Source organism: Actinoalloteichus hymeniacidonis (assembly GCF_014203365.1).
Taxonomy (GTDB): domain Bacteria; phylum Actinomycetota; class Actinomycetes; order Mycobacteriales; family Pseudonocardiaceae; genus Actinoalloteichus_A; species Actinoalloteichus_A hymeniacidonis.
On record NZ_JACHIS010000001.1, the window covers coordinates 5748757 to 5806427 of the forward strand.

General features: G+C 68.1%; 53 protein-coding genes (2 of these 53 only partly in view). 15 read left to right on the forward strand and 38 right to left on the reverse strand.

What is annotated here, in order from left to right:
• A protein-coding gene (locus tag BKA25_RS28755) for a PP2C family protein-serine/threonine phosphatase (protein WP_069846328.1) crosses the window boundary here: on the reverse strand, positions 1-388 show its 5' end (the start). 1142 nt of this gene lie to the left of the window's left edge; only the first 388 of its 1530 coding nucleotides appear in the window; it begins with the start codon at positions 386-388; its stop codon lies beyond the left edge, outside the window.
• Positions 389-473: 85 nt separating this feature from the next.
• Between BKA25_RS28755 and BKA25_RS28155 the strand changes: the two genes are divergently transcribed.
• Together BKA25_RS28155 and BKA25_RS24460 are read left to right on the forward strand one after the other, a co-directional pair.
• Positions 474-2414 carry an N-6 DNA methylase gene (locus BKA25_RS28155; RefSeq protein WP_084642457.1) on the forward strand — a complete coding sequence of 647 codons (1941 nt, stop codon included), beginning with the start codon at positions 474-476 and terminating at the stop codon, positions 2412-2414.
• Between the two features lie 68 nt (positions 2415-2482).
• Complete coding sequence (locus BKA25_RS24460; RefSeq protein ID WP_069846324.1) at positions 2483-3382, forward strand: serine/threonine-protein kinase; 900 nt, start codon at positions 2483-2485, stop codon at positions 3380-3382.
• A gap of 49 nt (positions 3383-3431) precedes the next feature.
• On the opposite strand, the gene BKA25_RS24465 is transcribed toward BKA25_RS24460, so the two are convergent.
• On the reverse strand, positions 3432-4130 hold the full coding sequence (locus tag BKA25_RS24465) for an MBL fold metallo-hydrolase (RefSeq protein WP_069846323.1): 699 nt from the start codon (positions 4128-4130) through the stop codon (positions 3432-3434).
• Between the two features lie 226 nt (positions 4131-4356).
• Between BKA25_RS24465 and BKA25_RS24470 the strand changes: the two genes are divergently transcribed.
• Entirely contained in the window at positions 4357-4635 is a 279-nt protein-coding gene (locus BKA25_RS24470; RefSeq protein ID WP_069846321.1) for a hypothetical protein, read from the forward strand.
• A gap of 192 nt (positions 4636-4827) precedes the next feature.
• Here the strand turns inward: BKA25_RS24470 and BKA25_RS24475 are convergent, their stop codons facing one another.
• Genes BKA25_RS24475 through BKA25_RS24490 form a run of 4 tightly spaced genes read right to left on the reverse strand, consistent with a single transcriptional unit; the run spans position 4828 to position 8499 of the window.
• Entirely contained in the window at positions 4828-6021 is a 1194-nt protein-coding gene (locus BKA25_RS24475) for an ABC transporter permease (protein WP_069846319.1), read from the reverse strand.
• Positions 6018-6713 carry an ABC transporter ATP-binding protein gene (locus BKA25_RS24480; RefSeq protein WP_069846318.1) on the reverse strand — a complete coding sequence of 232 codons (696 nt, stop codon included), beginning with the start codon at positions 6711-6713 and terminating at the stop codon, positions 6018-6020. Before BKA25_RS24480 ends, BKA25_RS24475 begins: the two co-directional genes overlap by 4 nt.
• Complete coding sequence (locus tag BKA25_RS28535) at positions 6710-7960, reverse strand: peptidoglycan-binding protein (RefSeq protein WP_172803720.1); 1251 nt, start codon at positions 7958-7960, stop codon at positions 6710-6712. Before BKA25_RS28535 ends, BKA25_RS24480 begins: the two co-directional genes overlap by 4 nt.
• A gap of 14 nt (positions 7961-7974) precedes the next feature.
• Entirely contained in the window at positions 7975-8499 is a 525-nt protein-coding gene (locus tag BKA25_RS24490) for a hypothetical protein (RefSeq protein WP_069846316.1), read from the reverse strand.
• 198 nt (positions 8500-8697) lie between these two features.
• Here BKA25_RS24490 and BKA25_RS24495 point away from each other — a divergent pair, with 198 nt between their 5' ends.
• Both BKA25_RS24495 and BKA25_RS24500 read left to right on the forward strand, forming a co-directional pair.
• Entirely contained in the window at positions 8698-9372 is a 675-nt protein-coding gene (locus BKA25_RS24495; protein ID WP_069846315.1) for a response regulator transcription factor, read from the forward strand.
• Positions 9365-10684, forward strand: a complete 1320-nt coding sequence (locus BKA25_RS24500; protein ID WP_084642454.1) for a sensor histidine kinase — start codon at positions 9365-9367, stop codon at positions 10682-10684. Before BKA25_RS24495 ends, BKA25_RS24500 begins: the two co-directional genes overlap by 8 nt.
• Before the next feature lie 33 nt (positions 10685-10717).
• Here the strand turns inward: BKA25_RS24500 and ddaH are convergent, their stop codons facing one another.
• A complete protein-coding gene (ddaH, locus tag BKA25_RS24505) occupies positions 10718-11629 on the reverse strand; it encodes a dimethylargininase (RefSeq protein WP_184285103.1) in 912 nt (303 codons plus the stop codon).
• A 74-nt stretch (positions 11630-11703) separates the two neighbouring features.
• On the opposite strand from ddaH, the gene BKA25_RS24510 reads away from it, so the two are divergent.
• The 3 genes from BKA25_RS24510 to BKA25_RS24520 all read left to right on the forward strand — a co-directional run bounded on the left by BKA25_RS24510 (position 11704) and on the right by BKA25_RS24520 (position 15601).
• The gene (locus tag BKA25_RS24510) at positions 11704-12198 is read left to right on the forward strand and encodes an Lrp/AsnC family transcriptional regulator (RefSeq protein ID WP_069846313.1); all 495 of its coding nucleotides are present in this window, start codon (positions 11704-11706) and stop codon (positions 12196-12198) included.
• Positions 12199-12520: 322 nt separating this feature from the next.
• Positions 12521-14434, forward strand: coding sequence for a 2-oxoacid:acceptor oxidoreductase subunit alpha (locus tag BKA25_RS24515; protein WP_069846312.1), 1914 nt, complete (start codon positions 12521-12523; stop codon positions 14432-14434).
• 102 nt (positions 14435-14536) lie between these two features.
• Positions 14537-15601 (forward strand): 2-oxoacid:ferredoxin oxidoreductase subunit beta, encoded by a 1065-nt coding sequence (locus BKA25_RS24520; protein WP_069846310.1) that lies wholly within the window; start codon positions 14537-14539, stop codon positions 15599-15601.
• A 28-nt stretch (positions 15602-15629) separates the two neighbouring features.
• On the opposite strand, the gene BKA25_RS24525 is transcribed toward BKA25_RS24520, so the two are convergent.
• Positions 15630-18008 carry a sunset domain-containing protein gene (locus BKA25_RS24525; RefSeq protein WP_069846308.1) on the reverse strand — a complete coding sequence of 793 codons (2379 nt, stop codon included), beginning with the start codon at positions 18006-18008 and terminating at the stop codon, positions 15630-15632.
• Positions 18009-18402: 394 nt separating this feature from the next.
• Between BKA25_RS24525 and rarD the strand changes: the two genes are divergently transcribed.
• Positions 18403-19398 carry an EamA family transporter RarD gene (gene rarD / locus BKA25_RS24530; protein ID WP_084642453.1) on the forward strand — a complete coding sequence of 332 codons (996 nt, stop codon included), beginning with the start codon at positions 18403-18405 and terminating at the stop codon, positions 19396-19398.
• Between the two features lie 192 nt (positions 19399-19590).
• Here the strand turns inward: rarD and BKA25_RS24535 are convergent, their stop codons facing one another.
• The 17 genes from BKA25_RS24535 to BKA25_RS24615 all read right to left on the reverse strand — a co-directional run bounded on the left by BKA25_RS24535 (position 19591) and on the right by BKA25_RS24615 (position 39692).
• A complete protein-coding gene (locus tag BKA25_RS24535) occupies positions 19591-20643 on the reverse strand; it encodes a polyprenyl synthetase family protein (RefSeq protein WP_084642451.1) in 1053 nt (350 codons plus the stop codon).
• 61 nt (positions 20644-20704) lie between these two features.
• A complete protein-coding gene (gene nuoN, locus BKA25_RS24540) occupies positions 20705-22300 on the reverse strand; it encodes an NADH-quinone oxidoreductase subunit NuoN (protein ID WP_446323469.1) in 1596 nt (531 codons plus the stop codon).
• Positions 22301-22340: 40 nt separating this feature from the next.
• Positions 22341-23957 (reverse strand): NADH-quinone oxidoreductase subunit M, encoded by a 1617-nt coding sequence (locus tag BKA25_RS24545; protein ID WP_069853214.1) that lies wholly within the window; start codon positions 23955-23957, stop codon positions 22341-22343.
• A 67-nt stretch (positions 23958-24024) separates the two neighbouring features.
• Positions 24025-25959, reverse strand: a complete 1935-nt coding sequence (gene nuoL / locus BKA25_RS24550) for an NADH-quinone oxidoreductase subunit L (RefSeq protein ID WP_069853213.1) — start codon at positions 25957-25959, stop codon at positions 24025-24027.
• 67 nt (positions 25960-26026) lie between these two features.
• Positions 26027-26326, reverse strand: coding sequence for an NADH-quinone oxidoreductase subunit NuoK (gene nuoK / locus BKA25_RS24555; protein WP_069846307.1), 300 nt, complete (start codon positions 26324-26326; stop codon positions 26027-26029).
• Positions 26323-27315, reverse strand: coding sequence for an NADH-quinone oxidoreductase subunit J (locus BKA25_RS24560; RefSeq protein ID WP_084643534.1), 993 nt, complete (start codon positions 27313-27315; stop codon positions 26323-26325). Before BKA25_RS24560 ends, nuoK begins: the two co-directional genes overlap by 4 nt.
• Positions 27316-27335: 20 nt before the next feature.
• Entirely contained in the window at positions 27336-27902 is a 567-nt protein-coding gene (gene nuoI / locus BKA25_RS24565) for an NADH-quinone oxidoreductase subunit NuoI (protein WP_069846305.1), read from the reverse strand.
• A complete protein-coding gene (gene nuoH / locus BKA25_RS24570) occupies positions 27889-29271 on the reverse strand; it encodes an NADH-quinone oxidoreductase subunit NuoH (protein WP_069846303.1) in 1383 nt (460 codons plus the stop codon). The genes nuoI and nuoH overlap by 14 nt, the downstream gene beginning before the upstream one ends.
• A complete protein-coding gene (locus tag BKA25_RS24575; RefSeq protein ID WP_069846302.1) occupies positions 29268-31838 on the reverse strand; it encodes an NADH-quinone oxidoreductase subunit G in 2571 nt (856 codons plus the stop codon). The genes nuoH and BKA25_RS24575 overlap by 4 nt, the downstream gene beginning before the upstream one ends.
• Complete coding sequence (gene nuoF, locus BKA25_RS24580; protein ID WP_069846300.1) at positions 31838-33163, reverse strand: NADH-quinone oxidoreductase subunit NuoF; 1326 nt, start codon at positions 33161-33163, stop codon at positions 31838-31840. Before nuoF ends, BKA25_RS24575 begins: the two co-directional genes overlap by 1 nt.
• Before the next feature lie 79 nt (positions 33164-33242).
• Complete coding sequence (gene nuoE, locus BKA25_RS24585) at positions 33243-33956, reverse strand: NADH-quinone oxidoreductase subunit NuoE (protein ID WP_069853211.1); 714 nt, start codon at positions 33954-33956, stop codon at positions 33243-33245.
• A gap of 110 nt (positions 33957-34066) precedes the next feature.
• The gene (locus BKA25_RS24590) at positions 34067-35494 is read right to left on the reverse strand and encodes an NADH-quinone oxidoreductase subunit D (RefSeq protein ID WP_069846299.1); all 1428 of its coding nucleotides are present in this window, start codon (positions 35492-35494) and stop codon (positions 34067-34069) included.
• On the reverse strand, positions 35491-36189 hold the full coding sequence (locus BKA25_RS24595; protein WP_069853210.1) for an NADH-quinone oxidoreductase subunit C: 699 nt from the start codon (positions 36187-36189) through the stop codon (positions 35491-35493). The genes BKA25_RS24590 and BKA25_RS24595 overlap by 4 nt, the downstream gene beginning before the upstream one ends.
• Positions 36190-36279: 90 nt before the next feature.
• Positions 36280-36831 carry a NuoB/complex I 20 kDa subunit family protein gene (locus BKA25_RS24600; RefSeq protein WP_069846297.1) on the reverse strand — a complete coding sequence of 184 codons (552 nt, stop codon included), beginning with the start codon at positions 36829-36831 and terminating at the stop codon, positions 36280-36282.
• Positions 36832-36877: 46 nt separating this feature from the next.
• Entirely contained in the window at positions 36878-37243 is a 366-nt protein-coding gene (locus tag BKA25_RS24605; RefSeq protein ID WP_069846296.1) for an NADH-quinone oxidoreductase subunit A, read from the reverse strand.
• A gap of 149 nt (positions 37244-37392) precedes the next feature.
• Entirely contained in the window at positions 37393-38718 is a 1326-nt protein-coding gene (locus BKA25_RS24610) for a geranylgeranyl reductase family protein (protein ID WP_069846294.1), read from the reverse strand.
• Between the two features lie 284 nt (positions 38719-39002).
• The gene (locus tag BKA25_RS24615) at positions 39003-39692 is read right to left on the reverse strand and encodes a demethylmenaquinone methyltransferase (RefSeq protein WP_069846292.1); all 690 of its coding nucleotides are present in this window, start codon (positions 39690-39692) and stop codon (positions 39003-39005) included.
• A gap of 260 nt (positions 39693-39952) precedes the next feature.
• Between BKA25_RS24615 and BKA25_RS24620 the strand changes: the two genes are divergently transcribed.
• Positions 39953-40795 carry an inositol monophosphatase family protein gene (locus BKA25_RS24620; protein ID WP_069846291.1) on the forward strand — a complete coding sequence of 281 codons (843 nt, stop codon included), beginning with the start codon at positions 39953-39955 and terminating at the stop codon, positions 40793-40795.
• Positions 40796-40917: 122 nt separating this feature from the next.
• Positions 40918-42075, forward strand: coding sequence for an alpha/beta hydrolase (locus tag BKA25_RS24625; protein WP_216637778.1), 1158 nt, complete (start codon positions 40918-40920; stop codon positions 42073-42075).
• Here the strand turns inward: BKA25_RS24625 and BKA25_RS24630 are convergent.
• From BKA25_RS24630 to paaA, 5 genes are read right to left on the reverse strand one after another with little or no spacing between them, the layout of a single operon-like run.
• Positions 42053-43261 (reverse strand): 2Fe-2S iron-sulfur cluster-binding protein, encoded by a 1209-nt coding sequence (locus BKA25_RS24630; RefSeq protein WP_069853208.1) that lies wholly within the window; start codon positions 43259-43261, stop codon positions 42053-42055. The two genes, BKA25_RS24625 and BKA25_RS24630, sit on opposite strands and share 23 nt — an antisense overlap.
• A 38-nt stretch (positions 43262-43299) precedes the next feature.
• A complete protein-coding gene (paaD, locus tag BKA25_RS24635) occupies positions 43300-43821 on the reverse strand; it encodes a 1,2-phenylacetyl-CoA epoxidase subunit PaaD (RefSeq protein WP_375791895.1) in 522 nt (173 codons plus the stop codon).
• A gap of 2 nt (positions 43822-43823) precedes the next feature.
• Positions 43824-44735, reverse strand: a complete 912-nt coding sequence (paaC, locus tag BKA25_RS24640) for a 1,2-phenylacetyl-CoA epoxidase subunit PaaC (protein ID WP_069853206.1) — start codon at positions 44733-44735, stop codon at positions 43824-43826.
• Positions 44736-44767: 32 nt separating this feature from the next.
• Positions 44768-45103 (reverse strand): 1,2-phenylacetyl-CoA epoxidase subunit PaaB, encoded by a 336-nt coding sequence (paaB, locus tag BKA25_RS24645; RefSeq protein WP_069846289.1) that lies wholly within the window; start codon positions 45101-45103, stop codon positions 44768-44770.
• Complete coding sequence (gene paaA, locus BKA25_RS24650; protein WP_221313683.1) at positions 45103-46023, reverse strand: 1,2-phenylacetyl-CoA epoxidase subunit PaaA; 921 nt, start codon at positions 46021-46023, stop codon at positions 45103-45105. Before paaA ends, paaB begins: the two co-directional genes overlap by 1 nt.
• Before the next feature lie 182 nt (positions 46024-46205).
• On the opposite strand from paaA, the gene BKA25_RS24655 reads away from it, so the two are divergent.
• The gene (locus tag BKA25_RS24655) at positions 46206-46967 is read left to right on the forward strand and encodes an inositol monophosphatase family protein (RefSeq protein WP_069846286.1); all 762 of its coding nucleotides are present in this window, start codon (positions 46206-46208) and stop codon (positions 46965-46967) included.
• Between the two features lie 87 nt (positions 46968-47054).
• Here BKA25_RS24655 and BKA25_RS24660 read toward each other — a convergent pair whose 3' ends face one another.
• Positions 47055-47591, reverse strand: a complete 537-nt coding sequence (locus BKA25_RS24660) for a DUF3592 domain-containing protein (protein WP_184285104.1) — start codon at positions 47589-47591, stop codon at positions 47055-47057.
• A 132-nt stretch (positions 47592-47723) separates the two neighbouring features.
• Between BKA25_RS24660 and BKA25_RS24665 the strand changes: the two genes are divergently transcribed.
• Positions 47724-48980 carry an isochorismate synthase gene (locus BKA25_RS24665; RefSeq protein WP_236750462.1) on the forward strand — a complete coding sequence of 419 codons (1257 nt, stop codon included), beginning with the start codon at positions 47724-47726 and terminating at the stop codon, positions 48978-48980.
• Positions 48981-49472: 492 nt separating this feature from the next.
• On the opposite strand, the gene BKA25_RS24670 is transcribed toward BKA25_RS24665, so the two are convergent.
• The 4 genes from BKA25_RS24670 to menB form a co-directional block, all read right to left on the reverse strand.
• The gene (locus tag BKA25_RS24670) at positions 49473-49835 is read right to left on the reverse strand and encodes an immunity protein CdiI family protein (protein ID WP_157420914.1); all 363 of its coding nucleotides are present in this window, start codon (positions 49833-49835) and stop codon (positions 49473-49475) included.
• Positions 49832-50563: a hypothetical protein gene (locus tag BKA25_RS24675; RefSeq protein WP_157420913.1), complete on the reverse strand. Its 732-nt coding sequence runs from the start codon at positions 50561-50563 to the stop codon at positions 49832-49834. Before BKA25_RS24675 ends, BKA25_RS24670 begins: the two co-directional genes overlap by 4 nt.
• A gap of 117 nt (positions 50564-50680) precedes the next feature.
• The gene (gene menD, locus BKA25_RS24680; RefSeq protein ID WP_069846281.1) at positions 50681-52405 is read right to left on the reverse strand and encodes a 2-succinyl-5-enolpyruvyl-6-hydroxy-3-cyclohexene-1-carboxylic-acid synthase; all 1725 of its coding nucleotides are present in this window, start codon (positions 52403-52405) and stop codon (positions 50681-50683) included.
• The gene (gene menB, locus BKA25_RS24685) at positions 52402-53265 is read right to left on the reverse strand and encodes a 1,4-dihydroxy-2-naphthoyl-CoA synthase (RefSeq protein WP_084642444.1); all 864 of its coding nucleotides are present in this window, start codon (positions 53263-53265) and stop codon (positions 52402-52404) included. Before menB ends, menD begins: the two co-directional genes overlap by 4 nt.
• Positions 53266-53302: 37 nt before the next feature.
• Between menB and menE the strand changes: the two genes are divergently transcribed.
• Both menE and BKA25_RS24695 read left to right on the forward strand, forming a co-directional pair.
• Positions 53303-54481, forward strand: a complete 1179-nt coding sequence (menE, locus tag BKA25_RS24690) for an o-succinylbenzoate--CoA ligase (RefSeq protein ID WP_069846280.1) — start codon at positions 53303-53305, stop codon at positions 54479-54481.
• 136 nt (positions 54482-54617) lie between these two features.
• Positions 54618-55490, forward strand: coding sequence for a 1,4-dihydroxy-2-naphthoate polyprenyltransferase (locus BKA25_RS24695; protein WP_069846274.1), 873 nt, complete (start codon positions 54618-54620; stop codon positions 55488-55490).
• Between the two features lie 93 nt (positions 55491-55583).
• Here BKA25_RS24695 and BKA25_RS24700 read toward each other — a convergent pair whose 3' ends face one another.
• The 3 genes in view from BKA25_RS24700 to BKA25_RS24710 are tightly spaced (at most 45 nt apart) and all read right to left on the reverse strand, a layout consistent with a single transcriptional unit that may run on beyond the window.
• Positions 55584-56021 (reverse strand): hypothetical protein, encoded by a 438-nt coding sequence (locus BKA25_RS24700; RefSeq protein ID WP_084642441.1) that lies wholly within the window; start codon positions 56019-56021, stop codon positions 55584-55586.
• A 45-nt stretch (positions 56022-56066) separates the two neighbouring features.
• Entirely contained in the window at positions 56067-57413 is a 1347-nt protein-coding gene (locus BKA25_RS24705) for a hypothetical protein (protein WP_069846273.1), read from the reverse strand.
• Positions 57413-57671: the 3' portion of a hypothetical protein gene (locus BKA25_RS24710; RefSeq protein ID WP_157420912.1), read on the reverse strand. Its footprint extends 182 nt past the window's final position; 259 of the gene's 441 nt are visible here — the last part of the coding sequence; its start codon lies beyond the right edge, outside the window — the gene reads right to left on this strand; the stop codon is at positions 57413-57415. The genes BKA25_RS24705 and BKA25_RS24710 overlap by 1 nt, the downstream gene beginning before the upstream one ends.

The following is a 57671-nucleotide window of genomic DNA, read 5'->3' on the forward strand; positions in this document are numbered from 1 at the left end:
CCAACAGAGGTCGCGCCGGATCAGGCACCAACTCAGGCCGCGCCAACGGTGGCCATGCCGCCTCGGGCCGGGCCACCTCGGGCCGCTCTACATCGACGCGCTCTGCGTCGGGCCGCACTGCATCGGGCCGTCCCGGATCGAGCCGGGTGGAACCGCGCCGCTCCCACTCCTGGGGTGCCCCGTACGAGGAGGCCAGTCGGGTGTCCAGCTCGGCAAGCGCTCGCACCGCTTCGGTACAGGCGACTTCGCCGTGGACGTGTCCGCCCATCCCGTCGGCGACGGCGAGCAGGCGCGGACTGGCGAAGGCGGAGTCCTCGTTGGCGGTTCTGGCCTGTCCGGGGTGCGAATCACCGGCGTAGACGAGTCGGGCCGTCGCAACGTAATCCATGAACCCATTAAATCCCGTGTTGACGCAATTCACAATTAACAGCGCTGTGGAGTCTTCGCCGCCAGCGGGAACTAGGCTGGTCGTCGTGAACCCAGATGCCACGGTGAGCACCGGCGACATCGCGAGGCTCGTCGGGATGGGTCGGGCGGCGGTCAGCAATTGGCGCCGCAGGCACGACGACTTCCCGCCTCCGGTCGGCGGCACCGCGTCGAGTCCGCTGTTCTCGCTGTTGGCCGTGGAGAACTGGCTCACCAAGCACGGCAAGCCGGCAGTGGTATCACTCGGCGATCGGGTGTGGCAGCGCCTTCGGGCCGGGGCCGATGACCTCAGGCTCGGTGAGACGGTGGCTGCGGCAGGCGTCCTGCTGTTGCAGCTGCGCGACGGCGACGATGAGAACGTCGACAGACTGCCCAGTAGACCCACGCCCATCGAGGATCCCGAGGCCCATCGGTTGATCGGCCGATTGGCAGCCGAGGACGGCCACCTGGATGCGTTCGAGTTCCTGTGCGAGCGCTATCAGCAGGCCCATTCCCGCAGGTTGGTCACCACTCCCGCCGACGTCGCCCAGCTGTTGGCGCGGGTGGTCGCCCCCGATGACGGCACCGTGCTGGATCCCGCCTGTGGGCTGGGGAATCTGCTCTGCGCGATCCCGGCAAGTCGCGTGCTCGGTCAGGAGATCGACGCATCCTCGGCGGTCATCGCGGCGGTCCGATTGCTACTTCGCGGGGTCGACGCCAGGCTGATCGCCGAGGATTCCCTGCTCCGGGACGGGTTCGAGCACACGCAGGCCGATGCGGTGGTCTGTGATCCGCCGTTCAACGAGCGCACCTGGGGATACGACGAGCTGACCGGCGATCCGCGCTGGGAGTACGGACTTCCGCCACGCGGCGAATCGGAACTCGCCTGGGTGCAACATTGTTTGGCCCGGGTCCGACCGGGTGGAGTGGTCGCGATCCTCATGCCGCCCGCCTCGGCCAGCCGTAAGCCGGGACGCCGGATCCGCAGCAATCTCCTGCGGGCAGGCGCGCTGCGCGCCGTGGTGAGTCTCGGCATCGGCGGCAACGACCTATGGCTGCTGCGTCGTCCCGAGCCGAACGACCGCACTCCGCAACACATCCTGCTTGCGGAGGCCGAGGGCGATCTGGCGGGCGCCGAGGCCGCGTTGGCTCGGATCACGGAAGCCGCCACCCCCGACCCCGACCAAGGCCTCAGCCCCGGCCCCGGCTCCGGTCCTGCCGCCGGCCCCGGCTCTGCCCCCGGCCCCGGCCCCGGCCCCGGCCCCGACACCGTTCCCGGCCCCTCGTCCGATCACGCCACCGACGGTGTCATGGTGGCGGTCATCGACCTGCTCGACGATGAGGTCGACCTCAGCCCCGCCCGGCATCGCACCCGGCCCGCAGGCGAGGTCGGCGCCGAGTTCCAGGCCGCCCTCGAGGGTTTTCGGAATCTCTCGGCCACCCCGCCGGAGTTGGCCGTGCTGACCGAGCCACGGGCGTTCGCGATCACCACGGTCGGCGAACTGGTGAAGGCCGGGCTGATCAGTGTGTTGACCGCACCCCCTCGCATGGCGGTGGACAGCGGCGAGCTTCCGATGTTGACCGGCGAGGATCTCGCTGCAGGTGCAACGCCGTCCGGCCGGGTCACGGCCGAACCAGAGCTGGTGTCGTTGGTCCCCGGTGACGTGGTGGCCACCGCCACCGGCCTGGCCAGGGTCATCACCGAACAGGGCGCGGTGCTCGGACCCCACCTCACCCTGTACCGGGTCGACGCCGATCGAATGGACCCGGATTTCCTCGCCGGTTTCCTGCGTGGCGGTCAACGGCATCCTGTCTCGGGATCCAGTCGCATCGATGCCCGCCGGACCCGACTGCCCAGGTTGCCCCTGGCCGAACAGCAGCGTTATGGGCAGGCTTTCCGGGCCTTGATCGAACTGGAGGATGCGTTGCGTCGGACGTCCGAGCTGGGTGCAACGCTGGTGCGGTCGGGTTTCGACGGTCTCACCGACGGTCAGCTGGCACCGGACTAGCCTCATGGCGTTCGACAGCGAGAAGGGCGCTTCGCCCACCGGGGGCCGGTCGTTTTGTGGGAGGGCGCGTGCTCGTCGCAGACCGATATGAGTTGGCGGAGTTGCCGCTGGGCCGAGGTGGCATGGGCGCGGTCTACCAGGCCCACGATCGGCATCTGGACCGACGGGTCGCGGTGAAGTTCCTCAATCTGCCCGGTGGACCGGATGAGGAACTGGAGCAGCGGTTCATTCGGGAGGCCCGGATCCTGGCGCGATTGCAGCACGCGGGTGCGCCGATCCTCTTCGACTTCGGGGTGTTCGACCAGCGACTGTTCCAGGTCATGCAGTTCATCGACGGCGTGACGATCGCGGACCTGGTCGGCGAGTACGGTCCGCTCCCGGTGCCGTGGGCCGCCGCGATCGGCGCCCAAGCGTGCGCGGTGCTCGCGGCGGCGCACACGCTGTCCATCTGTCACCGCGACCTCAAACCGACGAACCTGATGCTCTGTCCCGATGGCAGCGTGATGGTCCTCGACTTCGGGCTCGCGCTGTTGCGGGATTCCGACGTCGCCCAGTTCACCAGGGCAGGGCAGATTCTCGGTACCCCCGCGTACATGTCGCCGGAGCAGATCCAGCGCGGGGTGGCGGGCCCACGCAGCGATCTCTACGCCCTCGGTTGTGTGCTGCACGAGATGCTGACCGGCAGGCAGTTGTTCACCGGCCCCACCGCCTACGCGGTGTTCGAGAAGCAGGTGAAGGAACAGCCGCAGCCGGTGCCGGGGATGCCGTCGGAACTCAACCGGCTGCTGCTCGCCCTGTTGGAGAAGCAGCCTGCGGACCGCCCTGCGGACGCGACCGTGCTGTTCGAGCAGTTGGCGCCGTTCGCGGCGGCTCCCCCGCTGTTGCCGGGCTTCCTGCGGCCTGCCTCGGAGCCCAGTCCAGGCCGGATGTATGCCCGGATTCTCGGCGAGGTGCTCGCCGACTCCTGATTCCCGAGTCGGCTGCGGGAATCGCCGAGCTCGGGCCGGGAGGGTGGGTTCAGTCCGTCGCCGCCGCCGTCTTGCGTAGGCGGGCGGCGCCGTCGGCGGTGATCGGCTCACCGTGACCGACCAGGATCACGTCCGCATCGAAGCCTGCGAGGGTGTGGAGTGAGCGGATGGCCTGGGCGCGATCGACGTTGAACACTCCGAGGGTGGTCACGTCGTCGACGTTGGCCACCGTGTCGCCGGTGAACAGCACTCGGTGCACGGGCAGGTGAATCGCGATGCTGCCCTCGGTGTGGCCGGGGACGGCGATCACCGCGGCTCCGCCCGCGAAGTCCAGCAGGTCGCCGTCGACCAGTTCGCGGTCGACCCGAACCGGCGGTGCGGCTGGCACCCCGGGGACGATCCGCTCGTAGAGCGCGCGTTCGGACTCCGGCAGCACCGGCGCCGGTCCCTGTTGATCGCCTCGGATCACGGGCGTGTCGGCGGCCGATGCGAACACTGTCACCCCGTCATGCCAGTCGGCGATCTCGGCGGCGGATCCGACATGGTCCGGATGCCAGTGCGTCAGGATGATCCGGCTGAGCTGCCCCGGATCCCGGCCGATGTGCCGGATGGCTGCGTCGATCTCGGCACCGGAGCCTCGATGGCCGGTATCGATCAGGGTCAGCGCGTCCGGATCGCTCCACAGGTAGGCCTGCCCGTGGTCGAAGGAGATCCGGTGCAGGCTCGGCAATACCTCGGTGATCTGCATGGTTCGACGCTAACGACCTGCGGGGATCTCGTCGCGACTGTTCGCAGCCAGCGCAACCGAGGCCTTTCGCGAGCACGGCGAGCGCCGGGTTCGGCTGCGGCGTCCGGGAAACCACCACGATCGAGATCGCGGGCGCCCACCGCGGGTCGGGATTGACGGTATTCGATGGGAGAATCGCAGGTACAAGGATCGAGAGGTCACCCAGCGATGGCATCGAGGTTCGCACGTGGACACGTTCCTACACCGGCGGCAGATCCAGATCGGTGACGATCTGGTCGCCGTGGCAATCATGGGCGGAGACATCGACACTCGGTTCAGCGTGCTGCTGAACGGGCGCGAGTTGGCGAAGAGCAAGACAGCTCGGCTGATCACCGAGTTCGACGCCCAGTTATCCGACAAGAGTGCTGTCAACGTGTCGATCGAGCAGAGTTGGACCCGTTCCAACCGCGTGGTGGTTCACCATGAGAATCGTCTGATCGAGGAGTTCGCGCTCGTCACCGACTAACCGGCCGCCCGGGCCGGCCCGCCGCCACACCCGGTCGCCGGCCCGGCCCGACCGATTCTCGAGAACCGCCGACCATGAGCGCCGACATCGCCTCCGATCCCCATCGACGGGGGACAACGCGAAACGGCTGGCTCCGGTGTTCTCCACCGAAGCCAGCCGAATGCCCAGCCGAATACAGCCCCCCGGCTTCGGCTACCCGCTGAGTGCGGTCGTCGGCGGGGTCCGCGCCGCTCGCACCGCCGGGTACAGACCGGCCAGGCCGCCGAGCACCACCGTCGCCCCGACTCCTGCCGCGAGCACCTCGATCGGGACGACCATCGGCCAGTCCTGCGAGACGGCGAATCCCGTGGTCACGCCGACGCCGATGGCTACTCCGGCCAGGCCACCCAGCGCCGAGAGGACCAGCGCCTCGGTCAGGAACTGGACTCGGACGTGTCCCCTGGTCGCGCCGAGCGCGCGCCGCAGGCCGATCTCGCGCCGTCGCTCCAGCACCGAGATGATCATGGTGTTCGCCACGCCGATGCCACCGACCAGCAGAGCAACCGAACCGAGGCCCAACAGCAGTCCGGTGAAGGCGTCATCGGCGGCCTGCCGGGCGGCAAGCGCATCCGAGGGCCTGCTCACCGCGACATCCTCGGGGGTCTCGGGGTTGACCGTCGACGGGAGTAGCTCCCGAACCGAGGCCACCGCGTCATCCGAGGACCGCTCGTAGATCGTCGTCGGATGCTCGTCGAAACCGTATTCCTCAACGGCGATCTCCGGCCCGATCAAGGCCGTGGTGTCGAGTTCCGGGGCCAGTGGCACCGGTTGCAGGATGCCGATCACGGTGAAATAGCGCCCGCCCAGCCACACCTGCCTGCCCTCGGCGATGATGCCCAGTCGTTCGGCCGCCTTCGATCCGAGCACCACGGCCGGGAACTCACCGACCGAGGGGTTCAGCCAGCTCCCGGTGGCCAGTTCCGCGCCGGTGACCTTCAACAGATCGGGGTGCGCGGCGTTGATGTCGATGCCGCCGGACTCGTTCTCGTCCACCAGATGGCTGCGGTAGACCTTGAGGTTCTCCAACAGTCCGACCGAACCGACCTGTTCGACCCCGTCGATGCGGCCGACCATGTCGGCGGACTCGATGGGCAGCACCGCCTGCGCGTTGAAGCCCTTGACGTTCGGCGTGACCGTCAGCAGGTTCGTTCCCAGGGCCTCCAGCTGCGCGTCCAAGCGGGCCTGGCTCGATGTGGAGATGCCGACCACGGCGACCATTGCCGCGATACCGATGGCGATACCGAGCGCGGAGAGGATCGCCCGTGCGGGCCGGGCCCGCAATCCGGTGGTGCCGAGGCGGACCACGTCCGCACCGCGCACGCGCGATCGGCCCCACGGCGCCTTCACGAACCCGCTCCGACCATCGCGGCCGAGTCGGCCATCAGCGTGCCGTCGCGCAGGGTGATCCGACGCGGCAGCATCTCGGCCAGCTCGACGTCGTGGGTGATCACGACGACCGTGGTCCCACTCGCATTGAGGTCGCGCAGCAGCCGGACCACCTCGGCGCCCGAGGTGGAGTCCAGGTTGCCGGTGGGCTCGTCGGCCAACAGCAGGGGCGGTTCGCCCACGACGGCCCTGGCGACGGCGACCCGCTGACGCTCCCCGCCGGAGAGTTGGTTGGGCAGGTGATCGAACCGGTGGTCGAGTCCCACTCGACGCAAGGCCTCGATCGCGCGCTTTCGCCGTTGCCTGCGGGGAACCCCCGTGTAGAGCAGTCCGTCGGCGACGTTGTCGACGGCGGTCACGCCCTCGGCGAGGTGGAACTGTTGGAAGACGAAACCGATCCGGTAGGCCCGCACGGCCGACAGATCGGAATCCGACAGTTCGGCGACGTCCTGACCATCGATGATCACCGTGCCCCGACTCGGCCGGTCGAGGGTACCGATCAGGTTGAGCATGGTCGATTTACCGGAACCGCTGGGCCCGACGATGGCGGTGAGTTCCCCCCGATCGATGCGCAGCGACACGTCCTTGAGCGCCTGGACCGGGGGGTGCCCGTGATCACGGCAGACCCCGCGTAGTTCGATGATGGGATTCACAGCGAGGGCACCACGACTTCCTGACCTTCGGCCAGCCCTTCGCCGGAGATCTCGACCCGTCCATCGGTGAACAGCCCGGTCTCGATGGTGATCTCCTCGACCGCGCCATCCGCGCCGAGGATCTCCACCCCGAACTCGCCCTCGGGCAGGGCCAGAAGCGCGGAGACCGGAACCGAGAAGACGTCTTCGCGGGTCTCGCTGGCGAAGTCGACGCTCACGTCGGCCTGTTGAAGGCCGTCCGCGTCTGCGGCGTCGTCCAGCGTGACGGTCACCGGAATGCGCACCTTCGGACCCATGTCGCCCTCGGTCTCGACGGGCGCGCCCACCGAGGTGACCGTGCCCGCAGCTTGGGTACCGCCGGGCAGGCTGACGGTCACGGCCTTGTCCAGGACCCCGAGTGACTGATCCTTGAGGTCCAGCTCGGCCGAGACGATCTTGTCGATTCCGGTGACCCCCAGGACGTCGGCGCCAGGTCCGACCTGGTCGCCCACGGCGGCGCCGAGCGATCCGACCCGAACGTCTCCCGAGGTGAAGACGATCTCGCCCATCTCGATCTCGCCGGTCTTGTCCAGTCCGTGCTCGCCCTGCCAGTTCTGGATCGCGGTCGCAGTCGGCCAGCCGAAGGTGTCGTCCGGTTCGTCGGTGAAGAAACCCAGTGCTGCGAGCGATTCCTCCAGCTGGCGGACGTCGGGTCCGTCGTCCATTCCGTATTCGAAGGACCGCCACGCGGGCAGTTGACCGTGCATCAGGATGACCGGCCGGTTGTCGACCCGGAATGCCACCGAACCCAGCTTCAGTTCCTGGCCGGTTTCGGGCAGTTCCGTGATCGTGCCCGACATCGCCGAGGGGATACCGGACCCGCCGGAGTACTCCAGCGTGCCCAGTACCCGGGTGCTTCCGGTGAGGTCACCACGCACGATCGTCTCGGTGGTGATGTCCGCCTTCGGCATGCTGCTCTCGTCGGCTTGGGCAGCCTGTGATCGGTCGTAGGCGTACACCCCGGCCGCACCGCCGACGGCGAGGAGGGCCACTACGGCGCCGATGATCAGCGAACGCCGTCGCTTCTTGCGCGGTCGAGCGACATCATCCTGTTTCGCCGCTGGCCGGGCGTGCTCTGATCGGTTCACTTTCTCTTCCTGCACCGATGACGTGGTCTCCCGGGCGCCCCCGACGGCATCGACCGGGTCCTGCTGCACATCCGACTCCGACGACCGGTCGGCCCGTTCGTCACTGAGCTCCCTGCTCACGCCCGCCCGTCCCCTCAGGATCCGGCGCCGGTGGGCAGCCCCTGGACGTCGCATGCCTCGAAGACGTCCTCGGGGATCTCCAGGTCGATCGTGAGCATCTCGCCGGGCGCCGGGTCGGGCACGTCGACGCCGTTCTCTCGGAAACAGCTCGCGATGCGCAGGTTCTCCTCGTGGCGTTCCTCGGGATCGAGCCCGCCCTCGGCCATCGGGGGTTCGCCGAACTCCTCCCGGCAGGCCTCGTCCGCCTCGATGAAGGCGTCAGACGAGATGATGTCGGCGCTGGGGGCCTCCATCATCCCGCCCTCGGGCTCCGGCATGTCGATGCCCGCGTCCCGCATACAGCTACGGAAGTTGAGACCCCACTCCTCCAGTTCGTCATCGGTGCCCGCCTGCTCCGTGCCACCGCTGGCAGCATCGTTGCCCGCATCCGGCGCCGGGCTGCTCTCCTCTTCCCCGCCGCCGCAGGCCCCGGTCAGCAGCACTGCCAACGGCAGCACGAGCAAGGCGTTTCGCAACGACCGGCGTGCACTGATCTTCATCTTCGGCTCCTTCTCGCCCCAGCGATTCGAAAGGACCGACGACGCTCGTCGGCCCCGGCTGTGGGGCGGGATCAGTTCACCGAATGAAGGGTTACGAGATGATCTGCGAAATCGCTTATCTTCTGCATAGGCGCTGGATGGTGTACTCGACGCTCCCCGGCCGTTGGAATGTCTGCGGCGGATAAGACAGGAGTTTCGATGCGGGTGTTGGTCGTCGAGGACGAGGTGTATCTCGCGGATGCCATTGCCGCGGGGTTACGCCGCGAGGCGATGACCCCGGACATCGTGCACGACGGCGACAGCGCATTGGAGGCGCTCGCCGTCGACGAATACGACGTGGTGGTGCTCGACCGGGACATCCCCGGCACCCATGGCGACGATGTCTGCAGACAGATCGTCGCCTCCCCATGGAAGTGCCGAGTGCTCATGTTGACGGCGGCCCGCAGGCTCGAACAGAAGGTGACCGGTTTCGAGATCGGCGCCGACGACTACCTCGCCAAGCCGTTCGAATTTCCCGAGCTGGTGGTGCGCTTGCGCGCGCTGAACCGCCGGACGGGTCGGGACAGTCCCCCGCTGTTGGAGCTGGCCGGAGTGCGGCTGGATCCGTTTCGCCGGGAGGTCTACCGCGAGGGTCGGCTGGTGCGGCTCAGTCGCAAGGAGTTCGCGGTGTTGGAGATCCTGCTCTCGGCGGGCGGCGGCGTGGTCAGCGCCGAGGCCCTGTTGGAGAAGGCGTGGGATCGCAATGCCGATCCGTTCACCAATGCCATCCGGGTGACCATCTCGACGCTGCGTAAACGGCTCGGCCAGCCGTGGGTGATCCAGACCGTCCCGGGCGTCGGTTACCGAGTTCAGGATCCCGCGCGCCATGTTTGAGGCCACCGCGCCCATGACGCGACTCCCCACCGCTGCTGACGAGCAGGGCGGCTCAGATCAGGAGGGCGCGCAGCGGAGACAACCGCGCAGGCCCCGGTTCACCGTGCGGGTCCGGCTCACCATCACCTACACGGGTTTCCTGCTGTTGCTGGGCGTGGCGATGGTCATCGGTATCTACAGCTTCATGCGGTTCGTGCCGAACTATGCGATCGCCAGGGCCGACCACGCCTCGGAATCCGGAGATTGGGCGGAGATTTCCCCCGAGGGGTTTCCCCAGCGGGTGACCGAGCCGATCGAGGAGACGAGTGGACCGACCAGCCCGGCCGAGACGATGGACGCGGTCAACCTGACGATCTACGACCGCGATGACGTGCTGAACACCCTGTTGGCCGTCTCGATCGGGACGCTGTTGGTTCTGGGGATCGCGGGCGCCTGGGTGAGTTGGGTGGTCGCGGGCCGGGTCCTGCGACCGTTGCAGCAGATCAACGCCGCGGCACAGCGGGCAGGTGCGGGCAGTCTTGATCACCGAGTAGGTCTGCGCGGCCCCGACGACGAGTTCAAGGACCTCTCCGACACCTTCGATTCGATGTTGGAACGACTCGATCGATCGTTTCGGGCGCAGCAACGCTTCGCCGCCGATGCCTCGCACGAATTACGCACCCCACTGGCCACCAGTAAGGCGATGCTCGATGTCGCGGCGGGCGGCATCGACGACCACGACGTCCCCGGTCTCATCGCTCGATTGCAGTTCACCAACCGGCGCAGTATCGAGACGGTCGAGTCCCTGCTGGACCTCGCCGAGATCGGCGGCAACCCGCTCGCCACCGCGCAGGTCGACTTCGATGACGTGCTGCACAAGGCGCTCGCCGATGCCGGTGGCGAGGCGGCGGAGTCGGGCGTCACCGTGATCAGCCGGATTGAGAAGTCCTCGGCGGCAGGCGACGCGGTCCTCCTCCGCCAGCTCGCGGTGAACCTGCTGTACAACGCGGTGCGTCACAACAAGGCGAACGGCTCGATCACCGTCGAGAGCGGCCCGGCCGGAGGCGGCAGCGCGGGCGCATGGCTGCGGGTCTCCAATACCGGCGCGGTGATTGCGCCCGAGACCCTGACGATGCTCACCGAGCCGTTCTTCCGGGGTGCTGGGCGCTCCGCCGATCGTTCGGGCCGCCGAGGGCACGGGCTCGGCCTCGCGCTGATCACCGCCATCGTCGAGGCGCACCGGGGAAGCCTGGAGTTGACCGCCAATTCCGGCGGCGGGCTGACGGCGATGGTGCGGATTCCCGGCTATGGAACCGAGAAGGAACGTTCCTGACAACGCACCACCGCCGCGGGCATCCGCGCAGGCTCAGCCCCGCAACTCCATCGTGCAGCACTTCGGTCCGCCACCGGACTTGCGCAGTTCGCCGATGTCGACGAAGTGCGGTTCGAAACCCCGCTGGGCGACCTGTTCGGCCAGGCCGACGGCCTCGATGGGCAGCACCACGTTTCGGCCGTCGGAGACCGCGTTGAGCCCGAGGCAGGCCGCGTCGTGCTCGGTGGCGATGACCGCGTCCGGGAACAAGCGACGCAGCACCCGCAGGCTGCCCGGCGAGAACGCCTCCGGGTAGTAGGCGACCAGGGGTGCGACCGTGGCGCTGCCCTCGGAGAGCACGAACAGTGCGACGTCGAGGTGGTAGTACCTCGGGTCGATCAACCGCAGCGACACCACCGGCACGCCCAGGGTCTCCTGGGCCTCGCTGTGTGCGCCGGGGTCGGTGCGGAACCCGGTGCCAGCAAGCAGTAGCGACCCCGTCCAGGTGAAGTCGCCCTCCGCCTCGTTCGTGCAGCTGGGCATGACCACGTCGCGGAAGCCGTTGCGCACGAACCAACGTCGGTAGTGCTCGGCCTCGGCGGCCCGCTCGGGGGCGCGGAATCGCGCGCCGAGGACCCGGCCGTCCACCACGGTGCCCGAGTTCGCGGCGAACACCATGTCGGGCAGGCCCGGCTCTGCGTCGATCACCTCGACGGTGTGGCCGAGCCGCTCATAGGTTCGGCGTAGCGCGTCCCATTGCCGGATGGCCTCGGCGGTATCGACGGCCACCTCGGGGTTCATCCACGGGTTGATCGCATAGGAGACGGTGAAGTGCTCCGGCGGGCACATCAGGTAACGCCTCGGGGTGGCCAGTCTTGGTTCGACCACGGCGGGATGGTCCACGGCGACCGTGGCACCACCTCCCAGACCGGAGGGGCCGATTCCCTGCACATCCGCGACCGTCATGTATCGAAATGTAAGTGCTCGGAGACACCCGAACAACGCCGCTGTATTGCGTTTTAAAGGGCAGAATGTTTCGTATGGATAAGACTGACCATCGAATCATTTCGTGCATGGTGGCCGATGCCCGTTCGAGCTTCGCCGACATCGGCGCGAAGGTCGGGTTGTCCGCCCCCGCAGTGAAGCGTCGGGTGGATCGACTGCTGGATCTCGGGGTGCTGCGCGGCTTCACCGCGGTGGTCGATCCGGAGGCCCTGGGTTGGGGCACCGAGGCCTTCGTCGAGGTCTACTGCCACGGGAATGTGACGCCGGGTCAGATCCGGGTCGGGCTGGAACCGTTGGCCGAGGTGGTGGGTGCGTACACCGTGTCGGGTGCCGCCGACGCCATCGTGCATCTGCGGGCCGCGAGCATCCAGCATCTGGAGACCGCGTTGGAACGGCTACGGGCGGTGGATTTCATCGACCGCACGGTCTCCACGGTGGTGCTCTCCAAACTGTTGGAACGTCCAGCCATGCCCGAGGGCGGCACTGGGCTGGATCGCGGCCCGTCCCAGGGTGCGATCGGCCCCATTTGACACAAGCATTCGCACCAGTCTCCTCGGTAGTGTTGGACGCGCAGCGTGCACATCGCCGAGACCGGCCATGAGCCCGAGGGGGAGCCGCCACGACCTGACTGTCCGGCCCGAATCGATGGCGAGCGCCGATATCCCGCGTTCACGCCTCTGCCGGGCCCACTGGTGGCGGCACACCTCGCGCCCTCGGTGGAGCCATCATGCGGGCCACACCCCCAGCGGACTGGGAAACAGCCGACCGACACCCGCGGGCTGGCGTCCTCCACGTTCTGTTCTTGTTTGCCTGCCCACGCCGTTGTCCCCGACAGCCGTGAGGAAACGAGCAATGACGGTGACCAAACACGACGATCCAGGCTCGGACGGGAGCGGAGGCGGTCCCTCCCCCGATGCCGCGAGCCGCCGACTCGACCGAGTCGTCATCCGCTTCGCCGGTGATTCGGGCGACGGGATGCAGCTGACCGGAGACCGTTTCACCTCCGAGGCCGCCGCGTTCGGCAACGACCTCGCGACGCTGCCGAACTTCCCGGCCGAGATCCGGGCCCCAGCCGGAACGCTGCCCGGGGTGTCGAGCTTCCAGTTGCACTTCGCCGACTACGACATCCTCACCCCGGGCGATCGACCCGACGTGCTGGTGGCGATGAACCCCGCCGCGCTCAAGGCCAACATCGACGATCTGCCCGCAGGCGGGATCCTGATCGTCAACACCGACGAGTTCACCAAGCGCAACCTGGCCAAGGTGGGTTACGACGCCAGCCCGTTGGGCGGGGAGTCACTGGCTGCCTTCCAGGTGCACGAGGTGGCGATGGCCACGCTGACCAGAAGCGCGCTCAGCGAGACCGGGCTGTCCAAGAAGGACGCCGAGCGGGCGAAGAACATGTTCGCGCTCGGATTGTTGTCGTGGATGTACAACCGACCCACCGAGGGCACCGAGCGGTTCCTGCGGGAGAAGTTCGGCCGTAAGCCGGACATCGCCGAGGCCAACGTGCTGGCCTTCCGCACCGGGTGGAACTACGGCGAGACCACGGAGGCCTTCGCCATCACCTACGAGGTGGCGCCCGCCAAGCTCGCGCCGGGCACCTATCGCCAGATCACCGGCAACGCCGCGTTGGCCTACGGCATCGTCACGGCGGGCACTCTCGCCGAGCTACCGGTGTTCCTGGGCACCTATCCGATCACTCCGGCGTCGGACATCCTGCATGAGCTGAGCAAGCAGAAGAACTTCAACGTCACGACCTTCCAGGCCGAGGACGAGATCGCCGGCGTCGGCGCCGCATTGGGCGCCGCCTACGGCGGGGCGCTCGGCGTGACGTCGACCTCCGGCCCCGGCATCGCGCTCAAGGCCGAGACGGTCGGCCTGGCGGTGATGACCGAACTGCCGCTGCTGATCTGCGATATCCAGCGTGGCGGGCCGTCGACGGGTCTGCCGACCAAGACCGAGCAGGCCGACCTGTTGCAGGCCATGTTCGGCCGAAACGGCGAGGCGCCGGTGCCGGTGCTCGCGCCCGCCTCCCCCGCCGACTGTTTCCAGGTCACGCTGGACGCGGTGCGGATCGCACTGACCTATCGAACCCCGGTGCTGCTGTTGTCCGACGGCTACATCGCCAACGGGTCGGAGCCGTGGCGGATTCCGGAGGTCGACGACCTTCCCGACCTGCGGGTCGCCTTCGCCACGGAACCCAACGCGCCGGACGGCTCCGGCGAGTTCTGGCCATACCTGCGTGATCCCGAGACGCTGGCCAGGCCGTGGGCGATCCCGGGAACCGCAGGGCTGCAACATCGCATCGGCGGCTTGGAGAAGTCCGACGGTCGGGGTGACATCTCCTACTCCCCCGAGAACCACGACCGCATGGTTCGCCTGCGACAGGCCAAGATCGATGGCATCACCGTGCCCGATCTGTCGGTAGACGATCCGGACGGGCAGGCGAGAGTGCTCGTACTCGGGTGGGGTTCGACCTTCGGTCCGATCGGTGCGGCCTGCCGTCGGGTGCGGGCGGCGGGTCTGTCGATCGCCTCGGCTCATCTGCGTCATCTCAACCCGATGCCGGGCAATCTCGGCGAGGTGCTGGCCCGCTACGACCGGGTGGTCGTTCCCGAGATGAACCTGGGTCAACTGGCCATGTTGATCCGGGCCCGCCATCTGGTGGACGTGATCAGTCACACGAAGGTCGCCGGGCTGCCGTTCAAGGCAGAGGAGCTGCAAGACGTGCTGACCGATGTCATCGGCCGGGTCGACACATGACCTCCGGCCTCGCCCGTGGCGACGCCGAGGGCACGGCGACCGCCTCGATCCGATGGACGACACGGCATCGCGCCGGACACCTGCTTTCGAGGAGGACGACAGATGACGGCTGTTGAGCTAGGGCTGCCGCTGATCGGCGGGACCGCAGGGGTTCCGCGAACCGAGGAGAAGCAGACGGCGAAGGGCTTCACCTCCGACCAGGAGGTGCGGTGGTGTCCCGGCTGCGGCGACTACGCCGTGTTGGCGGCCGTGCGGTCCTTCCTGCCCGAATTGGGGCTGCGCCAGGAGAACATCGTCTTCGTGTCGGGGATCGGGTGTTCCTCGCGGTTCCCGTACTACCTGAACACCTACGGCATGCACTCGATTCACGGTCGCGCACCGGCGATCGCCACCGGTCTGGCCACATCGCGGCCCGACCTCTCCGTGTGGGTGGTCACCGGGGACGGCGATGCCCTGTCCATCGGCGGCAACCACCTGGTGCACACGCTGCGGCGCAACGTGAACCTGAAGATCCTGCTGTTCAACAACCGGATCTACGGGCTCACCAAGGGCCAGTACTCGCCGACCTCGGAGGTCGGCAAGGTCACCAAATCGACGCCTGCCGGTTCGCTGGACAACCCGTTCAACCCGGTGTCGCTGGCTCTCGGCGCCGAGGCCACCTTCGTGGCCAGGGCGCTGGACTCGGACCGCAAGCAGCTCACCGAGGTGCTGCGCGCGGCGGCGGAGCATCGCGGCACGGCACTGGTGGAGATCTACCAGAACTGCCCGATCTTCAACGACGACGCCTTCGACGTGCTCAAGCAACCGGGCGAGCGGGAACGGCGAATCATCGGACTCCGACACGGCGAACCCATCGTGTTCGGCGCCGAAGGCGAATACGCGGTGGTGACCGACGGTTTCGGGCTCCGGGTGGCCGCGACCTCGGAGGTGGACCGGGACGCGATCGTGGTGCATGACGCGACCCGGTCCGATCCCGGTTATGCCTTCGCCCTGTCCCGGTTGGGCGGCCAGGATCTCGATCCGACCGTGACGGGGGTCTTCCGCGCGGTGGCCAGGCCGACCTACGACGATCTGGCCCGCGAGCAGGTCGCCGAGGCGACCGCCAAGCGGACCCCCGATCTGGGGAACCTGCTGCGCGGGAACGAGACCTGGACCGTCGTGGGTTGACGCTGCTTCGTTGAAGGCCGCAGCGGGGTCAGTGCCCGGTGGAACCGGATCTGCGGGTGTGCCAGGGCGCGAACCCGGCCCGCTGGGCATCGGCCTCGCTGCGGAACCACACCTGGGCCTTCGCCGTGGCGAACTGCGGCGACTGCTCGGTGTAGTAGGTACGGCTCTTGGCGTTGGCCTTGATCTGGTAGTCGGCGGTCGGCGCCGAACCGTCCGGCGCGGCGGGCGCGGACCCCGGACCGAATGGCTGGGCACCCTTCGGGGTCAGGGTCGCCGCGTCGAGCCGGTTGCCCTCCAGGTCCTGGATCGGGATCCATGGTTCCCGGCCGGGAGAGCTGGACGGGGTCGGCATGACCGGCTGGGCGATGGCGGGTATCGACCCGGCCGGGAGGGCCGGTCGCGGCGGCGGACCAGCCTGGCTGCCTGCCTGGCCTCGGCCCGCGAACCACACGAACTCGGCCGCTCCGCCGCTGGGTGCCGGGCCGGGGGCGACGTTGTCCGCCTCCAGCACCGGTTCGAACAGCGACCTGGACCGTTCGCCGCCGGTGTCCTCGGCGTCGGCCGCGTCGGCCGCCGACGGGGTGGCGTCGCCGAGTTCCAGATCGTCGAGCGGATCGGTGCGCCGGGCGAGGGCGGCAGAGGCAGGCCGGGCCGTTGCCCGATCGGCGACGTGCGGGATACCGCCTGCGGTCCGACGCCGGTCCGCCTGGTCCTCGGCGGGCTGCGCCGGTTCCGCCGGAGTCCGGCCCTGGTCGGCCGAGCCGGCAGGCCCTTCGTCGTCGGAGATCGACACAATCGGGATCATCGCGGTCTGTTCACCCTGTTCGGTTGTGGACTGGACTGCATCGACGCGCCCGTGATCGGTGCCGACGGACGATTCCTCGGCGGCTTCCTCGACGTGCTCTTCGACCGGATCGATGGCGGGCTCGAACATCGACACCGGTTGCTGGGTCGGCGTCGCAGCACCCGAGGCGGCGGTATCACGCACCGGCCAACCCGAGGCCAGGTTCGATCGCTCGACCGGCGCGGCAGGCAGGCCGCCATCCTGAACTGCGGCGGCATCCTGGTCGGCGTCGGGAAGCGATTCGGGCCGCGCGGAGATGGCGAGCGGCCCAGGGGTCCGATCGCCGCGCTTCGCCGTCGAGGGCTTGCGCTTGGGCAACTCGGAGGCCGCCCCCGGCTCCGGCTCCGGTGGGGTGACGACCTGCTGGTCCGGCCACTCGTGTTCCCCGACGGGATGCTCGTCGCCTGCCTGATCCTCGGCCGGGGTGTCCTCGGTGGGGAACTCGGCGGCCGCTACCTGGTCGGCGGGCTCCTCGGTGGCGGACAGGTCGGATCGGCGGAAGAAATCGGTGCGTGGCTCGGCCACATCGCCGACCCAGGAGGTCGCATCGGATCCCGGCGTGGGCTGGGCCATCGGATGCTGGTCGGCGTCGACGTCCTCCAGGCTCGAACCGCTGCGCTGCTCGCTCTGCGGCCAGGCGCCGTCGAGGCCGTCGGCCTGCGCCGGGTCGTCCGCGACGTCGGCGGCCGGCAGGTTGCGGCGCGGATGCTGTTCCGGTCGAGCCAGTCCCTCGGGTTCGCTGCCACGCCAGGTATCCGGGTCGGACTCCGACAACAGGTCGGCGACCGACGCGTCCTGCGGCCGGGAATCCGCCGCAGGTTCGGCGTCGCCCATCTCATCCGGCCAGCCGATCGTCTCGTCACGTCGTCCCGGCCCGGCCTTGGTGCTGCTCGGTCCGTCGAAGCCACGTTCGGGGCGGGCGGGTTTCGCCGTCGGGTCGGCACGCCGGGCATCGGCCTGCGGGAAGAAGGAGCCGGTGTCGATGACCGCGGTCTGGTCGGCCTGCGCCTCGGGCCGTTGCTCACGGCGTTGCGCCGTCGGTCCCTGGTACTGGTCGAGTGGCCCGGGGCCCCGGTCGCGGCGGGAGTCGTCGAGGTTGCCGCGCTGCTGCGCATCGGGCCGTGCGGGGGTTCGATCGGCGTGTTGATCGGCGAAGAAGTCGGATCTGGTCGGTTCGGGTCGACGCGGGGGTTCGGCGGGGCGGGACGGCAGGTGTCGGGTCTGAGGCGACGGCGCGGGACTGTTGTCCCACAGCTCCTCGTACGTCTCCGGCATCGGCTGTCTGCTCGTCGGGTTCGGCGTCGTGCCCCGAATACCGGCGAGCAGGTCCTCGCCGTCGAAGTCACGTTGCACGGAGGCGGCACGCTGCGGCGACCGCCCGGCGAACTCGTCGGGTTGATCGGTGTCGACCGCATGGTCGAGTTCCGGGCCCGACTCGCGGTCGGTCTCCAATCGGGAAAGCCGTTGTTGCGCAGGGCGAACCAACAACGCCCAGGTGATGAGTACCCCTAGGACGAAGGCGAGCAGGCTCCACAGCCATACCTGCCCGAAGATCGAGGTCACAGGAAGTCCCTCCTAGCCGCACGCCCGCATCCCTGGCCGTGCCTGGCCTTGAACGCGGTGCCATGACCACGCCGATAGCGCATCGTCTCGTCGGTCTTCACCGGTTGGGGTCGTTCGTCCCACGCAGTAGCGCCTCATCGAAGCAGACTCGAGCGCCACGTCAAGCCCGCAGTGTTGCCGACCCGACCCCGCGTCTGCCACCACGCCTGCGAGGTCTCGGCAGAGAATCACCGAGAGTCCACTCCCCGCGCGCCCGCGATACCGGCTTCGTCCAACGCCGGCCCAAGCCTTCCAGGAATGGCGCTCGAATGTGCAAGCGGGGTAGCCGAATGCGGTAGTACGACCGTACGGAAAGCGCGAAGCATATCGCCGGTCTGCGGCGTAGGCTCACCCCGTGTCCGTCCCTCCGTTAGCCGCCCCAACAGGCCACTCGGGTTCGCAGTCGACGGCAGAAGGCGCAGGCAGCAGGCTCGGCCTGTTGTCCGGCGCGAGTGCCTATGTGTTGTGGGGCGTCACTCCCGGATTCTGGATCCTGCTGGAGCAGTCGGGCGCGGTCGAGGTGTTAGCCCATCGGTTGGCATGGACGCTGATTCTCATGATCGGCGTTTCTTTGGTGTTGGGCAGATTGTCCGCCTTACGCGGGCTCGGACTACGCGCCTGGACGATGATCTCGGTTGCCTCGGTATTGATCGCGACCAACTGGGGTGTCTACATTTTCGCCGTTCACACCGAGCGGGTCATCGAGGTCTCCCTCGGCTACTACATCAACCCGCTTCTCAGCGTGCTGCTCGGCGTTCTCGTGCTCCGCGAGCGGCTTCGGCCGCCGCAATGGATAGCGCTGGGTGTGGCCGTCGTCGCCGTGGTCATCGTGACGGTGGACTACGGACGGGTGCCGGTCATCGCCTTGGTCGTCGCGGGCAGCTTCGCGGTGTACGGCCTGTTGAAGAAGACGGTGCCGCTGGATTCGCTCAACAGTCTCACCGCCGAGAGCCTGGTGCTGGCGCCGGTGGCGATCGGCTACCTCGGCTGGTTGCAGGTCACCGGTGCCGCGACCTTCGTCACCGAGGGCGCCTGGTACAGCTTCCTGCTGTTCCTGGCCGGTCCGATGACCGCTCTGCCCCTGTTGCTGTTCGGCTTCGCGGCCCGGCGGATCCCGCTGACCGTGATGGGAATGCTGCAATACCTGGCGCCGACCCTGCAGCTGCTCTGGGCGGTGCTCATCGCAGGCGAGCCGATGCCCGCCTCCCGCTGGTTCGGCTTCGCACTGGTGTGGGTGGCGCTGGCGATCTTCACCGTCGACGCGGTGCACCGCGCCCGGCGGGCAGGCAGGGCCGCCGGTGTCGAGCAACGACGACAGGCGGCGACCGTGGTCGAGCCGGATCGGCTCTGAATCGGCCGTGCCACGCCCCGGCAGACTTCGTGACGCCCGCTCCGGCAGAGCCGCCGAACGCCCCGCCATGACCCGCACAACGGCCGAGGACGTGCACTGGACCGGCGTGGCAACGACCTATCCGAGGTAAGGCGGACGGCGAAGGGGTCACCCCACGGCCGACCCCGTGCGGCACCCGGGGAACGGGGTGGGTCAGCTGCTCCGCTCGACGACGTACTCGATCACACTGCCCAGCGCATCCCTGGCCGGGTGCGGCGGCAGCACGGCCAACTCGGCGCGAGCCCGCTCGGCATAGTCGGCCAGCGTCCGCCGGGCCTCGGCGACCCCGGAGGAGGCCCGTAGCAGGCTCAACGCCTCCTCGACCAGGACGTCCTCGACCACCGGTCCGGACAGCAACTCCCGAAGCCGGGCCGCGTGCGGCGACTGCTCGCCCATCGCGTAGAGCATCGGCAGGGTCAGAACGCCTTCCCGCAGGTCGGTACCGGGCACCTTGCCGGACTCCTGCATGGGCGAATCGATGTCGATGATGTCGTCGGAGATCTGGAAGGCGATCCCGATCAACCTGCCGAGCTGCCGGAGCGCCTTGACCTGTGCCTCCGGCGCGCCGGACAACATCGCACCGTACTGACCGGCCGTCGCGATGAGCGATCCCGTCTTACCGGTGATCACCTGGATGTAGTGCTCGACCGGGTCGACACCCGCCGAGGGGCCCACGGTCTCGCGCATCTGACCGGTGACCAACTCGCCGAAGGTCTCGGCGATGATCCTGGCGACCTCGGTGCCCAGATCCGCCACCAGATACGAGGCCCTGGCGAACAGATAGTCGCCGGTCAGGATCGCTACCGCGTTGTCCCAGCGGACGTTGGCACTCTGCGTGCCCCGTCGCATGGTGGCCTCGTCCATGACGTCGTCGTGGTAGAGCGAGGCCAGATGCACCAGCTCGACCGCGACAGCGGCCTTGATCACATCGTCTTTGCCATGTACACCGAACTGCGCCGCCAGGAGCGTGAACATCGGTCTGAACCGCTTGCCGCCCGCCTCCACGAGGTGCGACGACGTCTCGGTGACGAAGTCCGAATCACTGCGCAACATGGCGTACAGCAGGTCTTCGACCTCGGTCAGACTCGCAGCGAGGTCGTCAGCCAGTCCCTCGTCCGCGATTTCCAGAGGTGAGGTCCGACCTCCACCGACCTGAGTCCGACTCGTGCCTGCCACGTCACCGCCGCCTTCTCGCCAAGGGCTCATGCGTCATGAGCCTGTCGCCAATCCCCGCCCGAAACACGGGCGGGGATCGCGCTGACAGGCCCTACGACGTGAACCCACCAATGCCTGCCCAGTCCAGGGCCAACGTCGGCAGCACGCCGAGCAGCAGCGTGACAACCACACCGAGCGTAATCGCAGCCGTGGTGAAGGCTCCGGGCACACTCACTGTGGGCCCGTCGGGAGCAGGCTCGCTGAAGTACATCAACACGATGACACGCAGGTAGAAGAACGCGGCGATGGCACTGGCTATGACGGCCACCACCACCAGCGGAGCCATTCCATCCGCGACCGCGGCCGAGAACACCGCGAGCTTGCCCATGAATCCACTGGTCAGCGGAATGCCCGCCAGCGCAAGCAACAGGAACGCGAACACGCCTGCTACCAAGGGTGACCGCTTCGCCAGACCGGCCCACTTCGACAGGTGAGTCGCCTCACCGTCGGAGTCGCGGACCAGGGTGATGACACCGAACACCGCGACGGTGGTGAAACCGTATGCGAGCAGGTAGAACATCGTGCCCGCCAGACCCTCGTCGGTCAGCGCGATCGCACCGACCAACAGGAAGCCAGCGTGGGCGATGGACGAGTAGGCCACCATCCGCTTGATGTCGGTCTGGGTCAGACCCAGCACCGCGCCGATCACCATCGAGGCGATGGCCACGGCCCAGAGCACGCCCTCCCACTCCCAGCTCGACGCCTCGAAGGCGACGGTGAGCACCCGCAGGATCGCACCGAACGCGGCGACCTTGGTACAGGCCGCCATGAAGGCGGTGATCGGCGTGGGAGCGCCCTGGTAGACGTCGGGGGTCCAGGAGTGGAACGGACCAACGGACGCCTTGAACATCAGGCCGACGACCAGCAGACCCAGGCCTGCGAAGAGCAGCGTCTCCGACCGGTCGGTACCCGCGGTGGCCTGCGCGATGGCCGACAGCTGCACGGAACCCGCGAAGCCGTAGAGCAGCGCGATGCCATAGAGGAAGAACGCCGAGGCGAACGCGCCCAACAGGAAGTACTTGACCGCCGCTTCCTGCGAGATGAGCCTGCGCCTACGGGCCAGACCACACATCAGGTAGAGCGGCAGGCTGAGGACCTCCAGCGCGACGAACATCGTCAGCAGGTCGTTGGACGCCAGGAAGGCCATCATGCCGCCGAGCGCGAACAACGCCAGCGGGAAGACCTCGGTCTGCATGCCCGGAGTGGCACCCGGCTGCGTCCGCTCCTGCGTCCCGTGCAGGGCCGCCTGCGCGACGAAGGCGCCGCCGCGCTCCACGGAGCGGTCCGCGATCATCAGCAGCGAGGGCAACGCCAAGGCCAGCAAGGTGCCCCACAGGAAGATGGTGGGGTCGTCGACGGCGATCGCGCCGTTGAACGTCGTCACCGGTTGCACCTGATGCTGCGCATCGGCGAACGCCGGATCCATCGGCACCTGCTCGGTAAGGCCGAGTCCGACCCGCAGGTCCTCGTTGATGTAGAGGACCATCATCAGCGCCGCCAGCACCAGCGTCACCATCGACAGGCCGACCTGCGCGGCCCAGCGCTTGGGCCTCGACAGGAACGCCTCGAACAGGACGCTGACGAAGGCAGCGATGAAGACGACGAGCAGTGGGCTGATCGCCCACCAGTCGATCGAGTAGCTCTCCACGCTCTCGCTCTGCGCGAGAACGGACACGCTTGTCAACACCTCAGTCGCCTTCCTGACCGGTTGCCTCAGGTCCGACCCCGGAATCCGTTCCGGTCACGGGATCGCTGAGGCCGACCTCGGTCATCGTCGCCTCGACCGAGGGAGTGATCACCTCGAGCACCGGAGCCGGGTAGAACCCGAGCACCACGATCAACACCACCAGGGGTGCCAGCACGCCGACCTCACGCGCGCTGAGATCGGGCACCTTGCTCTTGATCTTCGTCAGCAGCGACTCCGACGTGGGGTCGACCGCCGCGCCGGGCCCGCCTGCGAGCCCGGTCAACGCGTCGCCCCGCAACGGCCCCTGCATGATGCGCTGGTAGACCCAGAGCACGTAGAGGGCCGCCAGGATCATGCCGATCGCGGCGAGCACCGTGTAGACGGGCTCACGCGGGAACGATCCGATCAGCACGAGGAACTCGCTGACGAAGGAGTTCGTGCCCGGCAGAGCCAACGAGGACAGTCCGGCCACCAGGAACAGACCGGCCAACACCGGGGTGACCCGCGACATGCCGCCGTAGTCCTGGATGAGCCGCGATCCGCCCCTGGCGATCACCATGCCCACCACGAGGAACAGCATTCCCGTGGAGATGCCGTGGTTGACCATGTAGAGCACCGCGCCGCTCTGCGCCTGGCTGCTGAACGCGAAGATGCCCAGCGCGATGAAGCCGAAGTGGGCCACCGATGTGTAGGCGACGAACCGCTTCATGTCGCTCTGGCCGACCGCGAGCAGCGAGCCGTAGAGCACTCCGGCGACCGCCAGCACCAGGATCACCGGCGCCAGTTCCACGCTGGCGAGCGGGAACAGCGGGAGGCAGTACCGCAGGAAGCCGAACGTACCGATCTTGTCGAGAACACCGACCAGCAGAACGCCTGCTCCGACCGGCGCCTCGGCACCGGCGTCCGGCAGCCAGGTGTGCAGCGGTACCAACGGCGCCTTGATCGCGAAGGCGATGAAGAAGCCGAGGAACAGCCAGATCTGGGTGCTCAACGGAGCATCGGAGATCGTTGCCTGCAGCGTCGCCCAGTCGAAGGTGCCCTGGCCCAGCTCGTCCGCGCTGACGACGTAGACGCCGATCACGGATGCGAGCATGATCAGCCCGCCGAGCAGGGAGTACAGGAAGAACTTGACGGCGGCGTACTGCCGACGCGGCCCACCGAAGCGGCCGATGATGAAGTACATCGGCACCAGAACGGCCTCGAAGAAGACGTAGAACAGCAGCACGTCGGTGGCGGCGAAGACGCCCACCATCAGCGACTGCATCACCAGCAGCAGGGCGAAGTAGCCCGCCTTGGTGCGTCCCTCGGGAAGCCGTTCCTCCCAGGAGGCGCCGAGCACGATCGGCACCAGGATCGCGATCAGGGCGATCATCACCAGCGCGATGCCGTCGACCCCGAGCGAGAAGTGCACGCCGAACGCGGGAATCCAGTCGACCGAGCTGGTCAGCTGCATCCTCGGCCCGCTCGGGTCGAACGCCGTCCAAGCCAGGACGGCCAGCACCAGTTCTCCCAGGGAGAAGCCCAGTGCGGCGATCTTCGCGGTTCGCTCGTTCCCTCGCAGGAAGGCGACGACCAGCGCGCCGACGAGCGGCAGGATCAGCAGCGCCAAAAGCACCATGGAACCGCTCACCTTTCCTCCCTCATGCTCACGGTCAGCGTGTTACCGACGTCCTTCGACCCCGTGGTCACGAGAACCTCACTATCAACAGAGCCGCGATCACGAGGACCGAGCCTCCCAACATGCTCAACGCATAGGAGCGGACGAAACCGGTCTGAGTCCGGCGGAGCCGCCCGGAGGAACCGCCGAGCAGCGCGGCGGTGCCGTTCACGACCCCGTCGACGCCCTTGTTGTCGACGTAGACCAGGGCCCGGGTCAGCCACGTGCCCGGCCGGGCGAACAGCGCCTCGTTCAGCACGTTCCCGTAGAGATCGGCGCGGGCGGCGCGCACCGGCAGCGAGACCCTGGTGGGTCGCTGGGCGGGCACCCGGCGCACTCCGAAGAGCAGCCAGGCCGCGAGCACACCGAGCGCGGAGAGTCCCACCACGATGAAGGGGATCACCGAGTGCGGCAGGACGCCGTGGTGTTCCACCAGGCTGCCCAGCGAGGGCTGCAACCAGTTGACCAGCCAGTCGCCGGACTGGAGCAGGAAGCCACCGGCCACCGAGCCCACCGCGAGCACGATCATCGGGGCCGTCATCGACACCGGGGACTCGTGCGGGTGGAAGTCGCGACCGTCGGCGGACTTCTGGTCCTTCCACCGTTCCGGACCGAAGAAGGTCATGATCATCAGACGCGTCATGTAGAAGGCCGTCAACGCGGCACCCAGAGCGGCGGCACCGCCGAAGACCCAGCCGCGCCAACCCGGCTCGGCGAAGGCGGCGGCCACGATGGCGTCCTTCGAGTAGTACCCGGAGAAGAACGGGAAACCGATCAACGCCAGGTAGCCGAGCGCGAAGGTGATGAAGGTGACCGGCATGTACTTGCGGAGGTTGCCGTACTTCCGCATGTCGACCTCGTCGTTCATGCCGTGCATGACCGAGCCCGCACCCAGGAACAGTCCGGCCTTGAAGAAGCCGTGGGTCAGCAGGTGGAAGATACCCAGTGCGTAACCCGCCGGGCCGAGGCCGACCGCCAGGATCATGTAGCCGATCTGGCTGACCGTCGAGTAGGCGAGGACCTTCTTGATGTCGTCGTAGGCACAACCGATGATGCAACCGATCAGCAGCGTCAGCGCACCGATGATGGTGACGATCAGCCTGCCGTCCTCGGTCAGCGTGTAGATCGGGTTGGACCGCGCGATCAGGTAGACGCCCGCGGTGACCATGGTCGCCGCGTGGATGAGGGCCGAGACCGGGGTCGGGCCCTCCATCGCGTCGGGCAACCAGGCCTGCAGCGGGAACTGACCGGACTTACCGCAGGCACCGAGCAGCAACAGCAGCGCGATGGCCAGCAGCACGCCGGGCGACAGCTCGCCCGCCCTGGCGAAGACCTCGGTGTACTGGGTGGTGCCCAGCTCGCGGAACATCAGGAAGATGGCAACCGCGAGACCGACGTCGCCGACCCGGTTCATCAGGAAGGCCTTCTTGGCCGCGCTGGCCGCTGCGGGCCTGCGCTGCCAGAAGGAGATCAGCAGGTAGGAGGCGAGACCGACGCCCTCCCAACCCAGGTACAGCGTCACGAAGCTGTTGCCGAGAACCAGGATCAGCATCGCGGCGACGAACAGGTTGAGGTAGGCGAAGAATCGCCGTCGCTCACTGTTGGACTTGCCGGTCAGACCATCGCTGTCATGGCTCATGTAGCCGATCGAGTAGATGTGGATCAGGGATCCGACACCGGTGATCAGCAGTACGAACACCATCGACAGCGGATCGATGCGCAGCCCGAACTCGACGTTGAGCGCACCTGCGGGGATCCAGTCATAGATGTGCAGCTCCTGAACCCGCTCGGAGCCGGACCGACCTGCCATCGAAAGAAACACCGCGAGCCCGTAGGCGAAGGCGGCGATCACCGTGGCAGTGCCGAGCAGGTGACCCCAGGCGTTGGTGCGCTTCCCACCGATCAGCAGCACCACCGCACCGATCAACGGCAACGCAATCAGCAGCCACGCGTATTGAGCCACGCCCTCGGCGATGCTCGGTTCGGCGAGCGAGCCTTGGGCGGCCAGGAACGTCTCCACGCTCGACCCCTCAGTACTTCAACAGGTTGGCATCGTCGACCGAAGCCGAACGACGCGTCTTGAAGATCGACATGATGATGGCCAAGCCGACCACCACCTCGGCCGCCGCGACGACCATGACGAAGAAGGCCATGATCTGGCCGTCCAATGTTCCGTTGATCCTGGCGAAGGTCACCAACGTCAGGTTCACGGCGTTGAGCATCAGCTCGACGCACATGAAGACCACGATGGCGTTGCGTCGCACCAGCACGCCCACCGCGCCGATGGTGAACAACAGCGCCGAGAGCAGCAGGTAGTAGGTCGGTGTCACGCCCTACCCTCCTCACTACTGGTGTCGGTCGCCTCGGCGGCATCCGAAGCCGCCGAGCGCTTGCTCTCAACCGAGTCGGCATCGGATGCCTTCTCGGACGTGGTTGTCGCGTCCGAATCCTCTTGCGCCGCAACCGAACCGTCGTCGCCGGTCAACTCCCGGGCGCCCGGCCCGGGAACGCTACCCGAGACGCTTGCGGTCTCCGCGTCGAGCCGCTCGAGCGCGGTCGACTCGATCAGATCGGACAGCGATTCCGGGGCCACCGAGCCGTCCGGCAGCAACGCGGGCGTCGCAACGGAGTTGGCGGTGGCGAAGACACCGGGGCCGGGCAGCGGCGACGGACGCGAGAGCTCGCCCCGGAACCGGGCCTCGACCCGCTCCCGCTGGGTGAGCTTCACCTTGTCGCGCTTGTCGACCAGCACGAAGACCAGCGCGCCGACGGTGGCCACGACCAGCAGCGCGCCGGTCAGCTCGAACGGCCACAGGTAGTCGGTGAACAGCGACTCGCCGATCGCGCCCACGTTTCCGCCCGGCGCGCCGTTCACCTGGTCGAGACCGACCGAGTCCACCGCGTCGAGCGAGCGAACCAGCGCGCCGACGGCCAGGATGCCGAAGCCGATTCCGAAGAGCGCCGCCAACAGGCGTTGGCCGCGCAACACTTCGACCACCGAGTCGGCACTATCTCGGCCGACCAGCATCAGCACGAACAGGAACAGCATCATGATCGCGCCGGTGTAGACGATGATCTGCACGATGCCCAGGAACGGCGCCTGCTGGACCATGTACATCACACCGAGCGACAGCATCGTCATGACCAGCCACAACGCCGAGTGCACGGCGTTGCGCGCGAAGATCATGCCGAGGGCGCCGAGCAGCGCGGCCGGACCCAGGATCCAGAACGCGATGGCCTCGCCCGTACCGATCACATCGGCGACGGGCTCCGAGCCGGGCTGCGGCGCCGGAACGGCGGCGAGCACCGAGGACCGCAAGGTGGTGAGGACGTCGATACTCACCGGCGTGCCTCCTCGGAACCGGTCTCCACCGTCGCGCCCGTGGGAACGCCCGCCTTCCTGGCGAGCTCCGGTCCGTTGACGTAGTAGTCCTGCTCGTCCTTGCCGAGCCGCATCGGGTGCGGGGGCTGCTCCATGCCTTCGAGCAGCGGAGCGAGCAGGTCCTCCTTGGTGAAGATGAGGTCCTGTCGGTTGTCGTTGGCCAACTCGTACTCGGTCGTCATCGTGAGCGACCGGGTCGGGCAGGCCTCGACGCACAACCCGCAGCCGATGCAGCGCAGGTAGTTGATCTGGTAGTCGGCGCCATAGCGCTCACCCGGCGAGAAGCGGGCCTCCTCGGTGTTGTCCCCACCCTCGACGAAGATCGCGTCGGCGGGACACGCCCAGGCGCACAGTTCGCAACCGACGCACTTCTCCAAGCCGTCGGGGTGCCGGTTGAGCTGGTGGCGGCCGTGGAAACGCTCCGCCGGAATCTTCTTGACCTCGGGGTACTCCTCCGTGGCCACCTTCTTGAACATCGTCGAGAAGGTGACACCGAAGCCCTTGAGGGGATCAAACAGTCCCATCGCCGCCCTCCTTCGGGGAGCTGGCCGGTGCGGAGCGGGTGGCACCGTCCGCGTTGCCTTCGGTGCGCGCAGAATCGCCGGACTTGCCCCGCCGACCGGACACGGCCGCCGGTTCCCGGCCGCCCTTCGCGGTCAGGCTGCGTCGCTTCGGGGTCTCGGGCACCTTGAGGTCCAGCGGCGGCAGCGGATAGCCACCGCCGGACACCGGCGGGCCCTCCGGCGGCGGCACCGCCCGGTCCGGGATCAGGAAGCTGGCCGCCACCACGATGATGAGCAGCACGCCGAGGGCGATCATGATGTGCACGGAGCTGACGCCCTCCGAGGTGCGCAGCACCCGGATGGCCGCCACCAGCACGAACCAGCCCAGCGCGACCGGAACCAGAATCTTCCAGCCCAGGTGCATGAACTGGTCGTAGCGGAACCGAGGCAGTGCGGCCCGAACCCAGATGAACAGGAACAGACAGGCCGCGAGCTTCAGCGCGAACCACAACAGCGGCCACCAGCCGGTGTTGAGGACGCCGTCACCGATCTGGGACAGCGGCCAGGGAGCCGCCCAACCACCGAGGAACATCGTGGTGGCCAACGCCGAGACGGTGACCATGTTGACGTACTCGGCGAGGAAGAACATCGCGAACTTCAGCGAGGAGTACTCGGTGTGGAAACCACCGACCAGCTCCGATTCGGCCTCGGGGAGGTCGAAGGGCGCGCGGTTGGTCTCACCGATCATCGAGATGATGTAGATCACGAAGCTGACCGGCAGCAGGAAGATGAACCAACCCTGATCCATCTGCGCGGAGACGATCTCGGAGGTCGACAGCGATCCGGCGAAGAACACCACGCTGGCGATCGCCAGGCCCATCGCGATCTCGTAGGAGATCACCTGTGCTGCGGAACGCAGCGCACCGAGCAGCGGGTAGGGCGAACCGGAGGACCAACCGGCCAGCAGGATGCCGTACACACCGATCGAGGCGCAGGCCAGCACCACGAGCACGCCTGCCGGAACCTCGGCGAGCTGTAGCACCGTGCGCTCACCGAAGATCGTCACCTCACCGCCGAGCGGGATGACGCCAAGGGCGAGCAGCGCGGGGATCGCCGACAGGATCGGGGCGAGGAAGTACACCCACTTGTCGGCCATCGCCGGGCGGATGTCCTCCTTGAACGCGAGCTTCAAGGCGTCGGCGAGTGACTGAAGAATGCCGAACGGTCCGGCCCGATTGGGGCCGGGGCGCTGCTGCATGCGGCCGATGATCCGACGCTCGGCCCAGATCATCAGAATCGTGATGACGACCGGGATGGCGAAGATCGCGACGACCTTGATCAGGATCAACCAGATCGGGTCATCGGCCAGCAACTCGGCTGCGGGGTTCATCGGTCTCCTCCGTTCTGGACCCCGTCGAGGTAGACCAGCGAACCGTGCCCGGCGGCGAGACTGCGTCGCACCGTCGAGTCACCGGAGTTGCCGGGCAGCCAGACCACGTCATCGGGCAGGTCAGCCGGGCTCAGCGGCAACGCCACCGAACCACGATCGGTGCGCACCGTGAGCAGATCGCCCTCGGCGAGCCCGAGGCGGGCGCTGGTCACCGGCGAGAGCCGGGCGACCGGTGTCCGCGCGGTGCCCGCCAGACTCGGCTCCTCCTCCTGGAGGGAGCCGTTGTCCAACATCTGCCGCCAGGTCGCGAGGTGCAGCTGCTCCGAGGTCGGTGCGCGTCGGGTCGGCGGTGCCACGGTCGGCGCGGGAATCCGCGTGCCGTCGTAGCCGCCGAGCCGGGCCAGGTCGCCCGCCGAGGCAGCAGCGGTCTGGGTGAACAGGTCGACGTCCATCTCCACGGCCAGCGTGTCGAGCACCCGGCAGTCGGGCAGGACGCCGGTGCCGTCGATCGTCGTGACGAATGGGCGGTGCCTGCCCTCCCAGTTCAGGTAGCTGCCTGCCTTCTCGACCGAGGGGGCGATCGGCAGCACCACGTCGGCGCGCTCGGTGACCGCGCTGGACCGCAGTTCCAGGCTGACCAGGAAGCCGACCTTGTCCAGGGCTCGCTCGGCGAGCTCCGGGTCGGGCAGGTCGCCCGGGTCGACTCCGCCGACCACCAGCGCGTCCAACTCGCCCGCCGCAGCCGCGGCCAGCACACCCGAGGTGTCCCGTCCCGGCGTCGCGGGCAGGGTGCCCGCCTGCAGACCCCAGGCCGATTCGACCTCGTTGCGGGCCGCCTCGTCGGTGACCGGCCTACCGCCGGGCAGCAGCGTCGGGACGGCGCCTGCCTCCAGGGCGCCCCGCTCACCGGCCCGACGCGGGATCCACGCCGCCTTGGCACCGGTGCGCTCCGCGAGCCGGTGCACGGCCGAGAACAGTCCGGGGACCTCCGCAGCGCGCTCGCCGACCAGGATGACCGCGTTCGACGCGCTCAGCGCCTCCTCGACGTCCTTGCCGTGGGTGGACAGGGCGTCCAGCGCCGCAGCCTCGCCACCGGGAACGCAGGCGAGCAACGCACCGCCCGGGTCCGGCAGACCCGGGTTGACCCGCTTCGTGGTCTTGCGCACGCCGGGCGAGGTCCACTGTCCGAGGTGGAAGACCTTGGTGCCCTTCTTCCTGGCGGCCTTGCGCAGCCGGAGGAAGACGATGGGAGCCTCGTCCTCCGGTTCGAAGGCCACACAGAGCACGCTCGGTGCCGCTTCCAGCGCGGCGAAGGTGACGCCGCCCGACTCCGGCGAGGTGCCGACGACTCGCGAGCCGAGGAACTCCAGTTCCTCCGCCGAGTGCGGCCGGGCTCGGAAGTCGATGTCGTTGGTGCCCAGGGCGATCCGGGCGAACTTGCTGTAGGCGTAGGCGTCCTCGACGGTGAGCCTGCCACCGGTGAGCACTGCGGCGCCCTTGCCGTCCCTGGCCGCCGCCAGGCCGTCGGCCGCGACGCGTAGCGCCTCGGTCCAGGAGGCGTCACGCAGCTCGCCGGTCTCGGCGTCGCGCACCTGCGGGCGGCGCAACCGGTTGGGAGCCGTCGTGTAGCGGAACGCGAAACGGCCCTTGTCGCACAGCCATTCCTCGTTGACCTCGGGATCGTCGCCCGCGAGCTTTCTGGTGACCTTGCCCCGCCGCCAGTCGCTGCGCTCGGCGCAACCGGAGGAGCAGTGCTCACAGACGCCCGGGGTGGACACCAGGTCGAAGGGACGCGCGCGGAACCGGTAGGCGGCGCTGGTCAGCGCGCCCACCGGGCAGATCTGGATGGTGTTACCGGAGAAGTAGCTCTGGTCGCCGCCTGCGACGGCAGACGACTCGCCACCCTCCAGCAGGTCCAGGCCGATGCTCGAGGTGATACCGCCCTCGGTGACCGCCGTGGAGGCGGTGCCGATCTGCTGCTGCGCACCGCGTTCGAGCAGGTCGAGGAAGTTGTCTCCCGCGATCTCCTTGGAGAACCGGGTGCACCGCTGGCAGAGCACGCAGCGCTCGCGGTCGAGAAGCACCTGGCTGGAGACCGCCAGCGGCTTGGCGAAGGTCCGCTTGTGCTCGTGGAACCGGGAGTCGGTCCGCCCGTGCTTGAGCGCCTGGTTCTGCAGCGGGCACTCGCCGCCCTTGTCGCAGATCGGGCAGTCCAGCGGGTGGTTGATGAGCAGCAGCTCCATCACACCCTGCTGTGCCTTGTCCGCCACCGGGGAGGTGCGCTGGGTGTTGACGACCATGCCGTCGGCGACCGTCATCGTGCAGGACGCCTGCGGCTTGGGCATCTTGCGCCCACCCATCTCGACGTCGACCAGGCACTGACGACAGGCGCCTGCGGGGTCGAGCAGCGGATGGTCGCAGAACCGGGGAACCACGATGCCCAGGCGCTCGGCGGTACGGATCAGCAGCTCGCCCTTGGGCGCGTCGACCTCGATGCCGTCGATGGTGAGCCGGACATGCCCTTCCGGCACCGGCGCCGTGTCGGTCTTCTTCTCAACAGAGGTCATCAGCGGGCTCCTGCCAGAGCGGGACTCGCGGGGTCGGCCGCGGTGCCATTCCTGTTCTTCTCGCAGAGGTCCAGGAACTCCTGCTTGAAGTACTTGATCGCGCTGGTGATGGGGCTCACCGCGCCGTCGCCCAGCGCGCAGAACGAACGGCCGAGGATGTTGTCGCAGACGTCGAGCAACGTCTCGATGTCGGACTCCAGGCCTTCGCCTCGGACCATCCGCTGCAGGATCTGCACCAACCAGTAGGTGCCTTCCCGGCAGGGGGTGCACTTGCCGCAGGACTCGTGCTTGTAGAACTCGGTCCACTTCATGACGGCCCACGGAACCGAGACCGTCTCGTTGAAGATCTGCAGCGCGGTGGTGCCCAGCATCGAGCCCGCTTCGGACGCGCCCTCGAAGTCCAGCGGGACGTCGAGGTGTTCTGCGGTGAACAGCGGGGTGGACGAGCCACCCGGAGTCCAGAACTTCAGCGGGATGCCGTCCTTCATGCCCCCGGCGAGCTCCAGCAGCTCCCGAAGGGTGGTGCCCATCGGCGCCTCGTACTGACCGGGCCGCTCGACGTGGCCGGACAGCGAGTAGATCTTCGGACCGGGCGAACGCTCGCGGCCCATCCGCCGGAACCAGTCCGACCCGCCGTTGACGATGTAGGGAACACTGGCGATCGTCTCGACGTTGTTCACCACAGTGGGCGAGGAGTAGAGGCCTGCGGTCGCTGGGAACGGCGGCTTCAACCGAGGCTGACCGCGCTTGCCCTCCAGCGAGTCCAGCAGCGCCGTCTCCTCACCGCAGATGTAGGCGCCCGCGCCTGCGTGCACCACCACGTCGAGGTCGAAGCCGGAACCGAGGATGTTCTTGCCCAGGTATCCCGCGCGATAGGCCTCCTGCACCGCCGCGTTGAGCCTGCGGATGCAGTGCAGTGCCTCGCCACGGACGTAGATCGCGGCGAAGTTCGCCCGGATCGCGAAGGAGGTGATGATGATGCCCTCGACCAACGAGTGCGGGTCCGCCATCATCAGCGGGATGTCCTTGCAGGTACCTGGTTCCCCCTCGTCGGCGTTGATCACCAGGTAGTGCGGCTTGCCGTCGCCCTGCGGAATGAATCCCCACTTCATACCGGTGGGGAAGCCCGCGCCGCCACGACCACGCAGCCCGGAATCCTTGACCAGGGTGATGAGCTGATCGGGGTTCGCGGCCAGCGCCTTGCGCAGCGCCGAGTAGCCCTCCAACTGCTCGTAGGTACGCAGTCCCCACGATTCCGGGGACAGCCACCGACGGGTCAGCACCGGGGTGAGCGGTGCCACCCCGTTCGAGTTCGGTTCACTCATCGCCGTTCTACTCCCTGCTTGCCCACCCGGCGCCTGTTGCCTCGCGGTACTCGGAGTCCCGAGGGTCTCGAAGCGCGCATCACTTCTTCTCCGGAACCGGAGGAAGATCCACGTCCTCTGGCATCGGCGGGGCGGTCCAACTCCGCTCGGCAGCCAGCCGGGCGCCGCGCACGGTCTCCGGGGCCGCCGACGGGCCCGCGAGATCGCCATCGCGCCCGTCGAAGAATCCGGCGAGCTGAAGTTCCGCCTGCTTGAAATCGGTGAGCGGCGCGCCCCTGGTCGGAGCGGGACGCTCGCCACGCTGCAGTGCTTCGACGAGTTCCGTCGCCGACTCCGGCGTCTGGTTGTCGAAGTACTCGTAGTTCACCTGGAGTACCGGGCCGAGGTCGCAGGCCGCCAGACACTCGGCGTGCTCCAGGGTGATCGAGCCGGGGGCACCCGGCTCGCCCGAGGTCTCCTCGTGGCCGACACCCAGCCGCTCCTTGAGCCGCGCGTAGATGTCGTCGCCGCCCAAGGTGGCGCACAACGCGTTGGTGCACACGCTGACCAGGTGCTCACCGCAGGGACGACGCTTGTACATCGTGTAGAAGGTCGCCACCGCGCTGACCTCGGCGGTGCTCAGTTCGAGTTGCTCAGCGCAGAAGGCGATCCCGCCCTGGGTGACGCAACCCTCGACGGACTGCACCAGGTGCAGCAAGGGCAGCAACGCCGAACGGGACTGCGGGTAGCGGGCGACGACCTGCGCGGCCTTCTCCCGGATCCCGTCGAACACCGAGGCATCGGGCTTGGCGATCGGCGCGCTCGTCGATGGCGTCGAGGCCACCGCGTCGGCGTTCACCGCTGCCGCGTTCGGGTCCGCCGAGGCGGTTGCACCCTCTGCGGCTGGTTGTTCGGAATGACTCGTCACCGGTCCACACCACCCATCACCGGGTCGATCGAAGCCACCGACACGATGGCGTCCGCGATCAAGCCGCCTTCGGACATCGCCGGGAATGACTGCAGGTTCACAAAACTGGGTTCCCGGACGTGCGCCCGCATCGGCCGGGTTCCACCGTCGGAGACCAGGTGGACGCCCAGCTCGCCGCGCGGCGACTCGACCGGAACGTAGACCTGGCCCGCAGGCACGTCGAAGCCCTCGGTCACCAGCTTGAAGTGATGGATCAACGACTCCATCGACTGGCCCATGATCTTGCGGACGTGCTCAAGCGAGTTACCGAGACCGTCCGGTCCGATGGTGAGCTTCGCAGGCCAGGCGACCTTGCCGTCGGCGACCATGACCGGGTCACCCTCGGTCTCACGCAGCTTGGGCAGCGTCTGCTCGATGATGCGCATCGACTGCTGGATCTCCTCGATCCGCAGGAGATACCGGGCGAAGGCGTCACCGTCGTTGAGCGTGGGGACGTCGAAGTCGTATTCCTCGTACCCGCAGTAGGGCTGCGTCTTGCGCAGGTCCCAGCCCAGCCCGGCGGAGCGCAGGATCGGGCCGGTGATGCCGAGTTGCAGGCAGCCGTCCAACGGGAGGTAGCCGACGTCGCCGAGCCTGCGCCGCCAGATCGGCTGGCCGGTGAACAGCGAGTCGTAGTCCTTCATCCGCTTGGTCATCAGCGTCAGGAACTCGCGGATCTTCTGCTCGTAGCCCTTGGGCAGGTCCTGTGCGAGCCCGCCCGGCCGGATGAACGCGTGGTTCATCCGCAGACCGGTCAGGAACTCCAGCAGGTGCAGGACTTCCTCCCGCTCCCGGAAGCCGAACACCATGCCGGTGGTGGAGCCGAGCTCCATGCCGCCGGTGGCCAGGTAGACCAGGTGCGAGCTCATCCGGTTCAACTCCATCAGGAGGACCCGGACGATGTCGGCGCGACGCGGGGCGGTGATGCCGAGCAGTTTCTCGACACCGAGGCAGTAGGCGGTCTCGGTGTGCAGCGGCGCGAGGTAGTCCATCCGCGTCACGAAGGTCACGCCCTGCGTCCACGTCCGGTACTCGATGTTCTTCTCGATACCGGTGTGCAGGTAGCCGACGACCACTCGGGACTGGGTGACCGTCTCACCTTCGAGTTCGAGCACCAGTCGCAGCACGCCGTGCGTGGACGGGTGCTGCGGACCCATGTTGATGACGATGCGCTCGTCTTTGTCGGCCGAGGTCTGGATCTCGTCCCAGTCCCCGCCGCTGACGTTGTAGACCTTGCCCTCGGTGGTGTCCCGAGCGGTGGCCTCGTACGGGTCGGCGGTCGTCGAACCGCTCGCTCCCGACGGGCTGGTGTCGGTTCCCGTGGTGACGTCGGCGATGGTCTCGCCTGCCTCCGCCGTCGGGTTCGCGTTGTCGCTTCTACTCATGAGTAGGACCTCCGCTGGTCCGGCGGCGGAATCTCCGCGCCCTTGTACTCCACCGGGATTCCGCCGAGCGGGTAGTCCTTGCGCTGCGGGTGGCCGTCCCAGTCATCGGGCATCAGGATCCGGGTCAACGCCGGGTGTCCGTCGTAGACGATGCCGAACATGTCCCACGCCTCGCGCTCCTGCCAGTCCGCCGTGGGGTAGACCTCCACGACGCTGGGGATGTGGGCGTCCTCGACGTCGACCGCGACCTCCAGGCGAATGCGCCGCCGGTAGGTCATCGAGGTCAGGTGGTAGACCGAGTGCAGGCGCTGCGGCACATCCACGCCGTAGTCCACACCGGATACCGAGCTGCACAGCTCGAAGCGCAGCGCCGGGTCGTCCCGCAGGGTCCGGCAGGTCTCCAGCAGGTGCTCACGACGGAGGTAGAAGGTGATCTCGCCTCGGTCGATGGTGATCTGTTGGATCGCATCGGCGGGGATGCCGCGTTCGGCGTAGGCCGCCAACAGCTCGTCGGTCATCTCGTCGAACCAGCCGCCGAACGGCCGCTGCGCGGCGGGCGGGCTGTAGGCGGGCAGCCGAAGGCCGCCGTAACCGGTGGTGTCACCGCTGCCCCGGACGCCGAACATGCCCTGTCGGGCGCGTCCTGCGACGACGCCGCCCCGGGCCTCGTGCTCGGCCTCGTCCTTGGACGTCAGGTCCGCGGAGCTGGTCGAACCGTCGCCCGCGAGAGGGCCGCGATCCGGCAGCTTCTTATCGATCTCGTCACTCACGAGTGCCTCACCCGCTCACTTCTTCTTCGCGTAACGAACCGAGGAGGGCACCAACTCGGTGCGGTGGCCTGCTTCGGCGAGCGCGGCGGCGCGCTTCGGGCCGAGCGGCTCGTCCATCACCTTGGCGTGCAGCTTGAGGATCGAGTCCAGCAGCATCTCGGGCCTGGGCGGGCAACCGGGCAGGTACATGTCGACCGGCACGACGTGGTCGACGCCCTGTACCACCGCGTAGTTGTTGAACATGCCACCGGTGGAGGCGCAGACGCCCATCGCCAGCACCCAACGCGGTTCCGGCATCTGGTCGTAGATCTGCCGGAGCACCGGGGCCATCTTGTTGGTGACGCGGCCCGCGACGATCATCAGGTCGGCCTGGCGCGGCGTGGCACTGAAGCGCTCCATGCCGAAGCGCGCGATGTCGTAGCGCGATCCGCCCGCGGTCATCATCTCGATCGCGCAGCAGGCCAACCCGAAGGTGGCAGGCCACATCGATGTCTTCCTCGTCCAGTTGACCAGCTTCTCCACGCTGGTCAGCAGGATGCCGTTCGGCAGTTTCTCTTCAAGTCCCATGGTCTTCTCGCGTTCCTCCCCGACGACCGTCTGTTTGTCGAACGACCTAGTCCCAGTCCAGGCCGCCGAGCCGCCACTCGTAAACGAAGGCGATCGTGACGGCGAACAGGAAGGTTCCGACCGCGACCAGTCCGAACACACCCAGTGCGTCATGGGCCACGGCGTAGGGGTAGAGGAAGACGACCTCGACGTCGAACAGGATGAACAGCATCCCGGTCAGATAGAACTTGACCGGCACTCGGCCACCGCCGACGACCGGCTGAGGCGAGGGTTCGATCCCGCATTCGTACGCGTCGAGCTTCGCCCTGTTGTAGCGGCGGGGCCCGATATAGGGAGCCGCCGTCACTGAGAACAGAGCGAATACGGCTGCCAACGCGAACAGCAACACGAGCGGGAGGTAAGACTCCAACACGTCGTCCGCCGTCCTTTCATCCTTGCCATCCAGGGTGGCTGAGCCGCCATCCGCTGGAACCCTAAGGGGTGGGTTTCGGTCTTGTTCTTGTTAGGCAGCCCTAAGTCCGGGCTGTGGTTCGCGGGCCGAACCGCGTCCGGCCTGGGCGATCAGGCGCTAGGGGCCAACCGGGTCGCGGCGGTGATCAACCGGTCCATCGCGTCCCCGTCCTTCTGGTCGTAGAGACCGGCGAGCAGCTTCAGCACGAACCGCCGCATCAGCGGTTCGATCGGCATCCCGTACTTGGTCGCGGTGCGCATCACCAGCGGGTTCCCGATCAGCTTCGAGAAGATGTTGCCCATCCGGTAGTAGCCGCCCAGGGCCTGCTTGACCGCGACCGGATAGTGCGCGAGCGCGCGCTCCCTGGAGGCGGCGGTGGGCCGGGCAGCGGCGTGGATCACGCAATCGGCGGCCAGCTTGGCCGACTCCATCGCATAAGCGATCCCCTCGCCGTTGAACGGGTTGACCATCCCACCGGCATCGCCGACCAACAGCAGACCGGCCTGGTAGTGCGGGGTGCGGTTGAAGCCCATCGGCAGGGCCGCGCCCTGGATCTTGCCGACGGCGTTCTCCTCGCGGAAGCCCCACTCCTCCGGCGTGCCCGCCAGCCAGGTCTTCATCAGCGCCCGGTAGTCGGTCTTGCCGTAGGCCTTGGAGGTCGAGAGGATGCCCAGCCCGGCGTTCACCGTGCCGTCGCCGACCGGGAAGAGCCAGCCGTAGCCGGGCAGCAGCTTGGGATTGGCGGAATCGGTCCGGTCCCACAGCTCCAGGTGGGATTCCAGGTAGTCGTCGTTGGTGCGGGGGCTCTCGTAGTAGCGGCGGACGGCCACACCCATCGGGCGGCCCTCTCGCTTGTCGATGCCCACCGACAGCGCCAATCGCGAGGACACTCCGTCGCAGGCGATCACCAGGGGCGCGTGGTAGCTGACCGGGGTCCGATCCGGACCGGTCTTGGCCCGGACACCGGTCACCCGGCCGGTCCGCTCCTCGACGATGGCGCCGGTGACGGTGGTGTCCTGCTGCATCCGTGCGCCGAAGCCGACGGCGTGCTTGGCGAGCAGGTCGTCGAAGTCCTGGCGCGGCCGAACGACGCCGTAGGGCGGGAAAGTGGCCAGCTGCGGCCAGTCCAGCTCCATCGTGACGCCGCCACCGAGGACCCGCAGGCCCTTGTTGTGCAGCCAGCCCGCTTCTTCCCTGGTGTCGATGCCGAGGTCGATGAGCTGCTTGACGCCCCGGGGGGTCAGTCCGTCACCGCACACCTTCTCCCTGGGGAAGGTGGACTTCTCGAGCATCAACACGTCGACGCCCGCCCTGGCCAGGTAGGCGGCCATGGTCGCACCCGCCGGACCTGCTCCAACCACGATGACCTCGGCGTCGTCACCGTCTCGCCGCCGACTGACCGGCACCGACGTGGTCACGTCATCGCCCCCGCTCATACCACTCCTTGTGAACGAGTTCACTAAGTCAGGGCCGAGTCTAGGTCACGCCTTAACCGGAGTTTCAGCCCGCCACCGGTACCCCGACGGCCGCATCCGGGCACCGACATTCGGCCGAGCGCCGATCCGCGGGAACGGACCGCGCGGGATGGACCGGGCAATGTGGACGAGACGAACGAATCCGACGTTGCACCGAGAACGGTCGAAGCCGATTTCTCGACGCAGGGCGATCAACCGATCACAACTCGGCCGGGTAGATCACCCCGGCCAAGATCATTTGAGGCTCAGGCGGGCCGGACAGCCCGATGCAGCGCCACGGCACCGAAAGTGAGATCCCGCCAGGCGGCCCTCTCCCAGCCGGCCTTGCCGATCAGCCGCGCCAGGTTCTCCTGATCCGGCCATGAGCGGATCGACTCGGTGAGGTACGCGTAGGCCTCCGGATTCGAGGACACCACCTTGGCCACCGCAGGCAGCGCATTGAGCACCAGGCCGTAGTAGGCCTCCCGGATCAGGGCCGGTCGCGGGGTGGAGAACTCGCAGATCACCAGGCGTCCGCCCGGCCGCACGACACGGAACATCTCGCGGAGAGCGGCCTCGGTGTCGACCATGTTCCGCAGGGCGAACATGATGGTCAACCCGTCGAAGGAGGCATCGGCGAAGGGCAGGGCGAGACCGTCGGCGGCCACCATCGGAACGTTTCGGTCACGGCCGCGCCGCAGCATGCCGAGGGAGAAATCGGCGGCGACGCACCAGGCTCCGGAGCGGCCGATCTCCACCGTCGAGACGCCGGTGCCCGCCGCGAGATCGAGAATCCGTTCACCCGGCACGGCGGCCAGGGCCTGCAGGGCGGCTCGACGCCAGTACCGATCCAGCCCGGCGGTCAGCACGGTGTTCGTGCGGTCGTAACCCTCCGCGACCCCGTCGAACATGTCGGCGACTTCCCGAGGATCCTTGTCCAGATCAGCCCTCACCACGTGGTCAGCCTACGCGGCGGCCTGCGAGGATCGCCCGGGTACTCACCGGGATTCGGCGCGGGTCCGACCGATCGGATCGGGCTCGCCGGCACCCGATACGGGACGTGTCGTCCGGCCGAGGTCTCGGTCCGGAAACGATCTCCGATACCCGGAACCACCGGGACGTGAACACCGATGATCCGAAGTCTTGGCTCAGTGATCCAGCGCACGTCATCTACTGGTCGCATCGGAGACACCGGAAGGCGTCACGATAAGGCGGCATGACCCTCATGCCGTCCGTCTCCGGGCAGCCGATCGACCCGGGAACGCTCTCTCGAGCACTGGAGATCGCGGGCCGCCTCGCGGGCGACGCCGCCGACGTCATCATCGCCAAGGCGGGTCGTGGTGCCCGTCCTGCCGCGCGTGATTCGCCGTTCGACTGGGTGACCGACACGCATCGCACGTTGGAGAGACACACCCGCCGGGTGCTGGCCGAGCACTTCCCGGATATCCCGGTGTTCGGCGCGGAGACCGCCCGGGTGTTCGGTTCCGTCGAGGCCGCCGAACCCACCGGTCCGAGGTGGGTGGTCAGCGCGGTCGACGGCAACGCCAACTTCGTCGCGGGCGTCCCGTGGTGTGCGTTCAGCCTGGCGATGCTCGATGGGGATGTTCCATTGGTCGGCGTGGTGGCCGACCCGTTCCGGGGGCAGATCTACGCGGCCGCGCAAGGCCGAGGCATGCGCGCCAACGGCATCGGGGTGGTGCTCGCCGAGGCGAGTTCCTCGGCGGGCGCGGTGGTGTGCACCGAGTTCACCCGGACCGGGATGTGGCCGGGGATGGCGGAGTTCATCGGCATCGCCGCCGCCGCCCATGCAGGCGTCCGGGTGTTGGGCTGCTCCGCGTTGGCCATCACCCAGGTGGCGTTGGGACATGCGAGCGCCGCGGTGTTGCACGGCTGCCCGGAGCGCGACGTAGCGGGGGCGGTGACCCTGGCGGCGGAGGCCGGGGCGACGGTGTCCCGACTGCGATCACCCGCCGACGCCGCGTCCTCCGACGGCCTCTTGGTGGCCTCCCCCGGGATCGCCTCGGAGGTGACCCGCTGGTGGCAGGCCACCCATTCCTGACGGTGCGCTAGTCGAGCCCTGTTCGCGAGAACCGCCCCTGCCGATGATATTTATATGATATCTCTTTTATGTCGACGGCGATCATGCCGCGACGGACACCGGCGAACAGGGAGGGGTCGACGATGCGAACTCATCGACCGGGGTCGGCACACCGCGATCCGCAGGACAACCCGAAAGCGTCCAACCGAGGGACCCGCGCGATCGGCGTGCTGATGGCCGCGATGCTCGTCCTGACCAGCACCGCAACAGCAAGCGCCGCCTCCGATTCCCCGGCGGCCGCCGGCGGCCACGGCACCGACAAGGACGTGACCTTCACCGCCGCCGACGGCACCGAACTCCACGGCAGCCTGCGGCTGCCCGCCCACCAGACCCGGTCGATGCCCGCCGCACTGCTCATCGCGGGCAGCGGACCGACCGACCGCGATGGCAACAGCGCCACGATGCCCGGCGACATCGGCACGCTGCGATTCCTGGCCGACACCCTGGCCGCCAACGGGATCGCCACGCTGCGCTACGACAAACTCGGCAGCGGCGAGACCGGCATGGGCCCGTACGCCGACGACCCGAGCCGCGTCGACTTCGATGTGTTCGTCCAACACGCCGCCACCGGCCTGAACTTCCTCGCCGACCAGCCCGGCATCGACCGCGACCGGTTGATGGTCACCGGGCACAGCGAGGGCGGGCTGATCGGCTCGGTGCTGGCGACCGACGAGACCGGCGAGGTGCCACCGATCGCCGCGTTGGGTCTGCTCACTCCCGCGAGCCTGCGCTACCTGACCATCATTGAGAACCAACTCACCGCCCAGCTGAACGCGCAGGTCGAAGCCGGTCTGCTCCCCCGAGAACTGGCCGACTCGCTCCTCGCCTCGGCCGCGGAGATCACCGTGTCCCTCCGGGAGCACGGCAGGCTGCCCGACTCGGTCCCGCCGGAGCTCGCCGCCCTGTTCAATCCGGGGGTCGAGAAGTTCCTGCACACGGTCGATCAGCACGATCCCAAGGAACTGGCCGCCCGACTGCCCGAGCACACCTCGGTGTTCCTGGCCTGCGCCACCGCCGATATCCAGGTCTCCTGCACCGATGTCGAGCACGTGCGGGACGGCTTAGCGCAGCGCCCGGCCGGTCATGCGACCGATTCCACCCTGTTCGAGGTGAACCACGTGCTCAAGGAGGTCGGCGACGCCGGTTCCGACGGCAGCGAATACGGCGAGCCGCTGCCGTTCTCCCGGCAGTTGAAGGCCGAGCTGTCGTGGTTCCTGCTCACTCAGCTGTGGTTCCGCTAACCCGCTCGGCACCGAAGGGGGTGTCGAAGTCGACCACGAGTTCGGCACCCACCGGTTCCGCCTGGCACGTGAGCACGAATCCCGCCTCGACCTCCGCCGGTTCCAGTGCGTAGTTCCGCCGCATCCGGGCCTCGCCGGTGGCCACGTATGCCCGGCAGGTTCCGCAGACCCCGCCCCGACAGGCGAAGGGCAGATCGGCGCGGTTGCGCTGTGCCGAATCCAGAATCGGCCGGTCCCGGGGCAGGGTCATGGTGGTGCTGCGACCGTCGAGGATCACCGTGACCCGACTCATCTGGTCGGCCGTGGCCGAGGATTGGCCGTCGCCCGTGTCCCCTCGCCGGGGTGCGGGCGGCGGTTCGGCCACATAGAACAACTCGCGGTGCACCCGCTGTCCGGGAACCCCGAGTTCACCGAGAACCGTCTGCGCGTCGGAGACCAGGCCGACCGGGCCGCACAACCACCAGTGATCGATGTCGACGGTGGGCACCAAAGAGGTGAGCAGCCTGCGCAGTCGATCCTGATCCAAGCGGCCGGAGAACAACTCGACCGAGCTTGGCTCCCGGCTGAACAGGTGGATCACCTGGAGCCGATCGGGATAACGATCCTTCAGGTCGGCCAGCTCCTCGGCGAACATCACCGTGTCGCCACTGCGATTGCCGTACAGCAGGGTGGCGCGCCTGCCGGGCCGGGCCAGCAGGCTGGACAGGATCGACAACACCGGTGTGATCCCCGAACCGGCCGCGATGAAGCCGTGCTGCGCCACCTGCTCCAGATCAGGAGTGAACCGACCCTCCGGCGGCAGCACCGAGACCCGGTCCCCCACCTTGGCGACATCGACCAACCAGGCCGAACAGGCACCGCCGTCGACCCGACGCACCCCGATACGGGGCGCCTCGCCCTGCGCAGCACAGATCGAGTACGAGCGACGTTCCTCGCCGCCGGTCGACGACCCCGAGCCGAGTTCCGTCTGTCGATCGAGAACCCGGACCTCGGCACCGGACCAGCGGATCGTGAGGTACTGGCCCGGCTGGAACGCGAAGTCCTCGGCGTCCGCCGGTTCGACGTCGAAGGAGACGGCGACCGCATCGGCACACAGTCGTTCGATTCGGCTGATGGTCAGGGTGCTCGGCGTCGGGCGGCGAACCGATCGGGCAGGCTGCGCCGAGCCCGACGACTCGGCCCGCATAGTCCCGTCCGGTCCACCCGACACCGCTTCGGCTGCCACTAGATCTCCTTGACCTGTTCGAAGGGCTCCCGACAGTCGAGGCAACGCCGCAACGCACGGCAGGCCGTCGCCCCGAATCGGGACAGCTCCTCGGTGTTCGTCGATGCGCACTGCGGACAGCGGACCAGCGCGGGCGGCGGCGTCAATTGCAGCGGCACCGGACCGCCTCGGGCGGCCTCCCGCGCCGCCGGGCCCACGGCTCGCGGCGGCGCGATGCCGTTGGTAAGCAGGGCCTGTCGCCCCCGATCGCTGATCCAGTCGGTGGTCCACGCCGGGCTGAGCACCGTCCGGATCTCCACCGAGACACAACCCGCGTCGGCCAGGGCGTCTCGCAGGGCCGCGCGCATCTCCACCAGCGCCGGGCAACCCGAGTAGGTGGGCGTGATCGTCACCGACACCCGCCCCGCCGTGTCGACGGCGACCTCGCGTAAGACTCCGAGATCGGCCAGGGTGAGGAAGGGGAGTTCCGGGTCGACGACCTCGGCGGCGACCTCGCGAATCCGTTGCGGCGTCGGCACGATCATCACCACACCGCCGCCGGATCGGCCCTGGCGAGCTCTTGCATCTCGGCGAGCAGCTCGGTCAACGCCGGGGTGTGCTCGCCCCAGCGGCCTCGGTTCTCGATCGGGCCCGTCTCGATCGCCGCTGTGACCGGCGCGATCCACTCATCCAGGTCCCCGGCGGCCAACACCTGACTCAAGGCGTCGACGACCTCCCCGCGCAACCGCTCGGGTTCCACCGCGACTCCCACCGAGGCAAGCGACCGCTCCACCGGATGCGAGGTGAACAGCTCTCCCAACCAGGGCAGCAGCCGTTCGATCCCGCGTGCGGTCCGCTCGGCCGACTCGCGCGTACCGTCGCCGAGCCGAACGACCCATTGCGCGGCGTGATCCCGGTGATAGCCGAGTTCCTTGACGCCTTTGGCGGCCACGGCGGCCAACACCGGGTCCGAGGAGTCGATCAGCGAGCGCAGACACGCCAGCCGCCAGCTGGAGAAGACCAGCAGCCGCACCATCGTCACGGCGAAGTCGCCGCCCGGGCCGGGACCGCAGTCGATCTCCACCAGGCCGACGTTGCGGAACTGGGCCGCGTCCCGCAGGTAGGCCAGGGTGTCCTCGGTACGCCCGGCGCCCTCCGCCTCCCCCGCCCTGGTCAACAACAGGCGCGCCTGGCCGAGCAGGTCGAGCGCGATGTTGGCGATCGCGACGTCCTCCTCCAGCTCGGGCCCCCGCGAACACCATTCGGCGAGCCGCTGGGCCAGGATGAGGGCGTCGTCGCCCAGCATCAGGCAGTACCGGGCGAGGTCGGCCGCGTCCACCTCGGTGGGCAGCGCGCGATCGACCCTGGCGTGTGGGTCGTCGAAGCCGGTTCCGAAGGCCCAGCGTTGGTCGTCGTGCTCCTCGGCCAGCGCCTCGTAGGCATTGTCGAAAGACATCGGCACCTCCCTCTCCTGGCCACCGGCCCGCGTCACAGGTGGGGAACGTCACCCGGGATCGCATAGAAGGTGGGGTGTCGGTAGATCTTGTCGCCGCTGGGCTCGAAGAACGAGTCCTTCTCGTCCGGGCTGGAGGCGGTGACAGCGGCGGCGGGCACCACCCAGATGCTCACGCCCTCGTTGCGCCGGGTGTAGAGATCCCGGGCATTGCGCAGGGCCAGATCGGCATCCGGGGCATGCAGCGAACCGACGTGCACGTGGTTGAGACCCCGCTTGCCCCGTAGGAAGACCTCGAAGAGCGGCCAGTGCGCCCGGGGTTGCTGCGGGGCGGCGGCGGTTGCCTCATTCGACCTGTCGGGCTCGGTCATCACGGCGCCCCTCGAACGACCTTGGCGGTACCGGACGCGCGTTTGGCCGCGTGCGCGGTGGCCGCCTCCCGAACCCAATCGCCTTCTCGATGGGCACGGCGTCGGTGGGCGATCCGTTCCGCGTTGCACGGCCCGCGACCACGCACCACCTCGTACAGCTCGTCCCAGTTCGGGGTGCCGAAATCGTGGGCGCCCCGGTCGGCGTTCCACCGCAGTTCTGGGTCCGGCAGCTCGACGCCGAGCCGGTCGGCCTGCGGCACGGTCATATCGACGAAACGCTGGCGGAGTTCGTCATTGGTGTGCCGTTTGATGCGCCAGGCCATCGAACGCGCGGTATTGGGCGAGGCGCCCTCCGGCGGGCCGAACATCATCAGCGACGGCCACCACCAGCGATTCACCGCGTCCTGCACGGAATCCCGCTGCATCCGGCTGCCGCCCATCATGGTCATCAGCAGTTCGTAGCCCTGCCGCTGATGGAAGGACTCCTCCTTGCAGATGCGGATCATCGCCCGGGCATAGGGCCCGTAGGAGGCGCGACACAGCGGCACCTGGTTGCAGATCGCCGCGCCGTCGACCAGCCAGCCGATCACGCCGACATCGGCGAAGGACAGCGTCGGGTAGTTGAAGATCGAGGAGTACTTCTGCCTGCCCTCGATGAGGTTCTCGGTGAGTTCCGCGCGGTCGACTCCGAGCGTCTCGGCGGCGGCGTAGAGGTACAGCCCGTGGCCCGCCTCGTCCTGAACCTTGGCCAGCAGCACCGATTTCCGGCGCAGTGTGGGCGCCTTCGAGATCCACACGCCCTCCGGCTGCATGCCGATGATCTCGGAGTGGGCGTGTTGGGCGATCTGTCTGATCAGGGTGGCGCGATAGGCATCCGGCATCCAGTCGCGTGGCTCGACACGGCTCTCGGATTCGACCAGGGACTGGAAATCCTGTTCGAGAGCCGCTGTGTCGGCGGGTTGGGCGAGCGTCACCGCGCACCTCCTCGGACGTGATCCTTGCCACTGATGTTACACCTGAGTGCCGCCTTGGGGTCTTTGCTGTCACATCGATTCGACTTCGATGGTCACAACCCGGCCGCCCTTTCGACCGTCTCTAGATCGTGACTGAAACGACGATCGACGCCCCGCCCGCAGACCTCGATCTTCTGGCCACGGTGGCGGAACTGGCCCAGCACGCAGGCCTGCTCGTCGCGGAGTTGTTCCACGGCGACCGTCGTCGGGCCTCGGCGATCGCCGAGGATGGCAGGTCCACTGTGGACCATGTCGTCGAGGATGCGGTTCGCGGCCGAATCCGAGCGCTGGCCCCACAGGACGGCATCCTCGGCGCGCGCGATCGAGCCGATGTGGCTGCGCCGGGTCGCCGCTGGCTCATCGATCCGCTGGACGGCATGCCGTTCTTCTCCGGCGGAATCCCCCTGTTCACCAGCGCGTTGACCTGCCGAGACGAGCACGGAATCCTCGCGGCGGCCCTGGTGATGCCGATGCAGCAGGAGTTGCTCTACGCCGGCCGGGGCAGAGGCGCCCTACTGCTGGCGGGCGAACGGTTCACCCCCGAGACGGCGGTGCCCGCCCGCATCACGCGGAACTCCACCGCGACCCAGCAGCGGGTGCTGTGGCCGGAGGACATCGGGGGCGTGCCGTACAAGACGGCCCTGCTGGCCACCGGCCGAGCCGATGCGGTGGTCATCGCCGCGCCGCCCTCGGCGCACTGGTGGGCGCCGCTGCCGATGCTCGTCCGCGAAGCCGGTGGGTGCATCGCGGATGCCGAGGGCCGGGAGACCGGCCGGGGGACCCTGCTGGCCTGCGCCTCGGATCGGCATCCCGAGCTGCGGGCGAGCCTGCTCGGCGCTCACGCAGGGTGAGTGTCGCCCTCGCTGACCCGACCGCGCCGACTTAGCCGTAGCCACGCCGACGCGAGCCGGACGGCGGCCTGCGGAAGCCCGCCGAGGTCAGTCGGCGGACGAGCGTTGCTCATCGGTCGAGGAAGGGTCGCGAACCGGACGGTGGACCGAGTGTGCCGAGGTCGCCCTGCCCCGGCGGCAGATCAACCAGATGACGGTGAGCAGCACCGCCCAGGTCGACACGAGGACCATCGCGGTCGGCAGCAACGTGAGTTCGAATCCCCGACCCGCCACCCGCACCAGGTCGGGTTCCTCGCGGTCGTACTCGACACGCACGAGGTCTTCCTCTTCGAGGCCCGCCGGATAGAGCACGCCGGTCTGCGGGCTGTGCACCGCACCTTCCGGGGTGTTGTACCTGATCAGCGTCCTGGGGAAGGTGACAGAGAGCACTTCGGCGGTGGTCTCGCCGAGGTCGCCCTCGATTCGGGCATCGCTCACCCGAGCACCGGACACCAACAGCGCGCTCATGATGGTGACCAATAATCCGACACCGAACAGCGCGATCGTGGTCCACCGACGGGGCCGGGAGAGTCGAGACCAACCAGCCCAACGACCACCGCGCCCGGATCTCCTCGACTCCGACACGACAGCGCACTCTAGCCGTCGCCGGAGTTCGCCGGGGCGATCCAGAGAAGGTGTCGAGCCGGGGTTCGCTCATCCATGTGATGTGTCCGTGCCGACTAGCAGCCCGCCTACCGCCCCTCTTACCCTCAACGAGTGAATACCGCCTCCCGTCAGACTCTTGTGGGCAGGCTGCGGGCACGCACAGTGGCAGCGTCTCCGGACGTAGATCTGCTGTCGTTGCTCCCCACCCCCGAACCGGTGTTCTCCTGGATGCACGATGGAGAAGGCGTGGTCGGCTGGGGGGAGGCCGTCCGACTCGATCTCGGCGGTGCCGATCGGTTCGCCGAGGCGGAGCAGTGGTGGCGTGATCTGGTCGCCAACACCGAGGTCGCCGACGACATCGGGCTGCCCGGCACCGGTCTGGTCGCCTTCGTCAGCATGGCCTTCGCCGATCAACCGGGCGCCTCGGTACTGGTGGTGCCCAAGGTCGTGGTCGGCAAGCGCGACGGTGTCGTCTGGCGCACCGAGCTGTATCGGGCCGGCGACGAACCAGAGGGTTCGATCGTCGAACCGGTGCGCCGGGTGCGGGTCACGCGCTATTCGGAAGGGCACCTCCCGGTCACCGGTTATCGCAAGGCGGTGACCGAGGCGGTCCGGCGGATGCGGGCTGGCGAGCTGGAGAAGGTCGTGCTCGCCCACGACCTGATCGCCGAGACCGACACCGCCCTGGACCAGCGTTTCCTGCTGCGCAATCTCGCCGCCCGCTACCCGAATTGCTGGACCTTCGCGGTGGACGGGCTGGTCGGGGCGACCCCGGAACTGTTGTTGCGCAAGACCGGCGCGACCGTGCAATCCCGGGTGTTGGCGGGTACCGCGTGGCCCGGTTCCGGCGGCGCGGATTCGGCCGGATCGAGCCTGGACTCCGCCAAGAACCTCAGCGAGCACGGCTTCGCGGTGCTCTCGCTGGCCGACACGCTGCGGCCCTTCTGCACCACGCTCGACGTCCCGACCCAGCCGAGGGTCCTGCAGTTGCCGAACGTGACCCATCTCGCCAGCGATGTCACCGGCAGGCTCGACCCGGCCGAGGCGACCGGCCCCGGCGCGCTGTTGCGGCTCATCCACGCCGTGCACCCCACCGCGGCGGTCGGTGGCACCCCGACGCCCGACGCGGTCGCCGTCATCGCCGAGTTGGAGGCGATGGATCGGGGACGCTACTCCGGGCCGGTCGGTTGGATCGATGCCGACGGCGACGGCGAACTGGGCATCGCGCTGCGCTGCGCCCAGGTCGAGGGCTCGCGGGTCCGACTGTTCGCAGGCTGCGGCATCGTCGTGGACTCCGATCCCGACGCCGAGGTGCGGGAGGCCGCCGCGAAGATGCTGCCGATCCGCGACGCCCTGGAAACGCCCTGAGATCCGGGGTGGCGGCGTTATCTACCTGTCGATCAGGTTGCTGATCTGACGGCGTGGGATGGCCAGTATCAGGCAACCTATGATCCGTTCGGTTCTGGTGGGTTGGAGTCCGGTTTCTTTTCGCCTGAGGCAGAGGAGCCGTAGCTTGAGCGGGGCAAGGTGTTGGCGGCGCGAATCAAGGCGGAGTCTCCGGTAGTCGCGAGCGTGGATTATCGGGCTGCGGGGATCATTCCCACGGGAAGCTGCATATTTTAAACCAACCTGCTGCCCACTCCCTGCATCGCGGCAAGGCGATCCCATCGCTATGGGTGCGACTAACACCGGAGGCGATGGGCGAAACGCAGGCAATCCCCAACCTCCTAAACCGACCAATTATATTCTTCCGGATCATCGCCATAAAACGGATATTCCTGCCAGCCCGCCAACAATGACACCACAATTCGACCCCTGAGAATAAAGTCAGCCTTCACCCAGGATCATTCACATAAAAACTTAGAAGACGCAACTACCTTCTTCTATCACTCCGTTCGCCTGATAGTCCACGCTGGCGACCACCGTAGACTCCGCCTTGATACGCGCGGCCAGCACCTTTCCCCGCTCACGCCACGCCTCCTCCACCTCAGGAGAAGAAAAACCGGACTCCAAGCCGCGATTGCCCGAGGGATCGTAGGTCGCCTGGTACTCGTCATCCCACGCCGTCAGATCAGCAACCAATCCGGCTGGCAACTGAAGATCCTCCCCAGCCTCCTCGATCGAATGATTATACCAACGCTCCCCCTGCTCGGGATAGTAAAAGAACGGATCCTCCCGCCAGCCAGCCAACAAATACACCACAATAGAACGAGACAATTTCAACTCCTATAACGATGGGTACGAAGCTTCCTCTTCAGCGAGATCGGATGAGCACCGACAATCAGACCAGTATCCGTGACCGTGATGGCCACGCGGCGCCTTTCGCCCTCAAATACCACCTCGTATACCGGACGATCGATACCACTGTATCCAACTACGGTGCCGCGTTCGAGTGCAGCAAAAACCAGATCGAGCATTCGATCTTTCGGAACGCCGACGTTGGCGAAGTCCTCGATACGACGCTTGCTGAGAATGTGTTCCACTCCGCCATTCGAACTTCCGCGCTCCGCCCAGACAGTTCGTCCGTCCGGCAGCCGACTTATACGGTCGACGCTCCCGGGCCTGATGACTACGCCCGCTTGTACTCGCTCTGCGATCAACTCCGCATCTGGAGTCCGACCTGCCCGCTCCCCCGCCGGTCCACTCGACGCCCCCTCGACCTGATCGGCCCCCGTCACCACCCCCGCGATGCCGTGACCCGCGATCGAGCGGCAATAGCCGTCGATGATGTCTAAAGCCTCGCCCAAGGCCGCATTCGCCAACCGGACGTCATCGCCCGCGTCGTGGCTCAGCCTGCGCATCTGGACTACCTGCGGCCAGATCGACCCCCGAGTAGCACCGTCGAAGATCTCGCCGCCCTCACCGATGGCGATCTCCGCCCGGACCGCGGCAGCCCGCGCCTCGGCTACCAGGGCATGCGCCCGGCGCAACTGTTCGACCACGTTCGTCACTGTCAATATTCGACCCCGCACCCTCCGTGTCCGCCATTCATGATGCGGCACGGCGGTGCGGGGTCTAGCGCCAATCCACCGAACGGAGCAACACGCCGGTTCCCACCGCCCGGAACCTCAGGTCAGTTCGCGCAGTGCGGTCCGCACCCGGTCTCGCAGTCGCGCGTGCACCGCGCGCAGGTCGGCCCGTTCGGTCCAGACCTCGACGACCCGCAGCCCCGGACGCGGCAGTAGCGCCTGCCGCAGCTCGGCGCCGGACGCCGCGAGGGTGTACTCGACGCCATAGCCCGCGCACAACGACTCCAGCGCGGCGCCATGCGGGGTGCCGAAGACCCGCTCGAAGGAGTCGCGGTGTTCCGGCGCGCCCTGTTCCAGCAGCTCGAAGATGCCGCCGCCATCGTCGTTGCACACCACGATGGTCAGGTCGGGCCTGCGTTCCGGCGGGCCGATGAGCAGCCCGTTGAGGTCGTGCAGGAAGGTCAGATCGCCGAGCAGGGCGTAACCGGGTCGCGTGGACGCGGCTTCGCCGTCGCCGGGTGAGGCCACCGCGTTCGACACCGCAAGGGCCGCGCCGACGGCCGTCGAGACGGTGCCGTCGATCCCCGCGGCCCCCCTGTTGCGCAGCACCCGCACATCGGGCCTGGTCCTGGCGCTGAGCGCGATATCCCGGGTGGGATTCGATGAGCCAACCACGAGCAAGGTCTCGGGCGGCAGGCCGTCGATCACCTCGGCGGCCACGGCCAGCCCGGTCGGCCCGGCCTGCTGGGCGAGCACCTCGGCCACCGCGCCGGTCACCGCGTGATCGGCGGCCTGCCAGGCCGCCAGCCACTCCGGGTCGGCGGGTGCGGCGCAATCCTGCACCGCCGTGCCCACCGCGCGGACGTTGTTGGCCGGGGTCGTCGAGTCGGGTGCCCCGATCAACAGCACCTCGATCGCCGGATCGGCCAATAGTGCCTGTACCTGGCGGAACACCGTGGGACGTCCCACGCAGAGCACCTGCTCCGGCCGATGCGCGGCGAGGAAGTCCCGGTCGGCGAGCAGGTGCATCCCGCCGGTCAACCCGGCGGCACCGATCGGTCCGACCCCGCCGGTCTCGGCGAGCAGTGGCCAACCGTTGCGGTGCGCCCACGCCGCGATGCGGTCGATGTCCACCGAGGCATCCGGCTCGGCCAGCAGAACCAGACCACGTGCCGTGTCCGGCCGCAGCGGCCGACCCGCTGCTGCGGGCTCCCTGCTCAGCCAGCCGCCGCCGTCGGGCCTGCCGTCCAGGGACTCGCACCAGTCGGTCTCGCCATCGGGCAGCAGGGGTTCCCGCAGACCGATGTTGAGCTGCACCGGCCCGGCCCCCGCTGCCATGCCCTCGGCTGCCTGCCAGGCACGACTCACCCGACTACGCCAATAGGCCTGCTGCCCCGGCCTGTTCTCGGCGACGGCCACCTCGTCGAACCAACGCAGCGCCGAGCCGAACAGTCGATGCTGATCGATCACCTGGTTGGCGCCCGAGGCCCGCAGCTCCGGCGGCCGGTCCGAGGTGAGGACCAGCAGGCCCACCCCGGATCGATCCGCCTCGGCCACCGCCGGGTGCAGATTCGCCGCAGCCGTCCCCGAGGTGCAGAACACCGCGACCGGCAGGCCTGCCGCCTTCGCGGCGCCGAGTGCCAGGAAACCGGCGCCCCGCTCGTCGATCCGAACGTGCAGCTCAAGGCTGCCCTGCTGCGCCGCCTCGAACAGCGCCAGCGAGAACGGGGCGTTGCGCGAGCCGGGACACAGCACGGCGATCCGCAGCCCGTGTCGGATCAGCTCGTCGACGATCACCCGCGCCTGCGCGGTGGCGGGGTTCACGGCCGTTTCGGGAACTGGCCGAAGTCGGGGGTGCGCTTCTCCCGGTAGGCGTTGCGGCCTTCCTGGGCTTCCTCGGTCATGTAGAACAACATGGTCGAATCGCCCGCGAGCTGCTGGACACCCGCCAGGCCGTCGTCGACGGCGTTGTGCGAGGCCTTGAGCATCCGCAGCGCCAGCGGCGAGTGCTGCAGCATCTGCCGTGCCCAGCTCACCGTCTCCCGCTCCAGCTGCGCCAACGGCACGACCGTGTTGACCAGGCCCATCTCCTCGGCCTCCGCAGCGTCGTACTGCTTGCAGAGGTACCAGATCTCCCTGGACTTCTTCTGGCCCACGATCCTGGCCAGCAGGCCGGAACCGTAACCGCCGTCGAAGGAACCGACCTTCGGACCGGTCTGGCCGAAGCGGGCGTTGTCGGCGGCGATGGTCAGGTCGCAGACGATGTGCAGGACGTGCCCGCCGCCGACCGCGTACCCGGCGACCATGGCGATGACCGGCTTGGGAGTGCGGCGGATCTGCACCTGCAGGTCGAGGACGTTGAGCCTGCCGATACCCCGGTTGGCCACGTCGTCGTCGCCGATGTAGCCGTCATCGCCCCGGATGCGCTGATCGCCGCCGGAGCAGAAGGCGAGATCCCCCTGTCCGGTGAGCACGATGACGCCGATCTCGTCGTCATCCCTGGCGCGGTTGAACGCATCGGAGAGCTCGAAGAGGGTCTGCGGGCGGAACGCGTTGCGTACCTCGGGTCGGTTGATGGTGATCTTCGCGATGCCCTCGGCGACCTCATACCGGATATCCCGGTAATCGCCGACGGAACGCCAGTCACAGGCGAGTTCGATGGAGGAGTGCGCGGGATCGGTCACCCGCCTAGGCTAGCCAGCGGTGAGGCGAAAACGGCTTGTGACCCTGGATACCGACCACACCGCGCAGACATCCGACCTGGTGACCCGGGCACTCGCGCGGGCATTGGACGACGGTCCCGCACTGCTGCCGCTGCCCGCCGAGCCCGAAGCCGAGCGGGCGCGGCTCGTGGCCGCCCTGCGTCCGGAAGAACCGTTGGAAGACGATTCGGTGGCGCTGATCGTCCCCACCTCCGGCTCGACCGGAACCCCCAAGGGCGTGCTGCTCAGCGCGGCTTCCCTGCGTGCCTCCGCCACCGCGACCCACCAGCGGCTCGGCGGGCCGGGTCGGTGGCTGTTGGCCCTGCCCGCGCGGCATATCGCCGGTCTGCAGGTGCTGACCCGATCACTGTTGGCGGGCAGACAACCGGTGTTGTTGGACTCTGCGGCGGGCTTTCGAACCGATCTGTTCGCGGCGGCGGCCCGCGAGACCCTCGCCGACGGTGATCGGTGCTACACCTCGCTGGTGCCGACCCAGCTGTCCCGGCTCGTCGCCGAGAACGGTCCTGGCCTGGCGGAACTGTGTCGCTTCGATGCGGTGCTCTGCGGCGGTGCCGCCACCCCGCCATCGCTGCTTGCCGCGGCCCGCGCGGCCGGGGTCAACGTCCGCACCACCTACGGCATGAGCGAGACCGCCGGGGGTTGTGTGTACGACGGTCACCCGCTGGACGGGGTGCGGTTCCGCCCGGATCGGGTCGGGGTCGCGGCGCCCGTCGGCTTGTCCGGGCCGATGCTGGCCCTGGGATACCGACTCGATCCCGAGCAGAGCGAGGCGTCGTTCGCCCACGGCTGGTTCCAGACCGGCGACTTCGGCGAGATGGACGAACAGGGTGTGCTGCACATCATCGGGCGAACCGATGAGCTGATCAACACCGGTGGCGCCAAGGTCGCCCCGCAGCTGGTGGAGCAGGTGCTCACCGCTCAGCCGGGCGTCGCGGAGGCCTGCGTGGTGGGGCTGCCGGACCCGGAATGGGGCGCGGTGGTCGCAGCACTCGTGGTCCCCACCGATCCCGCCCGTCCGCCTGCGGAGGAGGGGTTGCGGGCGGCCGTGCGCGAGAAGCTCGGGGCCGTGGCGGCGCCCAAGAGCTATCGACTCGCCTCGGAACTGCCGTTGCGCGGACCCGGCAAGGTGGATCGGCGGGCCGTCCGCAGCCTGCTGTCGGCCGAGCAACAAGGTTGATCGCGGCACACCCGCCCGGCCACGGTCGGAATCGATCTCACGGCGAGGTGTGGCGAACGCCTCGGCTACCGAACCGAGACCCGGCGAAGCGGCCCTTGCTCTAGGACCGGCCCGGCCGATGGCAGAGGATGAGGCCATGGCGACAGTCGCACAGTGGATTGAGGGAGCCCGGCCGAAGACCCTGCCCAACGCCGTGTCTCCGGTATTGGTGGGCACCGGGGCAGCCATCGGGCTCGGCGAGTTCGTATGGTGGATGGCGCTCGGCGCGCTGTGCCTGTCGATCTCGCTGATCGTCGGGGTCAACTACGCCAACGACTACTCGGACGGAATCCGAGGGACTGACGCCGTTCGAACCGGTCCGCTGCGGCTGGTGGGCTCCGGAGTGGCGAAGCCGAAGCAGGTGTTGATCGCTGCCATCGTGAGTCTGAGCATCGCCGTGGCGATCGGGGTGGCGCTGACCGTGCTGTCCCAGCAATGGTGGCTGGCACCGGTCGGACTGGTGTGTGTGGCCGCGGCCTGGTTCTACACCGGCGGCAAGCGGCCCTACGGCTACGCGGGCTTCGGCGAGGTCGCCGTCTTCGTCTTCTTCGGGCTGGTCGCCGTGTTGGGCACCGTCTTCCTCCAAGCAGGCCGGGTCAGCGGTGTGGACATCGGCGCGGCGGTGGCGGTGGGTGCGTTCTCCAGCGCCGTGTTGGTGACCAACAACCTGCGTGACATCAAGGAGGACGCGGTCACCGGGAAGCGGACCCTCGCGGTGCTTTTAGGAGACCGCGACACCAGAAACCTCTACCTGGCACTGATGACGGTCCCGTTCCTGATCACGGCCCTGATCGGTTTCCGCAACAGCTGGGCGCTGTTGGGCTTCCTCGCGGTCCCGCTCGCGGTGCCCGCGCTGCGGACCGTGCTCGGCGGGGCCACGGGCAAGCGATTGATCACCGCACTCCAACAGACCGGGTTGACCATGTTGATCTGGTCGGCCGCGACCGGAGTGGCCCTGGCCCTGGCCTGATCGGTTCCGACGCCGGGCAGGCGGCGCGGGTGCCCAAGCCCGCACCGCCTGCCCCGAAGTCGTGAGAAGCCGGCGAGTACCCGCCCTGCGAGGTCAGCGCAGGAACGTGGTTCCGCTGCCGTCCTCGTCCTGGCTCTCCTCGGCTGCCCGACGCGCCTCGATCACGTCGTCGAGGGTGTAGCCCTCTTCGAACTGTTGGAACAACTCGCGGGCCTCACCGAGCTGCGCGGTCAAGGCCCTGCGGACGTCCGGGTCGTCGTAGGCCTTGCCCTCCAGCACGTCGCGCCAGCTCAGCGCGCCGCCGTCCACCTTCTTGGCCAATTCCCGCAGTTCGGCGGGAGCATCGGCCTTCTTCGCCGCCTCGGCCAACTGAGCGACGTCGGCCTCGGAGATGCCCACCGGCGGTGGTGGCTTGAGCTTCTCCAACTCCTTCAGCAATTCCTTCGCCTGGCTCATCGAGCTGGCCATCTTGGCCTCGGCGGCTCTGACCTGGGGTGTCTTCCACGCCTCCGGGTCGAACTGGGATGTCACGACTGATCACCTTCCCTCAAACGAACGGTGCACCGACCCGACTGCCTACCGGCCGCGAATGGTGTTCCAGGTGTCTCGCACGTTGGAACCCGCCTCGCTCAGGTTCTCCCGGTGGTCGTTGACTCCGGCCCACTCACCTGCCGCGTTGGTACCGGAGTTCCAGGCCTGCGAGGCCGCCCCGCCCGGGTTGCTCGCCGCGTTGGAGGCCGCGTCCCAGCCGGAGGAGGCCGCGTTGGTGGCGTTCTGGTAGCCGTCGCGGATGGCACCGGGTGCGTCGCGGGCCGCGTCGATGTGCTGACCGACCCGCTCCTGGTACTGGTCCTGCGCGTAGTTGGTCACCCCGTCGCGGGTGGCGTTCCAGGCGTTCTGCGCGGCCGAGCCGTCCCGAACCGAGTTCCAGGCGTCCTGCGCACCGTCCCGCGTCGAGTTCCACGCGTTCTGGGCGCCGTCGCGCACCCCGTCGCGGGTCGCGTTCCAGGCGTCGCCCGGGGCGTCCCGCAAGCGCTGCTGCTGTTCCGGCCAGTTGTCCCGTGTCTCGTTCCAACCGTCGCGCAGGTTGCCGGGCAGATCCCTGGTGCCCTGGGCGACATCGGCGGCATGACCGGTCGCGGCGTTGACGTCGCTGCTGATCTGCGAGGCGTTGTCCCGGATCGAGTTGCCCTGCTCGGCGATGTTCTGCACGTCGCCCGCGATGCCGGTGGCCAGGGCGATCGCGTCGTCGACGCTGCGGACGTCCTTGATCTGGGCCAACTGCGAGCCGACGCTCTGCACCGAGTCCATGATCGACTGAGCGGACTCGATGATCGCCTTGACGGCCTCGATGATGCCCATGATCTTGGTGTAGAGCTGATAGGCGTCCCAGACCAGCTGCGCGGCCTTCACCCAGCCGTAAGCCGGGATCCAGATCTTGGAGATCGCGTCGATCAGCTTGTCGACGAGCCACTTGAGCAGGTCGAGGGCCTTGCCGCACAGCATCTGCGAGCCCTCGGCGACCTTGTCGAAGGCCATCGCGACCAGGTTCGCCAGCTGTGCTTCGACGAACAACCCACCGGCCCACACGGTGCGGATGAACGCCTCGTGTTGGACGGCCGCGTTGCCGTTCCAGGATTCGCGAATCGAGCCGACGTTGTTCTGCATGGTGTCGCCGAGGGTCCCGATGGCGCTGCCCACGGTGCGCCAGGCCTCGCCGTTCATGGCGATCCGGTTGAAGTCACCGGTGATCGGCATGATCACCTTCTCGACGATGCTCTCGCCGGTGACCTGGGTGAACACCCAGTCGACGGCCTGAACCTGCCAGCCCGCCTCCTGAACCATCGCCTCGATGGACTCGCCGCCCGGCTGCTCCGGCGGCTGGAGAGCCTCGATGACCGCGCCCGCATCCTCGTACGACATCAGGCCGCCCCTCCGTTGCGCCTAGCGGCACTGTTCTCGACGTGCGAGTTCCAGGCTTGGCCGCCTGCCTCCATCACCGGTTGCGGAACAGCGGCGACACCGCTTTCCACGCCATCTCTGACATTGGAGATCGTGCTCAGGATCTGGCTGAACAGTCCCTCGATCTTCGCTTCCGCCTCGCTATAGGTCTCCGCATTGCGCTGGATTCCCTCTGCGGTGCCGGATAAGCGATCCTGACCGAAATTAAGCGTCTCGTTA

Coding starts and splice junctions, on each gene's coding strand:
- BKA25_RS24465 (WP_069846323.1), bottom strand. CDS start 4,130: ATGCAGATCACCGAGGTATTGCCGAGCCTGCACCGGATCTCCTTCGAC.
- BKA25_RS24490 (WP_069846316.1), bottom strand. CDS start 8,499: ATGAAGATCAGTGCACGCCGGTCGTTGCGAAACGCCTTGCTCGTGCTG.
- BKA25_RS24495 (WP_069846315.1), top strand. CDS start 8,698: ATGCGGGTGTTGGTCGTCGAGGACGAGGTGTATCTCGCGGATGCCATT.
- BKA25_RS24500 (WP_084642454.1), top strand. CDS start 9,365: ATGTTTGAGGCCACCGCGCCCATGACGCGACTCCCCACCGCTGCTGAC.
- ddaH (WP_184285103.1), bottom strand. CDS start 11,629: ATGACGGTCGCGGATGTGCAGGGAATCGGCCCCTCCGGTCTGGGAGGT.
- BKA25_RS24510 (WP_069846313.1), top strand. CDS start 11,704: ATGGATAAGACTGACCATCGAATCATTTCGTGCATGGTGGCCGATGCC.
- BKA25_RS24515 (WP_069846312.1), top strand. CDS start 12,521: ATGACGGTGACCAAACACGACGATCCAGGCTCGGACGGGAGCGGAGGC.
- BKA25_RS24520 (WP_069846310.1), top strand. CDS start 14,537: ATGACGGCTGTTGAGCTAGGGCTGCCGCTGATCGGCGGGACCGCAGGG.
- BKA25_RS24535 (WP_084642451.1), bottom strand. CDS start 20,643: ATGAGCCCTTGGCGAGAAGGCGGCGGTGACGTGGCAGGCACGAGTCGG.
- BKA25_RS24545 (WP_069853214.1), bottom strand. CDS start 23,957: ATGGTGCTTTTGGCGCTGCTGATCCTGCCGCTCGTCGGCGCGCTGGTC.
- nuoI (WP_069846305.1), bottom strand. CDS start 27,902: ATGGGACTGTTTGATCCCCTCAAGGGCTTCGGTGTCACCTTCTCGACG.
- nuoH (WP_069846303.1), bottom strand. CDS start 29,271: ATGAACCCCGCAGCCGAGTTGCTGGCCGATGACCCGATCTGGTTGATC.
- BKA25_RS24575 (WP_069846302.1), bottom strand. CDS start 31,838: ATGACCTCTGTTGAGAAGAAGACCGACACGGCGCCGGTGCCGGAAGGG.
- nuoF (WP_069846300.1), bottom strand. CDS start 33,163: ATGAGTGAACCGAACTCGAACGGGGTGGCACCGCTCACCCCGGTGCTG.
- BKA25_RS24590 (WP_069846299.1), bottom strand. CDS start 35,494: ATGAGTAGAAGCGACAACGCGAACCCGACGGCGGAGGCAGGCGAGACC.
- BKA25_RS24600 (WP_069846297.1), bottom strand. CDS start 36,831: ATGGGACTTGAAGAGAAACTGCCGAACGGCATCCTGCTGACCAGCGTG.
- BKA25_RS24610 (WP_069846294.1), bottom strand. CDS start 38,718: ATGAGCGGGGGCGATGACGTGACCACGTCGGTGCCGGTCAGTCGGCGG.
- BKA25_RS24620 (WP_069846291.1), top strand. CDS start 39,953: ATGACCCTCATGCCGTCCGTCTCCGGGCAGCCGATCGACCCGGGAACG.
- BKA25_RS24625 (WP_216637778.1), top strand. CDS start 40,918: ATGCGAACTCATCGACCGGGGTCGGCACACCGCGATCCGCAGGACAAC.
- BKA25_RS24630 (WP_069853208.1), bottom strand. CDS start 43,261: ATGCGGGCCGAGTCGTCGGGCTCGGCGCAGCCTGCCCGATCGGTTCGC.
- paaC (WP_069853206.1), bottom strand. CDS start 44,735: ATGTCTTTCGACAATGCCTACGAGGCGCTGGCCGAGGAGCACGACGAC.
- paaB (WP_069846289.1), bottom strand. CDS start 45,103: ATGACCGAGCCCGACAGGTCGAATGAGGCAACCGCCGCCGCCCCGCAG.
- BKA25_RS24695 (WP_069846274.1), top strand. CDS start 54,618: ATGGCGACAGTCGCACAGTGGATTGAGGGAGCCCGGCCGAAGACCCTG.
- BKA25_RS24705 (WP_069846273.1), bottom strand. CDS start 57,413: ATGTCGTACGAGGATGCGGGCGCGGTCATCGAGGCTCTCCAGCCGCCG.